Origin of the sequence: Neptunomonas sp. XY-337 (assembly GCF_004959845.1) — a bacterium.
In the GTDB taxonomy this organism is placed as follows: domain Bacteria; phylum Pseudomonadota; class Gammaproteobacteria; order Pseudomonadales; family Balneatricaceae; genus Neptunomonas; species Neptunomonas marina.
This window is the reverse complement of the sequence record NZ_SPLL01000002.1, coordinates 115,344-173,014: the sequence shown is the minus strand read 5'-3', so window position 1 is coordinate 173,014 and position 57,671 is coordinate 115,344. Positions and strand designations below refer to the sequence as shown.

Below are 57,671 nucleotides of genomic sequence, written 5' to 3'. Positions count from 1 at the left end.
GGGCTGTTGTTGTTTCCAGCGTTGCCATCTACTGGTTTCAAGATACAACAATCGGTATGGTTATCGGCATGGCGATAGTCATCAACCTAGTCGCCGGAGCCCTCGCTGGAACTTTGCTACCGCTTATACTGAAAGCATGGGGTATAGACCCTGCACTTGCCGGTAGTGTACTACTTACCACGATCACTGATGTGGTAGGATTTTTAGCTTTTCTTGGCCTCGCCACTTATTTCTACGGATAACATATGAACGATAATCTTTTTGACAATCATGACCACGACGAGGACGAGAACTGGGTCAGCCGCTCGCAGCGCAAGCGCGATGTAGAGGCACTACAGAAGCTGGGAGAGCGCATGGTAGAACTACGCCCAGACCAGCTCGACAAGCTCCCCATCGACGATTCTCTGCGTGCAGCGATTGATGAAGCCAAGCGCTTAACTGCCCGCAGTGCGCTGCGCCGCCAGATGCAGTACATCGGCAAGCTTATGCGCCATGAAGATGGCGAAGCAGTACAAGCAGCAATCGACCGCTTCGACGTGACGAAAAAGGAACACAACCAAGTTTTTCATAAACTTGAAAAGTGGCGCGACCGTCTGATCGCCAACGAAGCCCAGATGATGGACGTGATCTTAACCGAGTATCCACATACCGATATTCAGCACCTACGCCAATTAGTGCGCAATTCACAAAGAGAAGCGAGCCAGAACAAGCCACCCGCAACAGCTAAAAAACTGTTCAAGTACTTGCGAGAGCTAGAAGAGTCTAAATAAACGCATCGCGCCGGTGCGCCAGCACCGGCATTCGCTCTCTTACTTCGGTCAGACGTTGCGCGCTTAAACGAGCCACAACCACCTCTTCCCCTTGCTCGCTACAACACGCTAACACTTCACCCCATGGGTCCACGATCATAGAGTGGCCGCCAGTTACACGCGTCTCACTGTGTTGCCCACCTTGATTTGCGCCAATAACGAAGCACTGTGTTTCCACCGCCCTAGCGCGCAACAGTACTTCCCAGTGAGCTCGTGTTGTCACTTGAGTAAATGCCGAGGGCACCACCAGCACCTCAGCGCCTGCGCGACGCAATCGATGATAATGCTCACTAAAGCGCACGTCATAGCAGATCGAAAGACCGATACACGCAACATCCTTTGCAACAGCTACGTCATCGCCGGGCGCAATAAAATCAGACTCCCGGTATCCGGACTGTGCATCATCAATGTTGGCATCAAATAGATGACGTTTATCATAATGCTGTAAGAGCTCTCCAGCGGCAGAGAACACCCACTGCCGTGATAAAACACGCTGAGGATCCGATGACAATACCGGTGTACTGCCGCCCACCAGACACACGTTGTGAGTCGCCGCTTGCTCGGAGAGCCAGTAATATATTTGGTGATGAGTCGCCTCGGACTGTGCCAAGCTCAGTAGTCCTTGGCTATCGAAAAGGGCAAAATTCTCTGGCAAAACCACCAGATCAGCACCTGCAGATGCCGCTTGAGCGATCAGCTGTTCCGCTTGAGCAAGGTTAGCTTTGACACTCGGCCCCGAAACCATCTGTATGGCAGCGGCCATCACATCACGTTTCACTGCCCGCCCCCTAATGCACTATCACTATCACGGGGAACACGGTTCTGATCTGCAGCCAAGGCTTCAATCGCAGGGTCATCCCAGCTGCCTTGCGCCCGATACTGCAACGTCGTAACTTTCTCCAACTTATCCCCAATAAGTTTATCGAGAATAAAAGCAGCTCCGGCAATTTGTGGAGCCCCCAACAGCACAGCAGCGATAGGGATATTGCCAGTTAATGGCAGCATCACTTGCATCTGGCTATCGATAGTCTTGTTGGCAAGGTTAATTTCACCATTCACCTCAACATCCGCCGAGGGGCCATCCAATGTGACAGGCTCAAGCGTTGTAGCGATACCATTATCAAGGCCATAGCGGGCGTAGACACGATCAAAGGCAACGCCTTTCTCTACTAAGTCGCTAAAGTTCAGCTGTAAACGACGCACCACCGTATTTAAATTCAAGATGCCAAACAGACGTAAGATGTTGCTCGTTTCACCGGTTTCCACAATACGGCCATCTTTAAGTCGCATCATGAAGCTGCCATTCAAGCGCCCCATCTCGTATTCCCATGGATAACCTTGCCAACGGAAATCGTTGGTCACTTCGCTCTGTTTCGCCTCTAACACCCCGGTATACCCGAAGCGGGTTAGCAGATCACCTAGGTCACTACCCACTAAACTCGCGTTAAAGTGGCTAGTAATCCTGCCGCTGTTTTCAGCCCAACCACCTTTGCCGGTTAACGAAAAATCACCCACTTTTGCTTCTAACGCGCTCATCTCCAAACCATAGCGCCCAAGCGGTTTTAAGCTAAAACGCCAATGCCCTAACTGCCACTTACCCACAGAAAGCGATGCGATACTAACCTGAGTCGGCGGCAGGCTCTGAGTCTCTATTAGTGGCTGCGATTCGGTTGGCTTGTCTTTAGAGACATCAGCAGCAACACTTTCCGGAAGAGATAGTCGCTCAAGCGCAACATCTAGCCCACCAGATTTGTCCTGTAATACGCGGCCCTTGATAGACACACTATCGATGGCTAAGGCCTTACGCTGGGCATCATAATCAAGTTGCACCCCTTTGAAACGGCTCGCACCTACATGTAACTCGCCCACTTGTAGGCTGACCTGCCGTAGCTCAACATCATCGCCCTGCGCCTGAGTAGCGCTCTCTTGCGAGTTAATGTAGGGCTGAATTGCTGCAACATCCAAGGTATCAACACGCCCCGCAACCCAAACACCTTGGCCACGCGGCTCAATTGGCCGCTCACCACCGAGCAAAATCTGCGTACGCTCATTATCGGGTTCGAGAATCGTGACACCACGCAATTGGTGGTTAAGGTTGTAGCGCCAACTCGTTATTGGCTGCCCAACATTGCCGATCAATTGAAAGTACATCGGCTCAGAGGCAGTTTTTCCGATGGGGGCTGGAGCATCGATCCCCAGGCCACGCAGTTGGGACGACACCACCAGCTTATTGCAGTAAGGCGAACCTTCGCACAGATCAAGGCGCGCTGAGGCACTGGCTGCACCGGAAAGCTGATCCAGCAGCGTCAACCCTATCCACTGACGCAGCGAACTTGCTGTGACGATACCATCCAGCGTTACACGGGTTAGCTCCGGCGAGTCACCACTACGGGGCACGGTTTCAATGGAAACCGAGGTATCTTGTCCCCACATATGCCCCTTCAATGCACTACTTTTGAGTCCAGATTGACTGCTATAGTCGATTCGGCCCGCCAGCTTCTCCAAAGCAAGGTCGCCATCAGTCTGTGCAAATGTTGCATTCGCTAAACGCGCCGCCACTGTAACATCAGGTTTTCCGGTAGAGCCCAACGGCAAACGCAACCCAACTGTCGTGCGATGCTGACCTGATAGCGCCCAACTGTCTAAGCCATCGCCAACCTCCTCGCGTAAGGAGGTCGAGGTCAGCACTGCCTGTATATCCGCAGCCTGACCGCTGGCCGCAATACCCACTTGAAGCTGCTCAGAACCTGCGGGTAATGACACATCAATAGAACTGGCAACGGTGTTCAACAACTGACCACCATCGGCTTTAATTTGCAAGGCTTGATCCACCAACGAGAGCGCAAAGTCAGTGTTCTCAAGCATCGGCCAATCGGGTTGAAAGCGAACCTTAGCCTGCTCAACATCAAGATAAAGCTGTACCGTCGGGGGTTGGCGATCCGGCAACGAGCGCGTACCCGTATGCAGTAGCAACATACCATTGTTAACATGGCCGCCCTGCACCGCAGCCTCTATCCAAGCGTGCAGCTCTTCACCTACCTCACTGCCGGGTACATAGTCCGCTGCAAGCCGCCCATCGGCATTCTTGATCGCAATCAGCAGGGTCAACTCCGCTTGATGCTGCCGATCCAACGGCAGATACATCCCAAATCGTCCAGCTGCTGATATTTTTGGGTTGGAGAGGTTAATCAGGGTGCTTCCCACCTCAACCAGAGGACGCGAATGCCCCTCTTTGTCAGAGATTTTCCAGAAGACTTTGCCCGACGCCTTCTCATACTGCCACCCGGTTGAGAATAGCTCCGGAAAATCCAAGCCAAATTTCTCAGCACGCAGGTCAATGGCTCCATCACGGGCCGTAAACCGCAGTCGGCCATTAATGTTACTCAGCGCAGGTGCGCCATAGTAATCACCAACGCTGACACCAGACAGGTCGCCTACTCCAGTAAAGTCAGCCCAATCGGCAGAGTGCCAATTCAGAGCAAGGTGCTTCAGTACACCTTGCGGCTTGAGCTTATCCAGTGCATCCGCCAAGGATTCATCTAAATACACTTTACCTTGGAACCAACGGGTGACCTCTGCCAGATCGATAGCACTGACACCCAACGACTGTGGGATCAAGCTTCCTTCTTTCCAAGCAGCCTGCGCCACCGCAGGACCTAGCCTCATCGTACGACCTGAACCCTTGATCACAAACTGGCCAAGGGTCAGTTGATAAGCGTGATCAGACGTTTCAGCTACCGCAAAGTCAGCGACAGCATGATCAATCGCTTCAAGTCCGGGATCGTTGAAGCTCAAAGTGTCGATATGCAAGCGCCCCTGCAGCCCACTTAAGCGGCCACTTTGCCAGCCTGCCCACAGCTCAGCACCGGCATCAAGCTGTGCGATAGAGAAAGGCAACTCAATCAGGTTTAAAGACAATAATTCGGGGCCAAGATCATCAACCTTCGCGTAGAAAGTGTAGTTCGCTGCAAGCGGATTATCGCCCAGCTCAGTGCTCTCGAGTACGAGCTCAACATTTGAGTCAGCCCCCTCAAGAGGCAGAGTAAAGCGTGCCACCGCCTGATGGAGATTTGGCGCATTATTGAGTTCAAGTTCAATGGGTGCGATGCGCAAAGGCGCGTCTTGATCGCGCTTCAAGGTGAGTTCGATGGCGGGAATCGATATACTCGCCTGATGAGACAAAACGGCTAACAGGTCGTTGATACCAGAACTGCCTGTATCACGGCTGCGCTGCTGATCTCCCGGCAACCAACCATCTACGCTTTCAATCAGCTCAACGTCAACCTGACCCACGTTGATATAGCGAAATACCGGTGCAAGCTCGGTGATGGTTTTTAACCAATCAAGCTCCACCTCAACGCGCTCAATCTCGATATGATGGGCATCCCCCCTGCTGTCGATCGCCGTCGCGTAGATTTGCGGATAAGGCCCATTCCAAGAACCATTCACCTCTTCAATGGTAATTTGAGTGCCCAAATGCTGGCTTAACTGCGCAGAGATCTGCCCGGTATACTGATGCAGCTGCGGCAAGGCCAATCGCACAGCCAATACGAGTAAGGCCAACGCGAAGCCGATAAAAATAAGCAGCCACGTTAGCCACTTGAACGAGCGTTTCACCATCGCCTTACATCTCTATTGTTCGCGCCTAGCGCAATACCACATCAAACTGCTCTGGGCTGTACATCGCTTCCACCTGAAAACGAATGGTCTTCTTAATAAAGGACTCTAGCTCCGCCACATGATCCGACGCATCGTCGAGCAAATAGTCAACGACAGGTGCCGCGGCAAGCACGAGATAGGTATCTGTGTCGTAAGCACGATGTTGGCGTAAGATTTCACGGAAGATTTCATAACACACGGTTTCCGGCGTTTTAATCGTGCCACGGCCCTGACATTGGCTACAGGGTTCACAGAGAATATGTTCCAAGCTCTCACGCGTGCGCTTGCGTGTCATTTCAACAAGGCCGAGATCAGAAACCCCCGTCACTTTACACTTCGCATGGTCTTTCTCGAGCACTCGCTCTAGCGTACGCAACACTTGACGCTGATGCTCTTCAAGCTCCATATCGATGAAGTCGATGATAATGATGCCGCCAAGGTTTCTCAGACGTAGCTGCCGACCAATCGCAGTTGCCGCTTCAAGGTTGGTTTTAAAGATCGTCTCTTCGAGGTTGCGATGCCCCACAAAAGCGCCCGTATTCACATCGACCGTAGTCATCGCCTCTGTTTGGTCAAAGATCAGATAACCGCCTGACTTGAGATCCACTTTACGGCCAAGCGCCTTTTGCATCTCATCTTCAACGTTATAGAGATCAAAAATAGGCCGCTCCCCGGGATAATACTCAAGGCGATCCGCTATTTCAGGGACGAGGGCTTGTGAGAACTCTTGGGCTTTTTGAAAGGTTTCGCGGGAGTCAATTCGCACACGCTCAATACCCGCTTGAGTCATATCGCGCAGCGCACGCATGTTGAGCGGCAGATCTTCGTATACCGCCGAGGGCACCTTCGCTTTCTTGGTCTTCTCCTGCACCGCCTGCCACAGGCGTTTGAGGAACTTAACATCCGCGATCAGCTCGTTCTCAGAGGCGCCTTCAGCAACTGTGCGCAAGATAAAACCTGCAGGCTCCTGCCCTTCCTCCTCGCTAGCAATACTTGCTTGAAGGATTGAACGCAAACGGTCACGCTCTTCTGGGTCTTCAATACGTTGCGATACGCCAACATGACTGCTGCCCGGCATGTAAACCAGATAACGGGAGGGTATAGAAAGGTGTGTAGTGAGACGCGCGCCTTTCGTGCCGATAGGGTCTTTCGTGACCTGAACCACCAGCGACTGCCCCTCTTTCAAGACATGTGAGATCGATAAGCTACTTTTGTCTTCTGGCAACTCACCTTGAGCAACAACATCTTCCACATGAATGAAGGCAGCGCGCTCTAGGCCAATTTCAACGAAGGCTGCTTGCATTCCGGGTAACACCCGCACCACCTTACCTTTGTAGATATTGCCCACGATACCGCGTCGCGCCGTTCGCTCGACATAGATCTCCTGCGGCATCCCATTTTCGATGACAGCAACGCGGGTTTCCATCGGAGTAAAATTGATTAAGATCTCTTCGCCAATACTTGCTGCCACAACTCTGTCCTATGTAGAAAAAGCTTCTATTTCTGCCAAACTTGGAGTCCGGCCCGCGTTAAGAGTTCAGCCGTCTCACACAGCGGTAAGCCGACAACTCCAGTATAACTGCCTTGGATGTTCGTTACGAAAACAGCACCTAGCCCCTGTATGCCATATCCACCGGCCTTGTCGCATGGCTCCTCGGTATCCCAGTAGCGCTCGCACTCTTCCATTGAAAGCACACGAAATGTCACCTGTGTTGTCACCACACGAGCATAAACACCGTTAACCGTGGCTAGCGCAATTGCCGTCATCACTTGGTGCGTTCGCCCCGAGAGACGCTGCAGCATGGAAATTGCATCCGCACGATCAAGTGGCTTGCCAAGAATCTGCCCATCCACCGTCACCGTTGTATCCGAGCCTAACACGGGCTGGCCTTCCGTACACTGAAAGCCCGCTAGCGCTTTCTCTTGCGCCAGACGAAGTACGTAGTCGCGCGCAGATTCATCGGCCAATGGCGTTTCATCAATATCCACTGGCGCGACACTAAACGGCACACCAATCTGAGCAAGCAACTCACGTCGGCGCGGCGACGCTGATGCTAAAACAAGTGTCACGATGACCTCCTAACAATCAGGATACATGCAAAGCGCGCCGAATTCCGCGCAAGACAACAAAGACCCACGGCCAGATCAGCGCACTCATTACCGCAGGTAGGAGAATCACCAACCCTTGCCCCGACTCGCCTGAAAACGACTGAATCCAGCGAAACACCAACTGGTTGATCCCCACCAAAACAAGCACCATCATAGCTTGCTGCCAAATCGGAAACATGCGCAGGCGCTTGTGTAAAATCAACGTGATAAACGCCACTATCGTCAGCGCTAGCGCATTCATACCGAGTAAGCTCCCTTTGAGAACATCAAGTGCAAGGCCTGCCAGCCATGCCATGCCAATCCCAAAGCGATGAGGTAACGCCATTACCCAGTAGATAACAATCATAGCCACCCACTCAGGGCGCCACCAAGCAAGAGAATCAGGTAACGGGAACTGACTGAGCAAGAACCCAACAATCAGGGTGCCTACGACGATTAAAATACCGGAGCGGCGCTCACTCATTGTGCGGCTGCCTCAGATGGCGTCGGGATATTGGGCTCAGTTGGCTCAACCATCAGCAGGTAACGGCTCTTATCCAAACGCGCAGTTGGGGTTGCCTTCACAACCGAAAAGGGTTTACCAGGGTCACGCACCACACTCGCTACCCGAGCCACCGGATAGCCATGCGGGAAGCGCCCGCCAAGGCCAGAGGTCACAAGCAGATCCCCCTCTTGGATATCTGCAGTATCCGGCACATGTTCAAGCTCAAGTTCGCCCAGCTTACCTTTACCAATGGCGATGGTACGAAGGCCGTTGCGGTTTACCTCAACAGGCAGGGCATGGCGCGCATCGGTAATTAGCATCACTCGCGATGTATAGGGTGCGACATCAATCACCTGCCCTAATACACCACCCGCATCCAGTACGGGTTGACCGAGAAAAGCGCCCTCTTCCTCACCCTTCCCGAGAATAATTTGGTGCTGGAATGGATCGGGATTTACACCAATCAACTCAGCTAAGTGCACTTCATTTTCAACGCGATTCTTCGCATTTAATAGCGCACGCAAGCGTTTGTTCTCTGATATCAACGCATCCATCTGCTGCACTCGCTCATCGAGCACAACCACATCGGAGCGCAGCATCGCATTCTCTTTCACCAGAGCACGCTTGCTCACCAGTACATCTGATAAGTCATCTGCTACGCGTGTCGGTAGATCCACTAGCCACTGCACTGGCGTTAATACCAGCGCCAAGACATTGCGCACATCGCGTGTTTTTGACTGATTGAGGTCGCCTAGGATAAAAACAAAAGCAAGAACGACAAGAAAAAGGAAGAAAAGGCGGGGAATCCCGCCTTTAAAAATTGGACTCATTCAGAAGCCTCCTTCTGAATGTTTAGCATCGTTGTCCGCATGCACACCTCACCGAATTACTCAGACGTGAGCAACTCGAAAGCATGCTTGTCTAACAACTCCAGCGCACGGCCACCGCCTCGTGCCACGCAAGTCAGCGGATCTTCAGCCAGAATCACAGGTAAGCCTGTCTCTTCGCTGATGAGACGATCAATGTCACGCAGCATTGAACCACCACCTGTCAATACGATACCGCGCTCAGCAATATCAGACGCCAGCTCTGGTGGGCACTGTTCCAGCGCGCTTTTTACCGCCTGCACGATCGCTGACAGCGGCTCTTGCAGCGCTTCCAAAATTTCGTTGCTGTTGAGTGTAAAGCTACGTGGAATGCCTTCGGCTAAATTACGTCCGCGCACATCGATCTCTAACACTTCGCTGCTTGGGTAAGCTGCGCCAATCTCTTGTTTGATGCGCTCTGCCGTTGCTTCGCCAATCAAGCTGCCATAGTTACGGCGCACGTAGGTCACAATCGCTTCATCAAAGCGGTCGCCACCGATACGAACAGATTCAGCGTAGACAATGCCGTTTAGAGAGATAACCGCGATTTCAGTTGTACCACCGCCGATATCGACCACCATCGAACCACTGGCCTCTTCAACCGGCAGTCCAGCACCAATAGCTGCAGCCATGGGTTCTTCAATGAGATAAACCTCGCGGGCACCTGCACCTAGCGCAGACTCTTTAATCGCGCGGCGCTCAACCTGTGTCGATTTACAAGGAACGCATACCAATACACGCGGGCTAGGTGATAGGAAGCTGTTATCGTGCACTTTGCTGATAAAGTACTGCAGCATCTTTTCCGTAACGTGGAAGTCGGCGATAACGCCGTCTTTCATAGGACGAATAGCCGTAATATTGCCTGGTGTTCTACCCAGCATGCGTTTCGCATCTGCACCAACGGCTGCAACCGACTTTTGATTACCTGTTTGGCGAATCGCGACCACCGATGGCTCATCTAACACAATGTCTTTGTCGCGAACAAAAATCAGCGTATTTGCTGTACCCAGATCGATAGAAAGGTCGCTGGAAAAAAGACCTCTGATTTTCTTAAACATGCTGAATGGAAACCTTAAAGAGTTACAGGTATAGCTGATATATTTTAAAAACACGTAACTCTAACAATGGCAGGGTTTTAGGGCAAGAAACAAATATGGTAACTTACGCCTTTACGCGCAACTTACTCAGATATAAGTCAATGGAACACCTATGGCTCTAAATAGAACCGATGTAGAAAAAATCGCCCATCTTGCAAGATTGCAGATTGAGGAGAGCGACGTTCAAGCCTATGCGGACAACCTGTCGAACATCCTTGATCTGGTTGATCAGATGCAGTCGGTGGACACAACGGATGTTTCACCGCTAGCCCATCCTCTTGATGCAGTGCAGCGCTTGCGCGCTGATGTCGTGACCGAAGAGAACCAACGCGAGGCATTGCAAAGCGCAGCACCTGCGGTAGAGAACGGTCTCTTCCTTGTCCCGAAAGTTATCGAATAATTGTTACTGCCTGCCGATTTAGGATACCAACATCATGCACAATAAAACTCTGGCCGAACTGGCTCAAGGGCTCGAGCAGGGCGACTTCAGCAGTGTAGAGCTGACCCAAGCCTATCTGGATCGTATCGAGAGCCAAGATAGCAAATACAATAGTTACATCACCGTCACACCTGAACTTGCCTTGGAGCAAGCAGCGGCGGCAGATACTGCGCGCCAATCAGGAAATGCAGGCCCTATGACCGGCATCCCTGTTGCTCACAAAGATATCTTCTGTACCCAAGGCGTGCGCACCAGTGCCGGCTCAAAAATGCTGGACAACTTTATCTCGCCATATGATGCGACGGTGATTCAAAAGTTTAACGCCGCAGGCTGCGTCTCGCTGGGTAAAACCAATATGGATGAGTTCGCGATGGGCTCCTCAAATGAGTCGAGCTTTTATGGCGCCGCTCGCAACCCTTGGCATACCGACCACGTACCCGGTGGCTCGTCTGGCGGTTCGGCCGCGGCCGTTGCAGCAGACCTAGCACCCGCAGCAACAGGCACAGATACTGGTGGTTCTATCCGTCAACCATCAGCGTTTTGCAATCTCACCGGCTTGAAACCTACCTACGGCCGCGTCTCACGTTTTGGCATGATCGCGTACGCCTCCTCGCTCGACCAAGGCGGGCCGATGGCAAAAACTGCGCAAGATGCAGCGATGATGTTAAATGTGATGGCAGGTGTTGATCCGATGGACTCAACCAGCGCAGACCACCCCGTCGCTGACTACACGGCCAACCTCGAGCAGCCGCTTAGCGGCTTGAAGATCGGCCTACCAAAAGAGTTCTTCAGCGATAGCCTGAACCCAGAGATCGCAGCACTGATCCAAGGCGCGGTTAAAGAGTATGAAGCGCTTGGAGCAACCGTCAAAGAGATCAGCCTGCCAAATACAGCGCTCTCCGTGCCAGCGTACTACATCATTGCGCCAGCAGAAGCGTCGTCTAACCTATCGCGCTTTGATGGCGTGCGTTACGGCCATCGCTGTGATGAGCCGAAAGACCTCGAAGATATGTACAAGCGAACCCGTGGTGAGGGCTTCGGAACCGAAGTCAAACGCCGCATTATGGTGGGCACTTATGCACTCTCTGAAGGTTTTTACGATGCGTATTACAAGAAGGCACAGCAGATTCGCCGTCTTATCCAGCAAGATTTCGTACGCGCCCTCTCGGAGGTTGATGTGATCATGGGGCCAACTACGCCGTCCCCAGCCTTCCGACTCGGTGAAAAAACATCCGACCCTGTCGAGATGTATATGGAAGATATCTTCACGCTTTCACTGAACCTTGCAGGCTTGCCAGGCATGTCTATCCCATGCGGTTTCAGTAACGGTTTACCCGTTGGTCTACAGATCATTGGTAACTACTTCGCTGAAGAGAAACTACTGAACGTAGCCCATAAGTACCAGCAGGCAACTGACTGGCATACCCGCAAGCCAGAAGGCATTTGAGAGGAGCGATAAAATGGAATGGGAAGCTGTTATCGGGCTTGAGATCCACGCTCAGCTCGCAACCAACACTAAAATATTCTCCGGCGCTAGCACAGCGTTTGGCGCCGAGCCAAACACGCAAGCATGTGCCGTTGACCTTGCATTGCCGGGAACACTGCCGGTCTTCAACGAAAGCGCGCTGCGCATGGCCGTCATGTTTGGTACGGCCATCGATGCGCACATCGGCAAAGTATCGGTTTTTGATCGCAAAAACTATTTCTATCCTGACCTGCCCAAGGGCTACCAAACGAGCCAGCTGTTCTACCCGATCGTTGGCGAAGGTCACGTTGATATTGAGCTTAGCGACGGCTCAACTAAGCGTATTGGTGTAACACGTGCTCACCTAGAAGAGGATGCGGGTAAATCTTTACACGAAGACTTTGCCAACATGACCGGCATTGACCTTAACCGTGCAGGCACGCCACTTTTAGAGATCGTATCTGAACCTGATATGCGTTCAGCCGAAGAGGCGGTTGCGTATGTGAAGAAGATCCACTCGATCGTAACCAACTTGGGTATCTGCGATGGCAATATGGCAGAGGGTTCCTTCCGCTGTGACTGTAACGTATCCGTGCGCTACAAAGGTGAAGAGGCGTTCGGTAACCGCACCGAAACCAAGAACATCAACTCTTTCCGCTTCATCGAGAAAGCCATCAAAGGTGAGATCGAGCGCCAAATCGATCTATTAGAAGATGGCGGCACAATCACTCAAGAAACGCGCCTGTACGACGCAGATAAAGACGAGACGCGCTCCATGCGCAGCAAAGAGGAAGCTAACGACTACCGCTACTTCCCTTGCCCAGATCTGCTGCCAATCGTTATTGACGATGATTACATTGGTGCAGTTCGCGATAGCCTGCCTGAGATGCCAGATGCGCGCCGCGCTCGATTTGTCGAAACGTATAGCTTGTCTGAGTACGACGCGGGTGTGCTATCAAACTATAAGTCCCTATCAGACTACTTTGAGACTGTCGTTGAGCAATCTGGCGACGCTAAGCTATCGGCGAACTGGGTGATGGGTGAGCTTTCTAAACACCTCAACCAAAACGATACCGATATCACCGCAAGTCCCGTTTCTGCTGCAAACTTAGGCGGTCTGCTAAAACGCATCAAAGACAACACGATCTCTGGCAACATCGCCAAGAAAGTGTTCGAAATCATGTGGGCAGACGGCGGCACTGCGGATGAAGTGATCGAGGCAAAAGGCCTCAAACAAGTGACCGACACAGGCGCAATCGAGAAGATGGTCGAAGAGGTCATCGCGGCGAATACCGCTCAAGTAGAGCAGTATAAGGCCGCACCAATTGAGAAGCGCGGCAAAATGGTCGGCTTCTTTATGGGGCAAGTGATGAAGGTTTCTGGCGGTAAAGCCAACCCCGGCCAAGTACAAGGCCTGCTGAAACAGAAACTCGATGCACTCTGTGATTAACAGAGCACGCTAGTACTAAGCCGGCAACTCGCCGGCTTTTTTTGTCCATCCGTAAAAAAGGTAATTAAAAACCGACAAAAACCAACTATATTGTGAGTAACATCAGCCAGTTAACTGTAGGTTTAACTCCTAGCGTCGATAATAAGTTAAATACAAGACAACACCCAAGGTGTCTCGCTAGAGAGCGCAGCGTAGTTTTATCGCTCCCATAGCGGTTAGGAATATATGGTATGAAAAACTACAAAGTACTTTTTGTTGGCTCTCCAGGCTCAGGTAAAACGACTGCTATCCGCTCACTTAGCGAGATAGATGTGGTTGATACTGACGCTAACGTCTCCGACGCAGTCATTCAGCGCAAGCGCACCACAACCGTTGGCATGGACTATGGCCGACTCCAGCTAAACGATAAAGCAACATTACAGATGTACGGGACACCGGGGCAAGAGCGCTTTAAGTTCATGTGGGACTTAATGATGACCGACCTCGCTGCCGATGCTAACGCACTCATTTTGCTGGTCGACAATACCCGGAACTACCCGTTTAAGGATATCGACTTTTATCTCAGCGAGTTTTGGGACTACATCGTTCAGCGCCATTTCGTGATCGCGGTAACGCGCTCCGACCTTGATGATTCACCATCAGAAGCCGACTACCTCAATCGCATGAAAGAAAAGGGTATCTTTGCCCCAGTCACCTTTATCGATGCACGAAAATCCATGCATGTACTTGATCTCGTCGCCTCTGCCATCCGCCACGATGCCGATGATGTGGACTGGAGTGACGTCTCTTATAAAGTGGCTATGCAAGAGTTCGAGCGGCGTAACCCAGAGCCCGGGTCAGCTCAGTTTGAGTGGCTACTGCGCACCAAAGATGTTCCTAAAATTTCCTCAACAGATGCAGCCATGAATGTGCATGGGGTATTGGGCGCTAGCCAGTTCGATAGTGCAGGCAAAATGATCGGTACCACCATCGGCAACCCAGATTACCACCAGCTGTTTGACCGGCTGCAAACCACAGCTCAACAGATCGAGGCTAATGACACCGAACTGGTGGTCAAAAGCTTATCATTGCACGGCAGCAATCAAGACTCGGTCTCCTTGTTTCGGGAACATGATCAAGGGCTTGGACTAGTTTCTAAGCCCAACTTATCGGTCACCCAAGTCCGCAACCAAGCAGACGACATCATGCAATGGAGTGAACATGTCTCAGTTACTTAAGAAGCTCGAGCGGATGTCTGGTGCTAAAATGAGCGCCATTGTTATGTCTGGACGCCCCGTTGTTTCGACCTTTAATGCGGAGCAACAGCGATTATTAGAGCTAAGTAAAACAACGTGCGAGCAGTTACTCACCGACAGCGAGCAGCTGCACATTGTCACCGTTGAGGATGAAGAGACCGCCAGCTTTGATGAAGTCCATATGCAGGTCAATAGCGACTATGTTTTTGGCCTAAGGCTCAATCAACGCGCCCTTTTTATCAGCATTGCCGATTCACGTAGTGACCTGCTCAAAACGCAAAAGACACTGCGCTCGGCACGCCGCGTGCTCAATAAGTTTGTCGATTCTGTTGTAGCTCAGCGTAAAAACTCGTGAATAAAGCGGTAGTGAGTACGGACTGGGCCGAGAGTTTCCCTTATGTCGCCAAGCACGACGCAAAGGTACTGGTACTAGGTTCAATTCCCGGCCAAGCCTCACTCAAGCAAGTGCAATATTACGCGCACCCGCGTAACGCTTTTTGGCCGATTATGCAGGCGATATTGGGGCTGCCCAGCGAACTCGACTACACTGACCGGCTCTCGGCTCTCAAAGAGCACAAGGTTGCCTTGTGGGATGTGGCGCATCAGTGCCATCGCCCCGGCAGCCTAGACAGCCGCATCGACCAGCAAACGGTTGTACCCAATGCGATTGAGGCGTTTCTAGCGAATCACCTAGGCGTTGAGCTGATTGCTTTTAATGGCCAAGCAGCGAGCAAGCTGTTTAAGCGCCACTTCCCAGCACTGGCGAAGAGCGATCTAATTCAACAGGTCACACTGCCCTCCACCAGCCCAGCACATGCATCATTATCCTTTGCAGAGAAGCTAGAAGCATGGCAAGTTATAGCGAAATATCTTTAAGTGCAGGAGTCACACTATGCATAAAGTCGCTACCTTCGCCGCAGGCTGCTTTTGGGGGATAGAAGCAAAATTCTCAGCGCTTGATGGTGTCATCGAAACCGAGGTTGGCTACATGGGCGGCCAACAAGACAAACCAGATTATAAAACCGTTTGCACCGACCAAACCGGCCACGCCGAGGTTGTTCAAGTGCAATATGATGAGCAGAAGATCAGCTACGAGCAACTTCTCGCAGCGTTTTGGGCCATGCACGACCCAACAACGCTGAACCGACAAGGGCCTGATGTGGGCTCCCAATACCGCTCGGCTATCTTTTATCACGATGAGACGCAACAACAAGAAGCGACTCAAAGTAAAAGCTACATGGATCAATCAGGCGCTTTCAGCGCTCCGATCGTAACTCAGGTGGTGCCTGCCGCCACCTTCTGGCGCGCCGAAGAGTATCACCAACAATATTTGGCGAAACGAGGCTTAGGCAGCTGCAGTATTTAGCCCTGTAATGAGGAGCGGCCAAGCCCTGTTTTTGGTTGCTCACTCCCCTCTCTTTTGCGCTCTTCGCGCGGCGTTACACCATAGTGATTACGATAAGCCGTACTAAAATAGGAGGCACTCGAAAAACCACAGGCTAAGCCTATCTGTAGAACCGTTTTATCGCTTTGGCGCAATAGTTGCCTAGCATGCTCCAACCGCAGATCAAGATAGTATTTAGAAGGTACGGTCTGCAGATGCTTCTTGAAAAGACGTTCTAAATGCCGCCGCGACACGCCAACATGGTGGGCGAGATCATCCGTTGATAGTGGCTCCTCGATGTTAGCTTCCATCAAGGTCACCGCTTCGATCAGCTTCGGCTGGTTCGCACCGATACGCGCTTTTAAGGGTATCCGCTGTTGCTCTTGCGAGCTGCGCATCCGCTCGTAGACAAATTGCTCAGACACCGACGCGGCCAACTCTAAGCCATGTTCTTGTCCGATAAGAAACAGCATCATATCCATCGCGGCCGTGCCACCGCTACAGGTGTAACGATCACCGTCGATCTCAAACAAGTTATTGGTGACTTGAGTGCTTGGAAACTCTTCTCGTAAGCTCGCCAAATCCCACCAGTGGATGGTGGCGCGGAAATTATTCAGTAACCCCGCACACGCCAGCAAATATGAACCTGTTCCGATACCACCAAACGCCATACGCGCGTTACCTTGGCGGCGCAGCCAGCCGATGATCGCTTCGTTTCCGGTGCGCGCAATGGGGCTCGCACCGCAGACAAAGATCGCATCGAGTTCAGGTAGATCGCCCAAGCTATGATCCACCAACGTTTTGATCCCAAAGCTGCTTGATACAGCATCGCCGTCATGACTGATCAACGTCGTCTCGTAGAACTCCTCACCGGTAATCCAGTTTGCCATCCGCAGTGACTCTACCGCGGAGGAGAACGCTATCAGCGAAAAGTTGGGTAGCAGCAAAAAACCGAACCTTTTGGGTGCTGGTTTTCTGGCCTGCGTGGCATGTTTTCCCGTTGCCAACTCAAAAGCCTCACATTGTTTCATTTAGGTGCACATTTAGTGCGTAAGGATACTCAGCTGTACCGCCTAATACCTTAGTCACAGAGATAAATGTCAGCTTAGCGCAACTTCGTGTCGCGCTACAGAAATTATTGCTCTGTTTTCAAGGACATTTTTTACTGATACTGGTTATATAGCGATGGCGAGCCCTAAATAGTTTTGAAATTGCGGCATTGCTTAAAAAATAATCGGACATAACGCCAACGATCCGATCGATACAATAAGAGGAGTTACCCATGTCACAACCTACTGTTGACCGCGCACTGTTTGATCAGGTGATGGTACCTAACTACAACCCGCAACAGATGGTTCCTGTGCGCGGCCGCGGTTCGCGTGTTTGGGATCAAGCGGGTAACGAATATATCGACTTCGCCGGCGGCATTGCTGTAAACGCGTTAGGCCACTGCCACCCTGAACTGGTCGCAGCACTTAAAGATCAAGCAGACGAGTTATGGCACCTCAGTAATACGTTCACCAATGAGCCGGCTTTGCGTCTTGCAAAACAGCTCACAGACAACACCTTTGCCGACAAAATCTTTTTCTGTAACTCCGGCGCAGAAGCGAACGAAGCAGCTTTTAAACTGGCGCGTAAGTTTGCCTATGACAACTTCGGCCCAGAAAAGAATGAAATCATCTCCTTCAAGCAAGGCTTCCATGGCCGTACGCTGTTCACAGTCTCTGTTGGCGGCCAACCTAAGTACCGTGAAGGCTTTGAGCCAGCACCCGGCGGCATCACCCATGTTCCGTTCAATGATATTGAAGCGCTCAAGTCGGCAATCTCAGACAAAACCTGCGCTGTTGTCATGGAGCCAATTCAAGGTGAAGGTGGCGTTATCCCAGCGGACCCAGACTTTGCTAAGGCGGTGCGCGAGCTATGTGATGCCAATAACGCTCTGCTGGTTTTCGACGAAATCCAAACAGGTGTCGGCCGTACAGGTGAGCTTTACGCCTACATGGGTCTTGGCGTAACACCCGATATCCTGACCTCAGCAAAAGCTCTGGGTGGTGGCTTCCCGGTTGGTGCCATGCTGGCAACAGATCGCGTTGCGCCAAGCTTAGGCTTTGGTACGCACGGCAGCACCTATGGCGGCAACCCACTGGCATGTACGGTGGCTGATAAGGCCCTTAGCTTGATCAACTCGAAAGAGGTTCTAGGCGCTGTTGCAGAGAAAAATGCGCTGTTTATCGAAGAGCTGAATAAGATCAACGCTAAGCACAATATTTTTTCCGAAGTGCGCAGCGGCGGTTTGCTAATTGGCGCAGAGCTTGTGGAAGCGTGGCATGGAAAAGCAGCTCAGTTCCTAGCTGCTGCACGTGAAGAAGGCCTGATGATTCTGGTTGCGGGACCAAAAGTGATCCGCATGACACCTTCATTGATTATTCCAGATGAAGATATCCGCGAAGGTATGGAAAAGCTAGAGCGCGCCATTGCACGCGTACTAGCAGCCTAACCCCTGAAAAATGCGGTAGCCCAGACGGGTTACCGCAGCGCTTTTGCCGCAAATTCTGCTATTCTTTCCTTATTAATCAACCACTCATAGCGGATAGCAGGGATGAACAACGCGATCAAGGTAGCCATCATCGCACTTTTAGCCATTGGAACATTACAGTGGTTCCGCGTTAGCGCCCCTCTTAATACGGCTCAAACGGCTAACCCTCCCACATCCGTACCGCCAACAAAGGTCTACTACCTCTCAGAGCGCGATGCGAAGGGACTATCGATTATCGCCAACGCCATGGCTCTGGCTGCACCACTTAAAGCCGCAGCAACGGCATACCTAGCCAGTCACGACGAGATTGCTACGTCTAATGCGCAGGTGGGCTTCCCCAAGCCCGGAAAATACACAAACCGCTTTATCCGCAGTGCTGGCATCACTGCAAGTGGTGATATTCTCGTGATACTGAATAAAAGCTCAGGATTTGAAGGTGCTTCAATCACCCTGCGCCCAGAAGAGAAACAGCACGCAATGCTCGTCGAGTGGAGTTGCTTCTCAACCAACATAAAAGGGCTAGAGTCGGTCATGCAGTGCCCGTACCGCCCGGCAGACTAGCTAACCACCCAATGTTGCTGAGCCCATGCTTGGCGCTCACCACTCTCCAAAAAGCTCCATGCCAGGAATCGGCTAATCTTATTACCCTGCGCCATTGGGACGGTTCTCACCTCTACCGCACCGGCCTTTTTAAGCGCCTGATAAAGCCCATTGAGATGCTCCTTTTTCGCCACCAGCGTACTAAACCACAAGCACTGTTCGGCAAAGTCTCTGCTCTCAAACGCCATACGCTGAATAAAAAGCGCCTCGCCACCAGTGCACCACAACTCATGATTCTGGCCACCAAAGTTAAGCGCCGTGCTTGGCTGCTCTTTCGGCAGCGGGGAGCGTTTGCGGTTACGTTTGAGATTACGAGCTTTGCGCTGAGTACCGGCATTGGCCTCCTCTGCAGAGCTATGGAAAGGCGGGTTGCATAGCGTAACGTCCACCCGCTCGTGCGGCTTAATCACCCCGTTAAAGTAAGCGCTTTGGTCCGTTTGTAAACGGCAATCAACAAGCGGTTTTAAGCGTCGGTTAGACGCCACAATCACCTTTGCCACCTGCAGAGCTTCGTTTGCAATATCACTTGCGATAAATTTCCACCCATACTCAGCACTGCCTAAGATGGGGTAGATGCAGTTAGCACCTGTGCCGATATCCAGAACCGATACCCGCTTGCCCACCGGCGTACGTCCACCATTATCTTTGGCTAACAGGTCTGCCAGATAGTGAAGATAATCGACTCGACCCGGTACCGGAGGGCACAAGAACCCTTCTGGTAAATCCCACATAGGCGTATCGTAATAAGCCGCCAGCAAAGCTTTATTCAACAACTTAACCGCACTGGGGTCGCCAAAGTTCAGAGTTAATCCGCCGCGCGGGCTTGGCAATAACTTATCTCGAAGCTCAGGTACCACTCTCACCAATGTATCAAAGTCATACTCGGCGCGATGAACATTACGTGGATGCAACTGCACCTTTTCGGTGTGGGGGGATTTGGTAGACATGAAAACGAGTCTCGGCATTGAGCAAACAGATCGCTCTATCATACCATGTCGTAACGATATACGGCGCGTTGCGGCGAAACCAAACGGAACTCACGCCACAATAGCACCTTATATAAGCGCCGCATCAACGCCACGGAAGATAGTTACCTAATGAAGCTAAATGTGATCAAACACTCGCTCTTTTTGCTTGCTAGCATCGTTATCATGGCAGGCTCAGTTCATACGCACGCCGACGGCACACTTGAGCGCTATCTAGCGGAGGTCTCCCGCAGCAGCAAAAACGCAGTCTTTGCTGAGGGCACTCGTTATCGCGATCCCATCGCAATTCGCGAAGATACCGCCTTGGTGCCCGCCTCGACTCTCAAGGTGCTAACCGCATACCTTGCGATTAAACGCTGGGGTTTACGGCACCGATTCACGACTGAGTTCTATTTGGCGGACAATACCCTGTGGATAAGAGGTCTCGGAGATCCCTATCTCACCTCAGAAGAGCTAGACATTATTGCCGCCCAGCTTCGCAAGCGCCATCCGCTCGCGATTAAGGCGATCGCCGCCGATAACACCTACTTTCCAGATATCCAATTGGATGGTCAAGGCGATAGCGACAACCCCTACGATGCCATCAACGCAGCGCTTTCTTTAAATTTCAATAGCTTAAAGTTCAAGCGCAACAACGGGAAGATCGTTTCGGCTGAACCGCAAACTCCCACCACCACAACGACACGCACGGTGGGTAGCAACTACCGGTTAGCCAATGGAAAATCGGTACGCATCTCTCTTCCCGGTGATCGTGATAGTGCAGCACGCTACTTCGCAGAAGTCTTAGCACAAAAACTCACCAACCAGCCGGTGCCTGTCAAAGTGGCCTCGATGCCACCGGGAGCGCGGCTGATCTATCGTCACCGCAACAGCCATACACTCGAAGAGGTATTGGTTGGTATGCTCAAATATTCCAACAACTTTATCGCCAACCAACTCTTCCTGATGATGGGCCACAACGGTCGCACCCGCCAAGTCTCTTTAGAAGGTGCTCAACAGTATGTGCAAACCCAAAGCGAGATGACATTTGGCTGGCCATCACTAGCCATCTTCGAGGGCGCAGGCTTATCGCGCCAAAACCGCCTAAGCGCTCAGCAATTGATCGACATTCTCGAGGTATTTAGACCATGGCGGCATCTACTGCCTGCGCATAATGGCAAAGTGCGCGCCAAAACCGGAACGCTCAGCGGCGTGCGCACCTACGCAGGCTACTATCAAGATCAAGATGCACAGTGGCGCTCATTTGCGCTGCTGTTGAACAAACCCATCACCTATCGCTTTCGCTACCGCTTTGCCGAATCGCTGGCGCATTGAGTCGATGAAACCGGTTACCGAACCCACGGTCTAAACGATGGACACACAAGGAGGATACGATGCTGACGACCATTGCACATTACGATTATCCCCATGAAGCCCATATTGCCCGAGCCAAGCTAGAATCAGAGGGGATACCTGCGGTACTGGCCGATGAGCAAACCATCACCATGCAGTGGCTTTATGCCCAAGCCTTGGGTGGTGTAAAGCTGCAAGTCCCCGCTTCAGCCGCCGAGACAGCACTGGCGCTGCTGGCAGAGGATCGCTCCCATGCCGTGGACCAAGAGCAAGGCATCACCAGTGATGACCTCTGTCCGGTCTGCCAAAGCCGCCACCTATCAACCCACACCAAGGGAAAACGTGTCGCTTTTCTCGTATTCCTTGGTTTGGACTTTCCCTTATTCCCCGTAAGTCACTATCGCCAATGTGATGATTGTGGGCATATCATCCCCTCATCTACGGAAAACACAGCACAGTAAAGCACTGTTGGCAGCAGGCTAAACACTTTACTTATTACGACACTCGCATCACCTGTAAGGTCGCATTAGCTAAAATTTCATAAAATCGCCCTGCTTAAACCCGTTTTTTAGGTCCGAATTCTTAAAACAAGGTCGCATGGACGACAGCAGTCACCCTTTTTCTCACCAATAATGTTGGTATGAGAGAAAAGGATAGGACGATGAACGCAGACTTTGCACCTTGGTTAGACTGGATCGACAGCCAACAAGATACGATGTTGGCACGCACAATCGCACTTGCTGAGATCAACTCAGGCAGCTTGAACTACGCAGGCGTCAACGCCGTGGGTAAACAGTTGATCGAATATGCAGCCAAACTAGAGGGGCATGTCGAAGTTTTGCCGGTGGCGCCCTATGAGTTCGTTAACGCCAGTGGCGATGTCGAGCAGACACCGCTAGGTGATGCCGTGCGGATCACAAAACGCCCTGAAGCACCGTTGCAGATATTCTTCTGCGGCCACATGGACACTGTTTTCCCGATCGATCACCCTTTCCAAACAATGACATGGCTCGATGACAACACCCTCAACGGACCGGGCGTAGCCGACCTAAAGGGCGGTTTAATGATCATGATGACGGCGCTTGAAGCGTTAGAACGCTCGCCATGGGCTGATCAGATTGGCTGGGAAATTTTGTTTAACCCAGATGAAGAGATCGGCTCTCCCGGCTCTGCTCAACTGATTGCCGACGCAGCAACCCGCGTCGATCTGGGTATGATCTACGAACCCTGTATGCCGGATGGCACGCTTGCCGGTGCGCGCAAAGGCAGCGGTAACTTTAGCCTTGTGGTGCGTGGTAAAGCCGCTCATGCTGGACGCGAGCACCATCTCGGCCGCAACGCGATTCGCGCCATGGCAGACTTTATCGCGGCGCTGGATGATCTCAATGGTCAGCGTGAAGGCGTCACCATCAATCCCGGCTTTATCGAAGGCGGCGGCGCGGTCAATATTGTGCCGGATCTTTGTTTATCACGTTTCAACATCCGCTTAGAGAGCCCTGAAGATGAGCAGTGGTGCCTAGATAACATTGCGAGCATTCTCAACAAGATCAACGGCCGCGATGGCATCAGCGCGGAACTACATGGCGGTTTTGGCCGCAAACCCAAAGTGCTCACACCGGCTAACCAAAAGCTATTTGAGCTTGCCAAATCCTGTGGCGCAGAGTTGGGTATGACGATTGAGTGGAAGCCAACTGGCGGCTGTTGCGATGGCAATAACCTAGCTGCGGCAGGTATTCCCAATATCGATACGCTGGGCGTGCAAGGCGGCAAAATTCACTCCAGTGATGAGTACATGCTGGTTGATAGTCTCTCCCAACGAGCGCGCTTGAGCGCACTGATGCTGATGCGTCTGGCGACCGACACCGACCTTAGCTGGCTGAAGGAGCGCTAAATGCTCATTATTCGCCCCCTCGCTTATCCCGACCTGCCCGCCCTCGAGCGGCTAGCCATCGTTTCAGGTGGCAGCATGACCACGCTGCCCGCTAACCGAGATCACCTGAATGAACTGATCATGCGCACGCAAAACTCCATGCGCAAAGCGGTAGAGCAGCACCATGACGAAAGCTATCACTTTGTGATGGAAGATACGGAGCATGGCGAGATAGTTGGTGTTTGCGGTATTGATGCCAGCGTCGGTCTCAATGGCCCATTTTATAGCTATCGCATGGAGGAGGTTGTCCACGCCTCCAGCGAACTGCAAATTCATAACAGAGTGCCAGCGCTGCATTTGTGCCAAGACTACACGGGCTCAGCACGCCTTTGTACGCTGTTTTTAGATGGCGAACACCGCAACGAAACCAACTTGCAACTGCTCTCGCGCTCACGCTTGCTCTTTATTGCCCAGCACCGCCAACGTTTCGCGAACCGTTTGATCGCCGAACTACAGGGTGTCGCTGATGAGCAGAACCGATCACCCTTCTGGGAATCGCTGGGAAGCCACTTCTTCAGCATGGACTTCACCAAGGCAAACTACCTAACGGGGATCAATTCTAAGGGGTTCATCGCCGACCTGATGCCCCACTACCCTGTCTATGTGCCGCTCCTAAGCCAAGAAGCACAGCACGCGCTGGGACAACCGCGCCCGGATATGGCCCCCGTGAAAGCCTTGCTTGAGCGTGAAGGCTTTGTCTATCGAAACTATGTCGATATTTTCGATGCAGGCCCAACACTAGAGAGCCGTGTGGATGCGCTACATAGCATCATGACAAGCCAACTGTGTACGCCAGCGATCACCGCTCAGCGCGACGCCACTGCGCTACAACAGGTGCTCGTAGCGAATACCGAGACCGCAGCGTTTCGCTGCATTCTCACCGAACTCGATCCAGCACAGCCGACGCTGCTGCAAGCTGAAGCCGATGCGCTTCAACTAGCGCCCGGTGCGGCGGTGCGTTTAGTCGCCGTATAGCGATTCAAAAAACGATAAACAGGCCCAAGTTGGGCTGCATCGACATAACAATAGGAGAACATTGCAACGATGATGGTTGTTCGTCCCATTCAAGCTGAAGATCACGCTGCCCTGCGGGAACTCGCACGTAACACAGGCACCGGCTTCACATCTTTGCAAGATAACGATGAGCAGGTTGCAGCGAAACTCGAAGCAGGCTTAGCCGCTTTTGACGCCGCAACGCCGCTAGAGGAAGCCCTATACCTGTTTGTCATGGAAGATACGGATACCGGTGATGTGGTAGGTATCTGCGGTATTGAATCTGCAGTTGGCCTCTCTGACCCTTGGTATAACTACCGTGTGGGGACGCTTGTCCACGCATCACGGGAGCTAAGCGTCTATAACCAGATCAGCACGCTAACGATCACCAATGACCACACCGGCTACTCTGAGTTGTGCACCCTGTTTTTGCTGCCCGAAGCACGGCACAGCAAGCACGGCTCGTTGCTGTCTAAATCGCGCTTTATGTTTATGGCGGAGTTCCCGCAGCGTTTCAGCGAGCACGTCATCGCCGAAATGCGCGGTTACTCAAAAGACAGTGTCTCGCCATTTTGGGAGGGCTTGGGCCGCCACTTTTTCTCGATCGATTTTGCCCAAGCCGATCAGCTCTCCTCCATGGATAAGATCTTTATTGCGGAGCTGATGCCAAAGAACACCATCTACACCAACTTGCTGCCTAAAGAGGCGCAAGAGGCGATTGGCAAAACGCACGAAAACACCACACCCGCACGACGTTTGCTGGAAAACGAAGGGATGCGCTACACCGGCTATATCGATATTTTCGATGGTGGCCCAACGCTGGAGGCGCGGGTCAACGATATTCGTGCCGTTCAAGAGAGCCAGTACGTCAAAGTTCATATCGATAGCGCTGAACCCGAGGGTGAGCTGTACCTCGTGAGTACCACGGATTTTGCTAGCTTCCGCTGCACCATGGCTTCTCTGACGCGCGTCAGCAACAACCTTATCAGCGTCACACCTGCTGTCGCTAGCGCCCTAAATGTAACCGAAGGCACCACCGTACGTATTGTACCGCTGTCCTCTGGAAGGAGATTCTAATCATGACATCATCACTTTTTATCAACGGCCAATGGGAACAAGGTGCCGGCGCCGCATTTAGCTCAATCAACCCAGCCACGGGCGAGGCAGTATGGCAAGGTCATGCGGCCAGCCCCGCTCAGGTTGACCAAGCCATTCAAGCCGCGCGTGACGCGTTCACCGCATGGGCAGACCTGAGCTTTGCCGAACGCTGCGAGCAGGTACAACGCTATGCAGACGAGCTAAAAGCCAATAAAGAGCTGATCGCAAAAACGATTGCCGCTGAAACCGGTAAGCCGTATTGGGAAACACTCACTGAAGCGGCGGCCATGGCGGGCAAAATCGATATCTCGATTAAAGCCGCAACCGAGCGTACCGGCGAGCGTGAAAGCGATATGCCCGGCGCGAAAGCTGTGCTGCGCCACAAACCCCACGGTGTGGTTGCCGTGTTTGGCCCATATAACTTCCCGGGGCATCTGCCTAATGGCCATATCGTTCCAGCGCTGCTCGCCGGAAACACCGTGGTGTTAAAGCCCAGTGAGCTAACGCCTCATGTGGCTCAATTGATGGTGCAATTGTGGGAGAAATCGGGCCTACCGGCAGGCGTGCTGAACCTCGTTCAGGGCGAGAAAGAGACCGGTATCGCGCTGGCGCAACATGCGGGTATTGATGGCTTGTTCTTTACCGGTAGCTCCCGCACGGGCCACATCCTGCACGAACAGTTCGCAGGTCACCCCGGTAAGATTCTGGCTCTTGAGATGGGCGGCAACAACCCACTGATCATCGACGAAGTCGCAGACGTAAAAGCGGCTGTACACGAGACGATTCAATCAGCTTACATCACCTCCGGCCAACGCTGTACATGTGCGCGCCGCCTCTTTGTTCCAGCAACGGAATGGGGTGACCGCTTCCTTGAGCAACTCACAAGCGCCGTGAGCCAGATTGAGGTGGGTGACGCATTCGCAGAGCCGGCACCCTTTATGGGAAGTTTAATCTCTGAAGCAGCCGCTGATGGTATGGTCGCTGCACAAGAAACGCTTCGCGAACTGGGTGCTCAATCGCTTGTTGAGCTGACCAAGCTTAAAGCGGGTACTGGCTTAGTATCGCCGGGCTTAATTGATGTCACCGCCATTGCAGAACTGCCGGATGAGGAGTACTTCGGTCCATTGCTTCAGGTGATTCGCTACAGCGATTTCGATACCGCTATTGCTCAAGCAAATGCCACCTCCTATGGCCTATCCGCCGGTATCTTCAGCGACGACGAAGCCACCTATCAGCGTTTCTATCGCCGTATCCGTGCCGGTATTGTGAACTGGAACAAGCAACTGACCGGAGCCAGCAGCGCAGCGCCCTTTGGCGGCATTGGCGCCAGCGGTAACCACCGCGCGAGTGCCTACTATGCAGCCGACTACTGTGCTTACCCTGTAGCCGGTATCGAAGCTGACGCGCTCGCTCTGCCAGCGACGTTATCACCAGGACTTAAAATAGACTGAGGTGCGCCATGACACATGCAGTAGAAGCAAACTTTGATGGCTTAGTTGGCCCGACGCACAACTACGCGGGCCTGTCGTTTGGCAACGTTGCCTCAACACAAAATAGCGCCCAACTGTCTAGCCCTAAACAAGCGGCCTTGCAGGGCTTGGCGAAGATGAAAGCACTCCACGATATGGGGATGTTGCAAGGCGTGTTGGCACCTCAAGAGCGCCCTGATATTCATACTCTGCGCCGTTTAGGGTTTTCGGGTAGCGATGCGGATGTGCTGGCACAAGCCGCACGTCAAGCACCGCGTGTGCTGGCAGCCTGTTGCTCAGCTTCGAGCATGTGGACGGCCAACGCAGCCACCGTATCGCCCAGTGCAGATACCGTAGATGGCCGGGTGCACTTTACGCCCGCCAACTTGACGAACAAGTTCCACCGCTCGATTGAGCACAAGGTAACCGGCAATATCTTGCGCGCAACCTTTGCCGACAGCCAATACTTCGCGCACCATGATGCGCTGCCGGGTGTTGAGCACTTTGGAGATGAGGGTGCAGCAAACCACACCCGCTTCTGCCATGAATACGGCAATCAAGGGGTCGAGTTTTTTGTCTTTGGCCGTTATGCATTCGATGGCTGCAAACCGGCCCCAACCGTGTTTCCTGCACGCCATACCTACGAGGCATCAGAGGCGGTGGCGAGATTACACGGGCTGGATCCAGACCATGTGGTGTATGCGCAGCAAAATCCGGCGGTCATTGATCAAGGCGTTTTCCACAACGACGTTATCGCGGTGGGCAATCGCCAAGTCCTGTTTTGCCATGAGCAGGCGTTTCTTAATCAGGCGGAAGTGATCAATCAATTGTCACGCAAAATGGATGATCAGTTCCAAGTGATTCAAGTCCCGACGAGCGATGTTTCGGTTGACGATGCCGTGCGCAGTTACCTGTTTAACAGCCAACTACTCTCGGTCGGTGATGAGACCCACCTCGTCATTCCTGAGGAGTGTCGCAACAACGCCGCAGTATGGCGCTATTTACAGCAACTAGAGAGCGGCCCTGCGCCCATCAGCAAACTGCATGTGTTTGATCTAAAACAGAGCATGAGCAATGGTGGCGGCCCGGCGTGCTTGCGCCTACGGGTGGTCTTGAACAGCGCAGAGCAGCAGGCCTGCAATCAGAACACTCTGATGAGTGAGGCGCTCTACAGCCGTTTAACCACGTGGGTTAAACAGCACTATCGTGACCAGTTGAGCGAGGCGGACCTTGCTGATCCGCAACTGCTGAACGAATCCCGCACCGCATTGGATGAGTTAACACAGATCCTGAAGCTAGGTTCGGTTTATCCTTTCCAGCAGGTTTAATCTGCTATCCGCACTGCCCCTATATATCGGGGCGGTGCGCATCCTCTTTTTCAAACCATACCTGATTACGCCCACTCGCTTTCGCTTGGTACAAACCTTTATCAGCCCGCTTAAGTGCTGACGTCACAGGTTCCGAAGGGCGCAACCGGCACAGCCCTGCACTAAAGGTAAAGCGCAGTTCCTCCGTATCGATCATCACGGACAGCCCTTCAATCATCGTCCGCAAACGCTCAGCTGCGCTGTAAGCACGGTCTAGATCAAGCCCACCAAAAATGATCGCAAACTCCTCTCCGCCCATCCGGCCAAAGAGGTCATCTTCACGCAGCTCACGCTGGATAGAGGTGGTAAATTGGCGTAACACCTCATCGCCTGCAGCATGGCCGTAGTTATCATTGAGCGCTTTAAAATGATCGAGGTCGATCATCAAAATACAGGAGATACGAAACGGGTGTGCCGTCTGCTGTTTAGCTGCCAGTGCCAGCCAAGCACGCCGATTCAAAATACCCGTGAGCGCATCAGTGTTCGCCTCTTGATAAAGCTGCTTTTCGAGGGCTTTGTATTCGCTAAAGTCACTGATGGTTGAAAAAATAACGCGCTCATCCTGCAGATCAACGTAGGTGGCGGATACCAGCGCCCAGAAACGCTGTTGTTGCCGGGTTCGCAAACGGCATTCAAAGTTGCTCACCGAACCATGCTGCTCTAACTGCGCTAAAAAGCGCTGGCGATCTTCAGGACTATCGTAAAACTGCACCATAGATTGGCCCGCCAACTGATCTGGAGGTACTTCAAGCCGCTCGTTGAGGAGAGCATTGCTACTGATACACTCGCCACTAAGGGTTGTGAGTGCGTAGGGCATCGGCAAAGCATCAAGAATGGCCAGCAGGTAATGGCTCTTGCGCTCTAGCTCTTGCGTGCGCTGGGCAACCGTATGTTCTAACTGATCATTCTGCTGCTGCAACTGCTCATAAAGGCGAATGTTTTCAAAACTGATTGCATACTGAGCAGCAAATAGCTCCAACACTTCAAGGCGCCGACTGGAGAACAGGTTAGGCGTTTCACGATGCTCCAGCACCATTACCGATATTGACGGCTCTTTATTTGCCAAAGGTAGGCAACAAAGTGAGCGCAGCTGCACATGTGTGATATAGGCATCATCAACGATATGGTGCTCGTGCTGCGCATCCTTTAGGGTGATGGTTTGCCCTTTATGGCGCGCGAGGTTTAGATAGCCTTGCGGCACGAACTTAGCGCTCTGCAACGGTTGCTCCGAGCCATCTGGCAGGCGTTGCGCCACACAGACCCACTGACCCTCTAAGTAGGTATAGATAGCGCAATACTGAGCACCACTGACACTCGCAGACCAATGCAACAAGCGGCGATTCAACTCGGCGAAGCTAATGGTTTGCGCAATGTCTTGGCATGCTGTTGCAGTGTAACGCCAGCCATCTTGAGGGCGACTTTGCAGGCCACTATCATTTTGTAATGGCAACGAGGCGCGCTGCAGCTGCTCGCAGTCTTGCGCTTTGCCCACCGCACCCCAAGCACGGTAAACATCGGCGGCTTGCTCTAAATAGACGCACCCAAGCTTAACCTGCCCTCGGCGTAACCGCTGCTTGCCTGCACGCTCCTGCGTAATACCTTGCCAGAGCGCACTCTGGCTGGTTTCAGCCGCATTCATGGCCTTTTCGAGATAACAAACCGCGTTATTATCGTCTCCGTTTAAACTGGCGTACTCTGCTTGGATGAGCCAGTACCCGGGTGCAAAGGTATCAGGATTAAGATGAAACCACGTATCAACTCGAGGTAAGTTATCCACAAACCATTGCTGCTTATGCGGCGTTAATGACACGTCATGGTCTAGTTGAATAGCCAGCAGCGTCAGCAGGTTGAACTGGACGTAAACCGCCTCATGAAAGATCCCTTCATCCAGTTCAGTCGGGTCTTGGTTTTCTGGCAAGCTGATCGCGAGCGCATCGCGATAGCTACCAAAAAGATAACCTTGAAGCAGCCGCCCTAGCTGACGATCATATTTACCGCACATGTACCCCGTTGTTTGGTACTGTGCTAACGCGTCGTGCTCAAAACCATCGCGATGCTCAAGGCTGTGCAAGTTATCAAGCTCGCCACTGAGAATACGCAGCAGATTTGTCTGCAGTTGGGTAAGGTAAACCTGATCGGGCTGATCGATCTTCGCGCACGTTTTATTGATACTTTGCGTGCGCATAAGCAATGTCGAAAGCTGCGGCGCACTAAATAGATCGGCATAAAATCCAAAGATATATGCGTGCACACCCCAATAGTAATCACCGTGTTCAAAACACTGTTGAAACGCCGCTTCCCTTACTTGAGCCCCGTACGCCAGCGGGGCTTGCCAAGGTAGAATAAAATTACTGAGCATCATCCTTAGACGCCCTTCCAGCATCGGACTTACGGCGTACCGCGACTGCACTTGCTGCGAGAAATGTGCCGCACTGAAAGCAGTCTCGTAGTCCTTTAACACCTTGGTACTCATCAGGCCATACATCATAAAAACATAAGCGCTGTAGTGGCTGTTTCCATGCCGAACAGTGAGATGCAACAGTTCTAAAATAGTGAGCGGGAATAACAAAGAGCCTGAGTTATAGCAACATGGCTGCATCGCCATCAGTATATCCATGATGTGCAATATACGGGGATCGTCAATATCAGGCTGCTCGACTAATACCTCGAATGGGTGTTCAGCCAGTTCTATTTGCGCTCGCTCGATGCGAGCCGCAATATTCTCCATCGTGCCATCGCACAGAGGATGCTCCAAAGCATGGAGAGCGGCCACAGCCTGTTCAATCGCTTGTTGCAGTAAACCATAACGGGTGTACTGTGTGATCAAAATAACATTAAACGTAACAACGTGATTCTCTGTCACACAACTTCGCAGCACACTTTCTTTGAGTGCTTCCGCACGTTCATATGCACCACTGAGGTAAAGACACTCAAGACGATCAAGAGCTGCCTCACAATACTGCTGCGCAGCGAAATTATCGCCAACCAACGAGAATAGCTGATCAAGATACGCCGCAGCAGGGTTATAGGCTGTCGCCTTTTTAGCTCGCTTCGCGGCCAACCTGTTAGTAGCGATGAGCTGCTGCCGCTCGGCCGGTGTGAGCAATGCTTGTGCATTATTCCAATGCCGCGCGAGTTCGAAGCAGTCGTCCTCAGGCACATACTCAACGTCCGCGGCTAGCAACTGGCCGATACAATAATGCAGCGCCTGCCGCTCATCTGGGGCAATCAAAGAGTAAGCGGCTTGCTGAACTCGATCGTGCAAAAAGCGATAACGTTGGCCACTTTCATCAACCATAACGAGCAAACCCGCACGGACAGAGGGCGCTAGCAAGGCTTGCACGCTTAACCCTGCGCCCTCCCCTGCGAGAGCACCGATAATACGTATAGGGAAGCTAGCTCCAATACAGGCCCCATAGCTCATCACTCTCGCAGTCCCAGCGGGTAGGCGATCAATCTTACGCACCATTAAATCGACAACATTATCCGTGATACTTTGTGCTTCGATGGCCGCTGAGTCCCATGCCCAAGCGCATTGTTCAGCATCAAAGTAGAGCAGGCTATTGTGATACAACTCTTGAATAAACTGCCTTAGAAAAAACGGATTTCCGCCCGTTTTTTTGAGCAATAATCGACCTAGCGGCACAACCTGCTCAACGGTTTGACTCAACGTATCACTCAGCAAAGCATTGATATGCTCAACGCCTAACGGCTGCAGCTCGATTCGGCGGACAGGTTTCGCTTGGTCCTCAACTTCAGCCAACATGCTAATAAAGGGATGCCGGTGGTCTACTTCGTTGTCTCGATACGCGCCCAGCAGCAAGCAGTATTGACCTGCTTCATCGCTCAACAACAAGCGCAACAGGTTGATGCTGGCTGCATCAGCCCATTGGAGGTCATCAATGAAGATGGCAACCGGCTTATGCTCGGTACAGATCGCTCTGATAAAGCTCAAAAACACCTGATTAAATCGATTTTGCTGCTCATCACCTCCAAGCTCTGGTACATCTGGGAGGTCATCGAGCAGCAACCCGAGCTCAGGAATGAGGTCAACAATGATCTGGCCATTAGGATGCAGTGCTGTTGATAAACGTTCCCGCCATTGGCTGATTTTCGCTGGCGGCAAACTCAGCAAACTACGCACAAACTGCGTTAGCGCTTGTGAAATCGCGCTGTACGGCGTGTTTTGATATTGATCGAATTTGCCCGTTACAAATAGACCATTCGATTTGAGTACCGGCTTTTGAATCTCATACACCAGCGCCGACTTACCCACACCGGAATAACCAGCCACCAACAACGCCTGCGATTTACCCTTCGCGGCTTCATTAAACGCAGCCATCAACGTATCAAGCTCTTGCGCTCGACCATACAGTTTGCGCGGCAGGTGCAACCGGTTCGCTAGTGCTTGCCCTGCTAATGCAGTGGGCTCGCTCGTCTGATCTAAACGTTTAAGGTCATGCATCAGTCCAGCACAGCTTTGATAACGCTGCACCGGCTCTTTTGCCATCAGCTTTCGGGCAATATCGGTTAACCCCGCCAAACCGCCCTCTTGCGGCGTCTTAGGTTGCGGCCAAGCTAAATCACGGGCCAAATGCGCGTAGCTAATTTCCTGATCAGTTGTCAGGTGTTCATAGGGCTTCTCGGCGCTGAGCAGCCAAAAGAGAACCCCGCCTAGGCTGTACAGATCGGTGCGCTGATCCAAACCGTGATCGTATTGGTAGCCCTGCTCGGGCGCCAGAAAGTGAGGATCGCAAAAGCGCGGGCGAAAGCCACTTAATCCAAGGGATGTGCGCGGATAGTGGCGGGCGTAAGTTACATCAACCAACTCAGCCAGATCATAATTGGCCGAGACTAAAAACGCGCTGGGCCGTAAGCTCAAGTGCAGGACATTCTGCTCATGTACCTGACTCACCGCTGCCACTAAGGCCTTAAAGAGTTTGATCTTCTCTGAGATAGACAACGCTTCAGGCTGCAACTGGGCTAACCAGAGCGAGCACTTACCAACGACGGACAGCTTCCCTTCACTAGCGTCGCTGTCGTTTAACGTGACGGCACCTCGTCCGCCTAAATAATGCAAAATATCCTGTTCGTTTGCCAACGCCGTTTGTCGCTCGAAACCGCCCATATGAGGGCAAAAAGAGCGTTCAAAAATATAACGCCCCTCGGCTTGTGCAACCTTTTGTAAACGTAGCGAAATGTAATCCTGCATCAATACGGGCTGTGCATGCATGAAACCTACCCAAAGCGTTGTTGAAACTGTTAACCCCAATCCTTGGTTGTTTTAATTTAGCACACTCCTACTGCCTGCAAGTCTATACGGGCAGGCCTGTGTATCTATTTGACAGGCATCATAAGAGCACTAGTCTTGTTTGAAGTGAGCTTCACTCCTCCAGCAGTTCGTTCAGTGGAAAGCCACGAAAGGGTTTACCCTGCTCCAATACAACGTGGCTACTCATATTGACCTTTCCTGGAATGAGATCGAATAAACGATCAACAATTTGGTTGTAACGCACCATATCGGGCGCGACGATACGCAAAAAGAAGTCAAACACCCCGCTAACCGTGTCGCACTCCACCACCTCGGGAATCTCCTTAAGTGCAGCTTCAAACATGCGGAACGATTCACTGCTCGGATCTTTCAAACTAACCGTTGCAATCACCGTGACACTGCGGCAGAGCTTAGGGAGATCAAGTACCGCTAAATAGGGCCCAATCACACCGGCGCTTTCTAACTTTTTGACACGGTTCAAGCATGAACTAGGTGATAGATCGACACGTGTCGCCAACGCCTGATTGGTTATCCGCGCTTCTCTCTGAAGCACCGAAAGAATCTTTCGATCAATCCGATCTAGTTGCATACCACACCTCCCACTCTCGTAAGAATTCCGCTTTAAAACCCGTATTGATTGACTTAGCCATCCAGATCAAATTTAAAACAATACCGAATTTTATTTTGCGAACTGCCAATATGATACCGATTTATGCAGTTTTTAGAGACTTTTTGATCACTCATTCGGAGCCGACAGCGATAAAATTTGCCCATAAACCTACAATAAAAGAGCTTGCGCTATGCTGATTATTCGCCCATGTAATGAGAACGATCTTGATGACCTAATGCACCTATCCCACACCGTTGGCAAAGGCATGACCTCTATGCCCGCCGACGAGAAAGCGTGGCATGAGAAGATCGCAGCATCAGCCAAGGCATTTGATTACCGCCAAGCGCCAGCCCCTGTAAGCACCTATTTCATGGTGCTCGAAGATACCGACTCGGGCCATGTGATCGGCACGACCGCCATCTACACCGGCGTCGGACTCACACAGCCATTCTACTCGTACAAAGTCTCCACCTTGGTGAGTAGTAGCTTAGACCTTTCAACCCTGCGCTCAACACGCGTCTTGAGTATGGTAAATGACTATACCGGTGCCACCGAGATCGGCTCGCTCTACCTATTACCAGAGTTTCGCCGCCCAGGCGTAGGCCAATTTTTATCGCGCTCACGTTTTCTAACCTTCGCAGACTTCCCAGAGCGCTTTGGTCAACAAGTAATCGCCGAACTGAGAGGCTGGCAAGACGAGGAAGGGCATTCGCCACTCTGGGAACACTTAGGCAAGAAATTTTTCGGCATTGAGTTCCAAGAAGCCGTGACCATTGCGGCACTGCGTGGCTCTCAATTCATATCCGATATGATGCCGAAGTACCCGATCTACATTGATCTTCTGCCAGAAGATGCGCAAGCGGTGATCGGTAAACCCCATGACTCCTCAGCACCCGCACTACATATGCTGAAAAAGGAGGGGTTCCAGTTTAACGGCTATGTTGACCTATTTGATGGGGGCCCATCTGTCCAAGCTGAAACCAGCGCAATTCGCAGTGTTGCAGATAGTCAGCAAGCGGCTTTTCGAATCGTCGCGAGCGTACCATCAGATGCTCAACAGTTTATTGTTAGCAACCAAGATTTAGCCAACTACCGCTGCGGCTTAGTCGCAGGCTATATCGATGAGCACGGCACTCTGTGCTTAAGCGCCGACAGTGCTCAGCACTTAGCACTACACCAGCACACACCGGTACGTTTCATCACGATGAACGGCAGCACCGCAGCAGTTAAACACGCCGCGTAAATCTCTGACGACTAAAAAAGCCGCACCCATTGCTTGGGTTCGGCTTTTTTATTTTGCGGCATACCACTTATTGTGCCGCGATAACACTCAATTCAACGAGCACATTAGGGCGTGCCATGTGCGCTTCGACACAGGCGCGGGCTGGCTTAGGTTTGTCGGCAACCCACGCATCCCATACGGCATTCATCGCTGCAAAGTCTTTCATATCACGTAGATAGATCGTGACAGATAGCAGGTTATCCGTGTTAGAGCCTGCCTCTTCCAGCAACGCTTCAACCTGCGCTAAGCAACGGCGCGTTTGCTCAGCGGTGTCCCACTCATCAGCGCTGGCAGTCTGTCCACATAGGTAGATAGTGTTGTTGTGCTTCACGATTTTACTCATTCGGTCATTAGAACCCATGCGCTCAATAGTCATGCTTTTTGTCTCTTTGATATTAGTTAATGCAAGGAAAGGCCTCTGAACCGCCTTAGCTGCGGCTCAGAGGGCGAATAGATTGAAAGGCTACAGCACTTTGCGCTCGTAACGATTGACGCGCAAAGGCTCCAGATCAAAGCGCGTCTCGCCGGTGGTCACTAAGTCTGCCAGCACCTCTCCCACAACAGGGCCAAGCTGGAAGCCGTGCGCCGAGAACGCAAACGCGTGATACGCTTTCTCTGCTCGCGCGCTCTTACCCAGTACTGGGAGGTTGTCTGGCATGTAACCCTCAAGGCCTGACCACATCCGATTGACTGAAGCGGTACTCATGATGGGGAAGAAATCGATCGCGTTTTTCGCACCATTGGCGATCAGCTTATAGTCCAAACGCGTTCGGTTAGCAGTCCGGTCTGCAAAGCCTTTCGCACCTCCGCCAATTAACACCGTACCGTTCTCAAATTGTTTGAAAGATAGCGGTCGGCTCACCGCGCCAACAACAGGCGTGGCGAAATGGGGCATACGGGTGGTGATCATCAGCATGGGAGCACTGTATGACATGGGCACGTTGTCGCCCATCATGACAGACACAAGATCGCCCCATGCACCGGCACAGTTGATCAAGTGCTCCGCCTGAAAACGCTCGGTCGCTGTGGTCACTAACCAGCTATCACCAACACGGCGGATCTGCTCGACCTGCTGACCCTCATAGAATTGCGCACCCAGGCGCTTAGCTGCATGGCAGAAAGCTTGGGTGGCATGAAAAGGGATCGCATAGCCATCAGACTCTGAGACTACCCCACCAACACAGTGTGGTGCGACAAACGGCAACCGCTCCCGCAGCTCCTGCTGATCGAGCCGAACTTCATGAAAATAGCCAAGCTGATGCATCTGCGCTTCACGCTGCGCCAGCGTCTCAAGGTCCTTCTCATCAGCGGCAATGTTGATGAGCGAGCGCGCCCGAAAACCGGTATCAGCATCCAGCTCATCATCAAGTTGATGCCAACGGCGCATCGATTCCAGACTGAGTTCAACCTCAGCAACATGGCGGCCCAATAACCGCACCCCGCCGGCGTTCACACCCGAGGCATGTCGCGATACGGTGTCTTTTTCAACAACCGCAACACAAACGCCCCGCTGCGCCAGATGATAAGCCGCGGAGGCCCCCTGAATACCACCACCGATAATCAGTACATCACTCGTCTTGACTTGACTCACGACTGCACCTCCGGCTTGGCATTAGCATGGCTTGGCGCGAGCTCACTAAAAGCGCCAAGCTCCTCCAAGGTCAATAAGCGCATGGGCGAGCGTAACCGGTAGTAACCAATTTCACTCACCGGTTGTTCGTTCCACTGGCCTAATAGCTCGCTGACGGTATGGCCACACATCCGCCCTTGGCATGGCCCCATGCCACAGCGCGTCTGACTCTTGAGCTGATCGGGGAGTTTACCGCCCAGTGCAAAGCCCGCTTTTAAATCAGCTACGCTGCGCTCTTCACAACGGCAAACCACCGTTGCATCCTGCTGCGGAATACGATGGGCATCCATCGGGCGATAAAGTGCATCGATAAATGTACGGAAGCGCTGCATAGAATCAAGCTGCGCAAAGCCTGTACGTGCTTGTTCATTACGTTGGTTTTTATCGATAAAGCCTAGCGATTCGAGCTGCATTAATGCAGCGATACGGCCCATAATATGTGCACCATCGGCACCCACGATACCGCTTGCATCACCCACGACCGCCACATGCGCAAGGCTACTGCGCCCCCACACATTAAGGTTCGGTTTCCAACACAACTGCTGCTCACACCAATGGTGTTCGAGGCCCAATGCACGGGTGATATTTAAGTTCGGAATCACGCCTTGATGCAAAAATACCCGGCTTGCTTCGATCTCATGGCGCTGTCCACCTGCGCTAAATCGAATACCCGTCGCTTGTTCGCCGCCCAGTACCTCAAGTGCTTCAGCGCAACGATAAAACGGTACACCCGCTCGGCGAATCTCACGCAGCAAACCAAGCCCTTTAAGCAGCATTTTAGGCATACGCGCTGCACCTAAGCCGACCTTTGCCGCGTTCAGGTAGTTCTCTTTTAGGGTAGTATCGACCACCGCCTTAACGGACACACCTAAGCGAATATATTGCGCCACAATGAGATAAAGCAGCGGCCCGGTGCCCACAAACACGGCATCATCGATGACAAGACCATCCGATTTGAGCATCACCTGCGCACTACCTGCCGACATAACACCGGGCAAGTGCCATCCAGGAATTGGGAAGGGCCGCTCCATCGCACCATTGGCAATAATAAGCTGCGTGGCCGTCAAGCGGCGCGTTTTACCCTGCTCCGAGAGCAATACTTCGCCGTTATCGCCCACATGCCAAACATTGACACCACGCAGGTGTTCAGCACCCGACTGTGCAAACGCCTTAGTCAGTGCTTGGCCTTTGATATAGTCTTTACCCAGAGTATCGGGTGTTTCCAGTGGGCTGTGATCCACGCCACGATAGATCTGGCCACCCGCATGGGGCTTATCATCCAGAACCACCACCGAGGCACCTGCTGCACATGCGGTTACCGCTGCGGACATACCGGCAGGGCCAGCACCTATGATGGCGATATCATAACTGTCTTGTTTCAGAGGCTCGGTACTCATCAAGATGCCTCCTCGGGTAGTGCAGCGGTTTGCTCTGTAATTGTTTGGTGCGAAACCACCATGCCCTCTTCCACAGGCGTCAAACACGCCTGTCGGTTTGGCATACCATTGACCTCGACCAAACACTCAAAGCAGACGCCCATCGCGCAGTAGGCGGAGCGCGGTTGTTCAGTAACTGGCGACTTCCGCGTTTCGGTTTGTCCCGCTAGTGTCATAGCGGTCCAAACAGAACACCCTGCAGGTACAGTGTGAGGGGCGCCATTAATTGTGAGCGTCACCATCGGTTCAACGGGACGCGAAAGAAGACGAAACATAACAAGCCCAGTGATAAATTGAAGAAAAAAACCCAACCAGCCGCCCTAAAACACAGACGCAGATAATTGCATTGGAGAGATCTGTGGAACTGGCTGGGCCAAACTTACCGAGTGCCCAAAGGGCTAACACAACACTCCACTGAATGTGGAACAAAGGCTCCGGCATAAGCCCTGAACCTTTGTAGAAGCGCGATCAACAACGATTACTTGTTGATCTCATCAAGGATCTTCTGGCCCCAATCTGCACCAACATCCTTAAGGATCTGCGGCCACACTTCAGCGCGCACTTTTGCAGCAGTTGCCGCCAATTGCTCATCGCTTAGCTCAACAATCGTAGCGCCGTATTCCGCGAGTTTTTGCTCGTTTGCTGTTTGGTCTGATTCAGCCTTCGCCCAACGACGCACTTCAAAGTCAGCTGCTGCCTTGCGCAGAGCCGCTTGGTCTTCAGCGTCCAGATCCGCCATCGAGCCGTTATTGATGATCATGTACCACACTTCAAAGTGTGTATTGACCGGTATATAGGTTTTAGTCACATCACGGAAAGACGCGTAGTAGCCCTCAGCACCTGAGCCGATAACGCCATCAACAACACCTGTTTGTACCGCAGTGAACGCTTCAGAGAACGGGATCGGCGAGCTGATATAACCCAGTGCATCAGCCGTTAACTGGAAGCTTTTGATACCCGGCACACGTACTTTGATGCCCTTATCAACATTTGGGTCACCCGGTGAAACAGCGTCTGTGTTCAGCGCAACGCCACCAAAGTAAACCGGGTATGCTGCGAGCATTTCGATATCTTGCTTAGCATACAGAGACTTCATCGCCTTATTGATCGCACCACCTGGGCCGTAGATCGCTTTAGCTTGCGCCCAGTTCTCAGCGATATATGGGAAAGAGGAGATCTGCATACGGCGCGAAGCCGCAGTTGCCGCAGGCTGCACGGCCATATCAATAGCGCCTACTGAGATCCGCTCCTGCACGGTGGTGTAATCACCCAAAGCGCTGGCAGCGAAGATCTTCAGCGCCACATCACCACCTGTTGCCTGATCGATCTCAGTCGCAAGCTCTTTCAGCTCGTTGTCGATCGTTGCGCCTTGCGGGCGAATGTGGCTGATCTTCAGCTCCGTTGCATCTGCTACCGTGGTCAGTGTCATGGCAGCGGTTAGCAGCGCTGGGGTTAGGAATGGTTTTTTCATTACAACATCCTCTCTTTTTAGATTTTTTATCTGCAGGTTTTGCATATTTTTTTAGTAGCCGAAGAAGGTCGGCAGGAACATCGATAGATCCGTCCAGAATGAAGTCAGAATCACCACAGGGAGATAACCCGTTACGATCAACAACATTGCAGGTTTAATTACCTTGGTGACCGGCACTTTACCGATACGCGCACCCAGGTAGAGAATTGACGCATATGGCGGTGTAACACCACCCATCGCCGTGTTTACGCCCATGATGGCAGCGAACTGAATCGGGCTGATGCCCAGCGCTTCCATCAGCGGTAGCAACAAAGGTGCAATCAAGATGATCGCGGTGACATCGTTCACAACCATGCCCACCAAGAACAGCAGCACGTTGATCAGGATAAGTAAGACTACTTTGTCGTCTGTGATCGAGAAGATCGCCTCCACCAGCGCTTGTGGTACCGACTCCACCACAAATATCTGCGATAGAATCATACTGAACAGAATCATCAGCATGATGGCACCCACCGCCGTTGATGCTTCTTTACCCGCAAACAGGAAGGTCTTCAGATCAAGGCCTTTGTAGATCAGGAAGCCCACAGGAATCGCGTAGATAACTGCCACCGCCGCCGCTTCTGTTGGCGTCATGATGCCGCCGTAGATACCTCCCAAAATAATGACGGGCATCAGCAGAGCTGGCGTCGCTTTAAAGCCGCGGTTCGCTACCTCAGCAACAAACTCCTCACCCTTAGGACGCTCTTCCAGCTTCAGCGGGAACTTACGTGCTAGCCACACGTTAACCACCGAGAAGTTGGTCATAATCAGTAGACCTGGGCCTAACGTTGCTAAGAAACACGCCAGAATTGAGGTATCGGTAACCCAGCCATAGACGATCATCGTGACGCTTGGCGGAATCAACAGCCCTAGTAGGGATGAGTTAGCGATCAAAGCCGTGGCGTATTCACGCGGATAGCCTTGCTTCTCCATCTCGGGAATGAGCAACGGTCCGATGGCCGCAACACCGGTCAGGCCTGAGCCAGAGATGGCGCCGATCAAAGCACAGCTAATGGTTGCGACCACACCCAAACCACCACGCAGATGGCCGACAAAAATATTGACGAAATTGAGCAAACTGGCGGCGATGCCACTGGCACTCATAATGGTCCCGGCCAATACAAACAGCGGAATCGCCAGTAGTACAGGGTTCCCTAGCTGCTGAAAGCCCCACAACATATTGCCTTTCATGACCACGTCACCGAGGTAATACATCACCATCAAACCGCCGCCAAAGCAGTACGGAAGTGGCAAACCCAAGGTCAATAAAATGACCAATACAGCCACTGCAATCAGTGCAACTTCAACCATCTTATTGCTCCTCGTCAGTCGCTAGGTCACGGATATGGCTGACCAGATGCATAGCGGTGTAGATCATCATCAGCACCATGCCGGTTATCAGCGCAACGTCCACATAGAATGTTGGCAGGTACAGGGTTGGACTCTCTTTCCAAACCCGTAGGGAGTATTTCGTAAAGTCCCACGCCCAGTAGGTTAGCCAGCCACCAATAATCAGGCTGAGCACCTCGCCAACAATGGCAAGGCCAACAACTTGGCGTTTCGTTTTCAGGAAGATTTCCAGCACATTGGCACGGATGTGGGTGTTCTCTCTTGAGGCATTAACCGCGCCTAACATGTAGAGCCACATCGTGGGATAGAGCAACGTCTCTTCTAGACCCATCACGGGAATCTCAAGGACATAGCGCGTTATCACCTGGACAAACTGTCCACCCGCAACCAGACAGATCAGCCCGGTGAGCAGATAGCTCGCAAACTTGTTCATTCGGGTTTCCTTTCAGACTGCTTTATTGAGCCAACACGGGGATGACTCGTTTGTTATTAGCCAGTGCTTCATCCGAACCTAATCGTTACAGCGGAGCATCCTTTCTTCTCGTACACCGGTGGTTGAATATTTGCGTTAGCGGGGTATAAAATCAATTTGAAAATATCGATACCTCCATAATAAAAATCTATGCATAGCTTTTAATCCCTTATTTAACAAAGCATTAAAAGCCCATAGAAAAACAAAGTGAAAACCTATGAACATCACAATTCGTCAGCTCCAGTGCTTCCGCGAGGTGATGCGGACCGGCTCCATCTCAGAAGCCGCCCGCACCTTGCAACGCACCCAACCGGCCATCAGTAATATGATCTCCACCTTAGAAGAGGAGCTAGGAGTCACTCTGTTTGAGCGCCAGCGCAGCCGTTTAATCCGAAAGCCCGAGGCGGATTACTTCCTTGAAGAGGCAGAGCAGGTACTCGAGCGGCTCAATAAAACCGCCCGCACAATGAAAGAGATTGCAGGATTGGAGCTTGGGCGCTTAAAAATCGCCTGTATGCCTGCAGCAGCGGGTTACCTTATGCCGCGTTTGGTGGCTGAATATGTGAAAGACAAGCCCAAAGTGAACGTGTCGATGATGATGCGCGACTCCTCCGTGATTGAGGAGTGGATAACCTCGCAGCAGTATGACTTGGGCCTTGCCGAAACACCGCCGCCCAACCGTGCACTTGATGCGGAGAACTTTGAGCTGCAATGTGTCTGCGCACTTCCCAAAAACGACCCGTTAGCGAAAAAAACTGTTATCACTCCTGCCGACCTCAACGGTAAACCTCTGGCCACGCTTCAAGAGGGGCACCAGAACTACCTCTCTTGCCAACGCGCTTTTCGCAGCCACAGCGCCAAAATGAACCAACGTTTCGAGCTGCTTACCTTTCAACCAGCGCTGAAACTCGTGGAGGAGGGTTTGTGCTACAGCATCTGCGATCCCATGACAGCCGACGGCTATTTGCAGCGCTTTGACGACCGCGCCCAGTTAGTGTTCAAACCGTTTGCCCCGCAAATTACGCTATCGGTTGCGGTGCTCACGCCAGCACACCGGCCCAGTTCAATGCTTGCCAGCCACTTTAAAGCGCATCTATTGGATGAACTCACCCGCATGAACGAGCGGTTCACGTAAGTGCCGCTCATCACATGACACTTCATAAACAGACGTTATAAACAAAAGCAGATCTTTTAATCGTTCATCATTTTTTCTTATAGCCGTCACACAAGCTCCACATTACTTCCCTACTCTAGTCGCAACTTAATGTGTTGGCAGCGAACGCCAACCGCGTCACGGATAGGATGTATATGGCAAATAAAGTCATTTTGGTTGTGCTTGATGGGCTGAACTATCAAACCGCAAACGAGTGCTTGGGCTTCGTACAAGCACTACGCAAAGAGGGACAGGCAACCCAGTACCGCATGCAGTGCGAGCTGCCGTCCATGTCTCGCCCACTGTACGAGACCATACTGACCGGCACACGCCCGGCGGTGAACGGTATCGTGAACAACCAGATCACACGCCTTTCCAACCAAACCAGTATTTTTAGCTTGGCAAAGCAGGCTGGATTAACAACGGCTGCAGCGGCCTATCACTGGGTCAGCGAGCTCTATAACCGTACACCCTACGAGCCCCGACGTGACCGATTCACCCACGACCCCAGCCTGACCATCCCATACGGGTGCTTTTATCATGCTGATCACTACCCAGATAGCCACCTGCTGATTGATGCCGAGATGTTGCGTCGTCGTCATGATCCAGACTTCTTGCTGGTGCACCCGATGAATATTGACGATACCGGTCACCGCCATGGTGTTGATAGCAGCAACTACCGCAACAGCGCGCGACACCTCGATGGGGAGCTATCGAATTACTTACCCACTTGGATCGCTGCGGGCTACCAGATCATCATCACTGCCGACCACGGTATGAATGCAGATCGCAGCCATGGCGGTATCTTGCCAGAAGAGACAGAGGTTCCCTTTATCACCATCGGTGAGCGTTTCTCCCACGACAGCGCCCTCACCCCAGCACAGACCGACATCTGCGGCACCATCTGCGAGCTGCTAGAGATTGCGCAGCACAGCAAGCCTGTCACCCAAGGTTTATTGACACTCCCAGAGGTGCGCCATGCCGTTAGCTATCTTTGATCTGGATGAAACACTGCTTTGCGGCGATACCGCATCGCTCTTTTGCCGCCGCTTGGTAAAGCTAGGGTTAGCAACACCGGACTTCCTCGCAGAAGAAGCGCGGCTCATGGAAGCTTATGCTACACGTACACTGGATATGGCTGACTACGTGCGCTTTCTTATGCGCCCCCTTAGCCAGCTATCCACAGCACAAGTCGCCGCACTGTTACCGGCATTCATTGCAGAGGATATCGCCCCGCGCATCTATCCACAGGCGCATCAACTACTGCACACACTGGCGGAGCAGAACACACGCATCTTGATTATCTCAGCCACCCCCACCTTTTTAGTGCGTGCGGTTGCGGAGCATCTGGGGGTTGCTGATGTGTTAGCGATCGATCTGACAGTGACTGACAACCACTACAACGGCGAGATTGAAGGTATCGCAAGCTACCAAGCGGGCAAAATTACCCGACTAGAGGCATGGCTGCGCGATCACCCATTCCCGCGCGCTGACATGACGTTTTATAGCGATTCGCCCAACGACCTCCCGCTGCTTGAGTACGTGCCGCACCCTGTGGCCACCAACCCAAGTCCGGTGCTTGAAGCGATCGCACACGAGAACCAATGGGACATTCTTCACTGGCAAGCCCCTTCGGCTTGCTTGGCAACACAACCGTAATAACGACAACGACCTTTAATGACTAGGAACTGAGAGTTATGTCTAAACGACTTATTGCCAGCGCAGCGGTGCTGATGGCGACTAACGCTATTGCCGCTTGTCCAACGATCACTGCGGACAAAGCCAATGGAGCCTATCCGAACCTGTTTGAAAAAGCCGAGTTCGAACGTCTTCACCAGTGCAACCTGAGCTTCGCTGAAAACCCAGCGATTCAAGCACTCAACAAGCGCATCGCCGGTAACCCAGTGATCCCTGCGGTAGCTGAACGCCTGCCACAGGAACCGCTTGTTATTGCACCATACCAGCAAATTGGCCAGTACGGCGGTGTGCTGGATGGTATCTCAAAGGCAACCGAATCTGGCACATCAGACCTTCTGGCGGTGCGTCACGTTAACCTGACTCGTTTTAGTGACGACTTGGCAACCGTTGTCCCCAATGTGGCTAAGTCTTGGCAGTGGAATGATGACTTCACTGTGCTGACCATGTCGCTGCGTAAAGGACACAAGTGGTCCGATGGCAACGATTTTACCGCCGAAGATGTGGTGTTCTGGTACCACAACATGCTGATGGATACGTCGATCATCAAGTCGCCCAAAGAGCGTTTCCTATCGGATGGTAAGCCGATGCAAGTCGAAGCGGTGGATGAAACCACGGTGCGCTTCACATTGAATGCCCCCATGCCTTCACTACCAGCGATGTTCGCCCAAGACTACGCGCAGCCGTTCCAACCAAAACACCTGCTAGAGCAGTTCCACCCAGCGCTCAACAAAGACGCTGATAAGCGCGCTCAAGAGCTAGGTTTTGAAAATGGCTATGCCGTGATCAACTTCTACTACGGCCAATCTGATTGGAAAGATGTGCCAACCCCCTTGCTAAAAGACAAGGCTGCAGCCGAGCGCTTAGTCAAAGCAGGCTACACCGCTGTAGCGCCAACGCTAGAATCGCACATTGTTGTTGAAGATACGTTGGAAGGCCGCCGCCTAGTGGCGAATCCCTACTTCTTCCAAGTGGATACAGCGGGTAACCAACTCCCTTATATCAATGAGATCAACGAAGTCTTTATTGGCGATGAGGATATCCAAGTCGCGAAGATGATCGCTGGCGAGATCGACTACAAAACTCAAGCCGTTAACCTACCTTCTGCGCCGGTGCTGTTAGAGAACAAAGCTCAAGGCAACTATAGCGTCACGCTACGCCCAAATATCTCTCTGTCTACGTACGCGTTCAACATGACCGACAAAGACCTTGAGAAGCGCGCCGTTTTCAACGACATCAACTTCCGCCGTGCTATGTCGGTGGCGATTGATCGCAACAAGATCAACGAAGTCGCCTACTTCAACCTTGGTAAGCCAGCTCAGTATACGGCCTTCGATTCTGCGACAGCGCCATTTGTCTCCGAGAAGATGCTCAACCAGTGGATTCAATTTGATCAGACATTGGCAAAGCAGCTACTCGATAAAGCAGGGGTTGTGGACAAAGATGGCGATGGCAAACGTGACCTGCCATCCGGCAAAAAGTTTGAGCTGCCGATCCTCTTCTCTACCCAAGAAACAGCGACAGAAGTGGTTGAGATCATCGCCAACAACTGGAATCAGGTTGGCATCGAAACCTCTATCAAGGAAGTAACTTCCGATGAGTACCGCAACTCCCAGTCAGCGAATGACCTGACAGTGATGTTCTGGAAGATGGGCCGCCCGCTCGCCACACTGGCATCGAACACTACGGATCTACTGCCACCTTATGGCAGCTTCTTTGACATCCGTACCGGCATGCTGTGGGAGCAGTTCCGTAACACCAACGGTGCTGAAGGTGTGAAACCACCAGCCACTGTCGACAAGATGTCTGAGCTGGCCGCGAAGTTTGTCACCCTAAAAATGGGCTCTGATGCTTCCAATAAAGTCGGTGCTGAAATTGCTCAACGCGTGGCTGATGACATGTTTGTTGTCGGCACGGTGAAAGCCGTAGCGCCTATCTATCGCAGCAACAAGCTGGGTAACTTCCAAGTCCAAAAGACACACTCTTACGACTACTACTGGAGCTATCCATATATGCCAACGCAGTGGTTCCTAGCCGAGTAATCGCCTAGATAGCCCGAGCAGCCTGTGCCTTTGTCGCAGGCTGCTGATTTTGGATCAACTAACTGCTGTATCAGATTATGACTCAATTCCTCGCACAAACCTGGCTGTTGTGGATCTTATTGATCACCGCTGGAGCCCTCACCCTCCTTGGCCGCACTAGCCAGTACTTCCACTATGTCCGAAACCGCTTTTTGATGGCTCTGGTGGGGTTATTAACGGTTAGCCTCATCGTGTTTTCGCTGATGGAAGTGCTACCGGGTGACTGTGCGGAAAAGTATATCGCTTATAAAAGCACCCAAGGCGAAACCATTACGCAAGCCGATATCGATGCAGAGCGCGCGCGTATGGGGCTGGATCAACCTTTCGCCGTGCGTTGGGGCAGCTGGGTTGCCAATCTCACTCTCAATGGTGACTTGGGCTTTAGCTGTGCAAAACGACAACCGGTTAACCTTGCCTTGGGCGATCGTTTTTGGCTCAGTTTCATGTTCTGTATCGCCGGGCTTATGTTGTCTTACCTGATCGCCGTACCGTTTGGCATCTTGTCGGCGTATGTCTTGAACAAACCATGGGCAGACCGTAATCCACAGCACACAACAGCGCGCCGTTTACTGAATACGTTAGGTTTAGGTTTAGCAAAAGCGCTAGACGTTGTGTTGCGCATCATAAGCTATTTGGGGCTTGCTCTGCCCAACTTTTTGCTCGCACTGAATATTATTCTGCTGTACGTATTTGCCGGTGAAAGCGCCCCAACCGGGCTGTTCTCCGATGCTTGGCGCAACGAGCCTTGGTTTGCCGAACAGGGTTTTCAATGGGGCAAGCTCAACGATTTTCTGGGCCATATTTGGTTACCCATTTTTGTGATCGGCTGGTCAGCCACCGCCCTGCAACTACAAACCGTACGCGCGCTTGTGGTGGATGAATCCAACAAACTCTACGTCGATGCGGCACGGGCGCGTGGCGTGCGCGGGTTAAGCCTGTGGGCCCGCTACCCGGTGCGTCATTCCATCAGTCCTCTGTTTAACAGCGTCGGCTTTGACTTCCAACGTGTCTTTAACGACCTCCCCATCGTGGCCGTTGTGATCGGCTTAACCGATGCCGCCGCTCTGCTGATCGAAGCACTCGCCATGACCAATGATCAGGAGCTGGCAGCAGGGATTCTCTTTCTGGTGGCGTTGGTCGTGATCTCAATGAACTTCATTACCGATATTGTGCTGGCCGCGGTTGACCCGCGGGTTCGTAAAAGCGTGCTAGGACACTAAGGAGATGACGATGATCGCAGCTATTTTTGGCAAACGCCGCGCGGCACAGCAAACTTCTCAAGATGCTGATTACTACACCGCCGGCCAATTTGCGCTGATCAAAGCGCGTTTTATGAAAAAGACGGTCGGCTTGATTGCAGGTTCGGTGCTTATGGGGCTCATGCTACTTGGCTTGTTCGCCTCCTTTTTCTCCCCTGTTGACCCAACCATTAATGGCGCCGATAGCGATTATCGTCGCGGCGCGCCGCAACCCGTTCTATTTTGGGATGAAAACGGCTTCTCATGGCGTCCATTCACCTATACCTACGCAAAGGAGCAACCGAAAATTGACTTCAGCGCTCTGCTGCAAAGTGGCAATCTAGACGCACTTGATCAGCTCACATCCAGCGGCGCCCTCGACGCGTCCACCCAGAATAAATTTACCGTGGATAAAGAGGCGCGCCGCTACCTCCAGTTTTTTGTAAAAGACTGGGAGTACACGATTTTGAAGATCGATACATTCGGTATCGATTGGCGCTGGGATCGACATCTCTTCGGTGTAGCAACGGGAAAAATTCACATTCTTGGTACAGATGAAGATGGTAAGGATGTGTTTAGCCGCACCCTACATGCCCTGTGGATCACCATCAGCATCGCGATCGTTGCGTTGATTGTGAAGCTGTTTATGTCACTGCTGGTCGGCGGCGTGAGCGGCTACTTTGGCGGTAAAGTCGACACCATTCTGATGGCGATCACTGAAGCGGTGCGCGTCATACCGCCAATTCCGATCTATCTTGCCTGTGCTGTGGCGCTTGCGCAGATCGATCTCACCCCAGTACAGCGCTACTTTGCCATCGCTGTGGTGATTGGTGCACTCGACTTCGCAGCACTTGGGCGGCGTTTACGCACCCATATTCTAGTTGAGCGCAACCAAGACTATGTGTTGGCGGCCCAACTGGCAGGGGCGAGCCATATGCGCGTGATTTGGCGTCACCTCGTTCCAAGTTTTGGTAGCTATATCATCGTCGATACGCTGATCAACTTCCCTTACGTGATCTTGGCGGAGACCAGCTTGAGCTTTTTAGGATTGGGTCTAACCGAGCCGGTCAACAGCCTCGGGGTGCTATTGCAAAAAGCCCAAGACCCAGACATTCAACAAAACATGATCTGGCAGTTCTTTCCTGTAGCGGTATTCGTGCTGCTCATTATGGCCTTTGTATTCGTGGGCGATGCCCTGCGTGATGCAGCAGACCCCTACTCAGAGAGGAATAAATAACATGACCGCTTCAGTGACAAACCGTAATAAGCTTCTTGATATTAACAACTTAACCATCGACTTCCGCACCGATGAGGGACTGATTCGTGCCGTGGATGATGTCAGCTTATCTGTCCGCGAAGGCGAAGTGATGGGGCTAGTGGGCGAGAGCGGCTCCGGAAAGTCTGCAACAGCAAAAGCGATCATGCGTCTCCATCCGGGCAACACCATTTTTCAAAAGCCCAGCCAGATCAATTTCTATCATAATGATCAGGCCCATTCGATTCTCACGCTACGCGAGCGCAAGCTCAATCTTGTGCGTGGAGAGCAGGTTTCGATGATTTTTCAGGAGCCGATGGCAAGCTTCGCACCCGCCATTACCCTTGGCGAGCAGATGATTGAAACGATGCAGATACACCGCCGTATTGATCGCGCCACGGCACGTAAAGAGGGCATCGCCCTGTTTGATCGTGTCGGTATCCCCATGCCCGACAAGCGTTTCGACCAATATGTCTTCGAGCTGTCTGGAGGCATGCGCCAACGGGCGATGATCGCGATGGCACTCTCTACGCAACCTAAATTGCTGATCGCCGACGAGCCCACCACTGCACTGGATGTTACCATCCAAGCGCAGGTGCTGGAGCTGATGCTTGAGCTACGTGAGCAGATGGGGATGGCGATGATCTTTATCACCCATGATCTCGGTGTCATTGGCAAGGTGGCGGATAATGTCACCGTGATGCAGCGCGGCCGCGTTGTTGAGGCAGGCGCCATGGAGCAGGTGATCTACCACCCTCAGCACGAGTATACCCAGCGTTTGCTCAACTCCCTCCCCCACTTGAGTACACTCTCGGATGTCAAAACCGACACCTTAGAGCCATTCCTAACAGTCAGTCATGCACAGATTCAATACCCCGCCGCAGGCGCTAAACGCAACGGCGAAGCGTTTACCGCAGTAAAGGATATCTCGCTAACGCTGCCCAAAGGCAAGATTATCGGCCTAGTGGGCGAGAGTGGCTCAGGCAAAACATCGCTAGGTAAGGCAATGTTAGGGGCTGTACCTCTGAGCCACGGTGAGATCACCTTTCATGGCGAGCACCCTCTCAAACTTCAAGCCAAGGGTAAAATTCCGCGCCGCGAGATCGCTGCGCGTGGCCAGATGGTTTTCCAAGACCCTTACAGCTCCCTCAACCCTCGCATGACGGTGCGAGACATTATCGCGGAGCCGCTAGAAGCGATGGGACTCACTAAAAATAAGGCTGAAACTGACGCGCGCGTTATCGAGATCGCCAAGCTTTGCAAGCTCAACATCGATCACCTACGCCGCTTCCCACATGCGTTTTCTGGCGGGCAACGCCAGCGGATCAGCATTGCGCGGGCGTTGGTGTGCAACCCACAGTTTCTGGTCGCTGATGAATCGGTTGCTGCGCTGGATGTATCCATTCAAGCGGAGATTCTCAATCTTCTGAAATCACTGCGTGATGAGCTTAACCTCACCATCCTGTTTATCTCCCATGACCTCAGTGTGATCGCTAACCTCTGTGATTGGGTCTGTGTGATGAAGCAGGGTGAGCTGATCGAGGAGGGCAGCGTGCGTAAGATCTTCTTGGATCCTCAAGCGCCCTATACCCAACGCCTCATTGGCGCGATTCCATTGCTCGATCAGAAGAAGTTAGACGCGGCCTGTGAACCGCTCAACACCCTATCAACAGCAGCCCCTGCGCAGCCTCAGGGTTGCCTGCAATCACGTTACCGTGTCATCAACGGGTAACACTGGCGCGCTTTAATTGCCGGTTTTGATAAGTGAGGAGCGCAAGATGGATCTTTCGATGTCAGAGATCAAGGCGTTCAACGCAACCGTCAAGTGCGGCAATTATACGCGCGCGGCCGCAGACTTGGGCGTAAGCCAACCGGCCATCACCGTGCAGATTCGCAAACTTGAGGCTCGCTTCGATAGCGCGCTATTCGAGCGGATTAACAACGGCGTACGCCTAACAGCCACCGGCCAAGCGCTCTATAAAATCACTCGTCAGTATCCTGATTTAGAACTATCCATCAAGGCGCTGGCGCGGCCGGGTGCAGCATCGCAACCGGTTGTGCGCGTGGCCACCGCCTCACCGCTCATCTTTATGCCGCTGTTCGCTGCGTTTTATCAGCACTACCCCGACGCAACGCTCAATATTACCTCCGGCACCACGAACGAGTGCCGCGAGATGCTGCATGAGCGCGAGGTCGATATTGGCCTCTACCCCGCTGCCAAAGAGGAGAAAGGGATATCCCGCCTCTCCTATCACAGCCATTGCCTAACTGCCGTGGTCCCTCATAATCACGAGCTAGCCAATTTGCCCACCGTCAGTGTGCAGCAGTTGGCGGACTACCCTCTTATCTACTCACGCTCGAATGCTTATACCCAGTATCTCGTCGACAAAGCGTTTACCGGTTGCGACGTAGAACCCAAACACCATATCCATATGGACTCACGCTATGACACCTGCGAAGCTGTTGTGTATGGCTTGGGGATCGGCTTTGCGCTTGAGAACGATGTTCGCCCCGATCCGCGATATCGCATGGTGCGCGTCGCAGAATCAGATGAGGAGGTGGTCGAGCATGTGGTTTGGTTGAAGTCACGCAGTGCGATGCCGGGCATTCGAAATTTTGTTGATGTGGCCATTCAAACGCGCAGCAGCGCCCTCTCTGGATAATCCGCATTCAGTTACAGTTGCCTATACTGGTTATTGCACGCAGGAAATGATCCTTTTATCGTGAAAGATGGTTTTATGCTGCAGAGATGGAACAGACTGCGCGATAATAGGGTCCTAATAGCGCCTCTGCCACGGATAAAAAGAGCGACCACATGCCTATGAAATTACTCACAAAAACACTAATTAGTCTTGCTATCGCATCTATTATCAGTGGTTGTGATACCCAGAAAACCGACGTCGAGTATCTCGAATCTGCAAAAAACTATGCCTCTCAAGGGGATGAGAAAGCATTTATCATCGACCTTAAAAGCGCACTCCAAGCCAACCCTTCCAACCAAGAAGCGCGGCTCTTGCTCGGCAACTACTATCTAAACCGGCAGCAAGGCGCGTTGGCAGAGAAAGAGTTTAAGCGCGCTATTGATGCTGGCGCTGCTGCACAATTACTCGCAGCAGAGCTTGCACAGGCGCAGTTATACCAATATCAGTTTGAAGAGATACTCGACATCGACACCGAGTCTTTGGACAAGGATGAACAAACCTTGGTGTACTTTTATCAAGGATTGGCTGCCATCTCTCTGCATCAGCCTAGTGAGGCGAAGGCGAACTTTGCAGCCGCAGCCAACGGCTCAGGTACGTACAGCAAACTGGCAAGCGCTTATGGCGCTGCGTTAGAGCGAAACTTTGAGCAAGCAACCGAGCAGCTGCAGCGCTTATTGGCACAGGAGCCAAATAACACTGAGGCGCTGATTCTCTCTAGCCGTCTACTCTCTGCACAGCAAAAGCATATTGAGGCAGGCGATACACTGGCAAGAGTGCTAGAGCTGCAACCTAACCGTCGCCATCTCAATCTGATTGCCGCGCAAGCGTACCTAGACGGAAAAGCCTTTGAGCAAGCCGAGCAGCATGTCGATACCGTGCTCAAATTTACACCCAACCATCTGCTGTCTAACTTGCTGAAGGCGAAGCTGCGCCTACAAGCCAAAGACTGGGAAGCGGCCAGTGCCGCCGCAGGTATCGTGCTCAACGGCAACAGTAATACGCCCGAGGCTCGTTTAGTAGCCGGCATCGCAGCTTTCAACTTGCAGAAATGGGAGCAAGCCCATACCCACCTACGGACCTTAAAAGACACGCTTAAGCCCGGCGACAGTGCACTGCAAATGTTGCATTACACAGCCTCCAAACTTGGCTTAGCAACCACTGCTGACGAAGTTATCAACAGCATAGGCTCCATTGACAAAGACAACAAAGCTCTCGTTTCCTTGTTCGGCAACAGTTTTTTACGTGCCGGTAGCAGCGATGAAGCTCTCAAGCTGTTTGAAGCCTACGCCGATGCCGACCCGGATAATACCAATATCCAAACCGGTATTGGTGCGCTGAAATTGGCCTCAGGTGATACAACCGGGCTTGATGAGATTCAAGCGGTTCTCAAGAAAGATCCAGCTGCGTACCGCGCTCGCGTTGCGCTTATTCGCTACCACTTACAGCAACAGCAAACAGCGCAAGCACTTAAGGTAGCTAAGGACTACCTTCCGTTGAAGCCAAACGATCTGAATGGTTATCTGCTCGTGGCTGACATCCTGCGCCGCACGGGTGACCCAAGCCGAGCCAAAGAGGTGTTGAATAAAGCGTTAAGTATTGAGACACCAACGGGCAAAACGAGTGAGGTATTGGGCATGCTGACCAGCATTGCCCTGCAGGAGAACAACCTAAGCAATGCGGAGCGTTATCTTACCGAGATTCTCGAGATTGAGCCCGATAACCGCTCTGCGTTAATTGGTATGTATCGTCTGCAGAAACGCTTAGGAGATACATCACGCTTTGAGAGTCGCCTCACTCAGCTACTCGAAAGCCAGAGCACGCCAGCGTTGCAGCTTATCGCCGCTCAAATCGCAGCTGATCAAGCTGAATATACACGCAGCCTCGCGCTCTTGGGGCAAATTCCAGACGATGCGCCCCAACATGAAGATGCGCTGGCAGTACAGGGGCAAATTCACCTTGCCCAGCAACAGTTTTCGCAAGCTGCCAGCGTCTACGAACAGTGGCAAAACGAATACCCCAGCAGCGAGCAGGCTTTATTTGGCGAGGTCTACTCACTGGCACTCAGCGGCCAAACCGATGCTGCATTGTTTAAAGCACGTCAAAGTTTAGAGAAAAAGCCGAATCAACAGCTAGCGATCGCGGAGATTCTGATCCTGCTAGAAAACGACCGCCAAGAGCAAGCTCGACAACAAACGACGCGTTTTTTACAAACTTACCAAGCAACACCGGGCTTCTACTGGGCATTGGGAAAACACTATGCCAGTACAAAAGACTATTCAGAGTCAGCAAAGCAGTTTGCTCAAATGCACCAACTCGCGCAAAGCAGCCAATCTCTGATGTTATATGCTGAGTCTTTGACTCAAGCCAAGCAGGTACAGCAAGCCGACAAGCTTATTGCAGACTGGTTAGCCGCACACCCTAACGACAAAGATGTGCTGTTGTATGCCACCAACCGAGATATCGTAAACAACGATATTGACCACTCAAAATCGATCCAGCGTTACCGAGCAATATTGAAGCAAGACCCGAGTAACTATATCGTCATGAACAACCTTGCTTGGCTGTTAGGCGAACAAGGGCAGGTGCAACAAGCGCTTAAGTATGCTCGTGCAGCACAAGCTGAAAAGCCTGGCTCTGCTAATGTTCTCGATACCTTGGGCCATTTGTTACTAAAAGCGGGCGATCATGCGCAAGCGGTAGACACATTAGCCAAGGCTTATCAACTGGCGCCTCAGAACCCATCTTTAGGCTATCGTTACGCACTGGCTTTGAGCGCATCAAAGCAACCTAGCAAAGCCAAAGAGGTGCTGGAGCCTTTATTAGAGAAGCAGTTTCCAGAGCTTGCTCAGGCCAAAACGCTGATGAAAAACCTTTAAACTCGGTGGGCCCCGCCTATTAAGGCTGGGGCCTACTGAAGCGAATCGCAAACACAAACACCCCATCCAATGTAAAGAAAGCTGACAAAGCCCAAAAAAAGTGTCAGAAAAATTTACAAACCACTTTTACAGCTCGCCATAAAAAATAAAAAATCATTGAAAAACATATATTTAACAAAACTGGCACATATTCTGTATACAAGATAATACAGCAACCAATTTTGTGAGCAGGTATACAACATGAAAACTCTAACGACTACTTTTGCCGCAACAGCGCTGGCGCTTGGGCTCAGCTCAGCAGCTAACGCCAATATGATGTATTTGGACCTGTCATCTTTTGGTGGCAACGATGCAGATACTGCACGTTTTATCGGTGCTCCAGATGCTAACACTCAAACGGGTTCTTTCTCTGAGTTTGGCTTCAGCCAAATGCTGGCAACATCTATCTATGACTTCTCTGATGGCAGCCTGTTAGGGGATTTCTACGACACTAACATCGCATCTGAACTGAATGCAGCAGGCGTTCCAACTTCAGGTACAGCAATTGACGGCGTAACACCTGTTAACCTTGCGATGCCAAACTGCCCAGCAGGCCAGTGTGATATCGACGCTCTAAGCCCACTGGTTCCGCCATTGGCTTCTGATAACGAAGGCTTCCTGCAGTCTTGGGACTTGCAAGTTGAGTACCACTTTGACGGTACGCTGACACCAGCGGGTCCTGTTTACACAGGCGGTTATGTAAACGTTTACTTCAATGACCTAGTACTAGGCGATGGCGATAGCAGCGGCCTAGCGTTCTCTGCAGACCTTACAGGTTCTAACATCCAAGCAGCGAACCTAGACCTGTTCTTCGATATCACATTCGCAGCGGATGACTTCCTGAACATTTGGAACGGTTCTGCTTGGGTAGACGCAGCAGATGCAGTTGCTAGCGGTAACAACCCAACATTGACGCTAGATACAAACGTAAACCCACCGATCCCAGGTGCAGACGAGTTACTACTGGTAGACGGTAACCTTATCCGTCAATCAACTCTAGACGGCTCTATCACTGGTAAAGTACCAGCACCAGGTTCAATCGCACTGTTCGGTCTTGGTTTGCTGGGTCTTGGTCTAGCTGGCCGCCGCAAAAAAGCAGCGTAATAGCTTAATTTAGTTCCCCGAAAAAGCCTCTGTAGTCTCGGCTACAGAGGCTTTTTTGTGGGTGCAGTAATATTTGTAAAAGATACTGACACATATCACTGCAATGCTGTTAGTTATACGCAACACTCGTTAAGATGTTCATATGCTATAGTCCAATACTACCTAAAACAGGAATGTTTGATGTACAACTACGAAGCCTCGATTTCGCGTAATATCGGCTGGGTCACTCACGCAGAACAGCAAACGCTACGTAGCAAAAAAGTAGCGATAGCGGGTTTAGGTGGCGTTGGTGGGGCGCATTTACTCACGCTGTCACGCTTAGGTATTGCTAACTTTAGCATCTCAGATTTTGATGAATTTGAGGTTCACAACTTCAACCGCCAAGCTGGTGCCTTTGTCAGCACGCTAAACGAGCCTAAGCTCGATGTCATGCAGCGGATGGCACTGGATGTAAACCCTGAAGCCAAGATAGAAACGTTCCCTGAAGGTGTTAATGAAACCAACATCGACGCTTTTCTCGACGGGGTCGACCTTTATGTTGATAGTTTAGATTTCTTTGCCTTAGATGCACGGAAGCTTGTCTTCAAAAAGTGCAAAGAGAAAGGCATCCCCGCTATCACAGCAGCACCACTGGGCATGGGCTGTTCGTTTCTGGCCTTCTTGCCAGGTCATATGAGCTTCGAGGATTACTTCAAGTTAGAAGGCTACACCTCCGAAGAGCAGCTAGTCCGTTTTTTGATCGGCTTGTCACCCGCGATGCTCCAAGTGAAGTACCTGGTGGATAAATCAGCTGCCGATTTTAAAGCGCAGAAAGGCCCATCCACCCCAATGTCTGTTGATATGTGCGCGGGTATCGCTGGGACCAATGCGCTAAAAATTCTTCTAGGGCGCGGAGAAGTTATTGCAGCTCCCCACGGTCTCCACTTTGATGCGTATCGCAACAAACTTAGCAAGACTTGGCGACCAGGTGGTAACAACCACCCTCTACAGCAAATCGCATTCAAAGTGGCAAAAAAGCTTCTACTATAAATGATATACCAACGCTGGCAGCCGTGGTTAAGGCGCTGGAACAGCCGCTAGGCGGGCTCCCCAATTAAAGAGGTTGAGTTATGAGCAGTTTACTCGCAGATGGTTTTCAAACTTATTTTTCTGTGGACCTTGCCACATCAGAAGAGCTAAAGAAGCAGGTCTATCAAGTTCGATACCGCGTCTATTGCGAGGAGTTTCAGTACGAGCCAACCTCTGATGATGACGACGGCGAGGAGCGTGATGATTTCGATGACTACTCGCTACACTGCATCATCCGCCATAAGCCAAGTGGCTACCCCGCAGGCTGTGTAAGACTGGTACCCGGTGCCACGGATGGACACGACGCACTGCTGCCGCTAGAGCGCTTCTGCCCCGATAGCCTAGATAATGCCCTGCTCAATGAGTTACAGCTGCCCCGCAGCCAAATGTGCGAAGTCTCACGCCTCGCTGTTGATGGTTCATTCAGACGCCGTCATAACGAGCACCGTGACCGCTTCGGTAGCGCAGCCGCATTGACGTTTGGTGAGGAAGAGCAGCGCGTCTTCCCATTGATAGCGGTTTCCGCATTCTTAGCCGCTACATCAATGAGCATTATCACAAACAAGACCCACGCCTTCGCTATGATGGAG

General features: G+C 52.1%; 49 protein-coding genes (2 of these 49 cut by a window edge). 31 read left to right on the top strand and 18 right to left on the bottom strand.

Annotated features, from left to right (window positions below; genetic code table 11):
- A protein-coding gene (gene mgtE / locus E4L36_RS04425) for a magnesium transporter (protein WP_127694214.1) crosses the window boundary here: on the top strand, positions 1–242 show its 3' portion. Its footprint begins 1,108 nt before the window's first position; only the last 242 of its 1,350 coding nucleotides appear in the window; the start codon falls outside the window, past its left edge; the stop codon is at positions 240–242.
- Positions 243–245: 3 nt separating this feature from the next.
- The gene (yjgA, locus tag E4L36_RS04420) at positions 246–770 is read left to right on the top strand and encodes a ribosome biogenesis factor YjgA (protein ID WP_136679396.1); all 525 of its coding nucleotides are present in this window, start codon (positions 246–248) and stop codon (positions 768–770) included.
- Here the strand turns inward: yjgA and E4L36_RS04415 are convergent.
- The 7 genes from E4L36_RS04415 to E4L36_RS04385 are packed head-to-tail and all read right to left on the bottom strand — an operon-like array spanning position 763 to position 9,985.
- On the bottom strand, positions 763–1,587 hold the full coding sequence (locus tag E4L36_RS04415) for a carbon-nitrogen hydrolase family protein (protein ID WP_240770672.1): 825 nt from the start codon (positions 1,585–1,587) through the stop codon (positions 763–765). The genes yjgA and E4L36_RS04415 overlap by 8 nt on opposite strands.
- Positions 1,584–5,429 (bottom strand): YhdP family protein, encoded by a 3,846-nt coding sequence (locus E4L36_RS04410; protein ID WP_136679395.1) that lies wholly within the window; start codon positions 5,427–5,429, stop codon positions 1,584–1,586. The genes E4L36_RS04415 and E4L36_RS04410 overlap by 4 nt, the downstream gene beginning before the upstream one ends.
- 25 nt (positions 5,430–5,454) lie before the next feature.
- Positions 5,455–6,927: a ribonuclease G gene (gene rng, locus E4L36_RS04405; RefSeq protein WP_127694368.1), complete on the bottom strand. Its 1,473-nt coding sequence runs from the start codon at positions 6,925–6,927 to the stop codon at positions 5,455–5,457.
- Positions 6,928–6,965: 38 nt separating this feature from the next.
- Positions 6,966–7,538: a Maf family protein gene (locus E4L36_RS04400; RefSeq protein ID WP_276606059.1), complete on the bottom strand. Its 573-nt coding sequence runs from the start codon at positions 7,536–7,538 to the stop codon at positions 6,966–6,968.
- A gap of 16 nt (positions 7,539–7,554) precedes the next feature.
- On the bottom strand, positions 7,555–8,040 hold the full coding sequence (gene mreD / locus E4L36_RS04395) for a rod shape-determining protein MreD (RefSeq protein ID WP_127694218.1): 486 nt from the start codon (positions 8,038–8,040) through the stop codon (positions 7,555–7,557).
- Entirely contained in the window at positions 8,037–8,891 is an 855-nt protein-coding gene (gene mreC / locus E4L36_RS04390; protein WP_136679393.1) for a rod shape-determining protein MreC, read from the bottom strand. The genes mreD and mreC overlap by 4 nt, the downstream gene beginning before the upstream one ends.
- 56 nt (positions 8,892–8,947) lie before the next feature.
- Positions 8,948–9,985 (bottom strand): rod shape-determining protein, encoded by a 1,038-nt coding sequence (locus tag E4L36_RS04385; RefSeq protein ID WP_127694220.1) that lies wholly within the window; start codon positions 9,983–9,985, stop codon positions 8,948–8,950.
- Between the two features lie 151 nt (positions 9,986–10,136).
- On the opposite strand from E4L36_RS04385, the gene gatC reads away from it, so the two are divergent.
- The 7 genes from gatC to msrA all read left to right on the top strand — a co-directional run bounded on the left by gatC (position 10,137) and on the right by msrA (position 15,979).
- The gene (gene gatC / locus E4L36_RS04380; protein WP_127694221.1) at positions 10,137–10,424 is read left to right on the top strand and encodes an Asp-tRNA(Asn)/Glu-tRNA(Gln) amidotransferase subunit GatC; all 288 of its coding nucleotides are present in this window, start codon (positions 10,137–10,139) and stop codon (positions 10,422–10,424) included.
- Between the two features lie 34 nt (positions 10,425–10,458).
- Positions 10,459–11,910 (top strand): Asp-tRNA(Asn)/Glu-tRNA(Gln) amidotransferase subunit GatA, encoded by a 1,452-nt coding sequence (gene gatA, locus E4L36_RS04375; protein ID WP_127694222.1) that lies wholly within the window; start codon positions 10,459–10,461, stop codon positions 11,908–11,910.
- Positions 11,885–13,378 (top strand): Asp-tRNA(Asn)/Glu-tRNA(Gln) amidotransferase subunit GatB, encoded by a 1,494-nt coding sequence (gene gatB / locus E4L36_RS04370; RefSeq protein ID WP_276606061.1) that lies wholly within the window; start codon positions 11,885–11,887, stop codon positions 13,376–13,378. The genes gatA and gatB overlap by 26 nt, the downstream gene beginning before the upstream one ends.
- 230 nt (positions 13,379–13,608) lie before the next feature.
- On the top strand, positions 13,609–14,595 hold the full coding sequence (locus E4L36_RS04365) for an ATP/GTP-binding protein (protein WP_136679391.1): 987 nt from the start codon (positions 13,609–13,611) through the stop codon (positions 14,593–14,595).
- Entirely contained in the window at positions 14,579–14,968 is a 390-nt protein-coding gene (locus E4L36_RS04360) for a hypothetical protein (protein ID WP_136679390.1), read from the top strand. The genes E4L36_RS04365 and E4L36_RS04360 overlap by 17 nt, the downstream gene beginning before the upstream one ends.
- A complete protein-coding gene (locus E4L36_RS04355) occupies positions 14,965–15,489 on the top strand; it encodes a DNA-deoxyinosine glycosylase (RefSeq protein ID WP_240770671.1) in 525 nt (174 codons plus the stop codon). The genes E4L36_RS04360 and E4L36_RS04355 overlap by 4 nt, the downstream gene beginning before the upstream one ends.
- 16 nt (positions 15,490–15,505) lie before the next feature.
- A complete protein-coding gene (gene msrA / locus E4L36_RS04350; protein ID WP_136679389.1) occupies positions 15,506–15,979 on the top strand; it encodes a peptide-methionine (S)-S-oxide reductase MsrA in 474 nt (157 codons plus the stop codon).
- Here the strand turns inward: msrA and E4L36_RS04345 are convergent.
- Positions 15,976–17,028 (bottom strand): GlxA family transcriptional regulator, encoded by a 1,053-nt coding sequence (locus E4L36_RS04345; protein ID WP_127694228.1) that lies wholly within the window; start codon positions 17,026–17,028, stop codon positions 15,976–15,978. The genes msrA and E4L36_RS04345 overlap by 4 nt on opposite strands.
- A 251-nt stretch (positions 17,029–17,279) precedes the next feature.
- On the opposite strand from E4L36_RS04345, the gene E4L36_RS04340 reads away from it, so the two are divergent.
- Together E4L36_RS04340 and E4L36_RS04335 are read left to right on the top strand one after the other, a co-directional pair.
- The gene (locus E4L36_RS04340; protein WP_136679388.1) at positions 17,280–18,494 is read left to right on the top strand and encodes an aspartate aminotransferase family protein; all 1,215 of its coding nucleotides are present in this window, start codon (positions 17,280–17,282) and stop codon (positions 18,492–18,494) included.
- A 102-nt stretch (positions 18,495–18,596) separates the two neighbouring features.
- A complete protein-coding gene (locus E4L36_RS04335; protein ID WP_136679387.1) occupies positions 18,597–19,094 on the top strand; it encodes a pilin in 498 nt (165 codons plus the stop codon).
- Here the strand turns inward: E4L36_RS04335 and rlmF are convergent.
- The gene (gene rlmF / locus E4L36_RS04330; protein WP_136679386.1) at positions 19,091–20,080 is read right to left on the bottom strand and encodes a 23S rRNA (adenine(1618)-N(6))-methyltransferase RlmF; all 990 of its coding nucleotides are present in this window, start codon (positions 20,078–20,080) and stop codon (positions 19,091–19,093) included. The two genes, E4L36_RS04335 and rlmF, sit on opposite strands and share 4 nt — an antisense overlap.
- Before the next feature lie 150 nt (positions 20,081–20,230).
- On the opposite strand from rlmF, the gene E4L36_RS04325 reads away from it, so the two are divergent.
- The 7 genes from E4L36_RS04325 to astB all read left to right on the top strand — a co-directional run bounded on the left by E4L36_RS04325 (position 20,231) and on the right by astB (position 28,269).
- Positions 20,231–21,433: a D-alanyl-D-alanine carboxypeptidase gene (locus E4L36_RS04325; RefSeq protein ID WP_136679385.1), complete on the top strand. Its 1,203-nt coding sequence runs from the start codon at positions 20,231–20,233 to the stop codon at positions 21,431–21,433.
- Positions 21,434–21,492: 59 nt separating this feature from the next.
- Positions 21,493–21,912, top strand: coding sequence for a DUF2007 domain-containing protein (locus E4L36_RS04320; RefSeq protein ID WP_206064508.1), 420 nt, complete (start codon positions 21,493–21,495; stop codon positions 21,910–21,912).
- A gap of 200 nt (positions 21,913–22,112) precedes the next feature.
- Positions 22,113–23,342, top strand: coding sequence for a hydrolase (locus tag E4L36_RS04315; RefSeq protein WP_136679384.1), 1,230 nt, complete (start codon positions 22,113–22,115; stop codon positions 23,340–23,342).
- Positions 23,343–24,356 carry an arginine N-succinyltransferase gene (astA, locus tag E4L36_RS04310; protein WP_136679383.1) on the top strand — a complete coding sequence of 338 codons (1,014 nt, stop codon included), beginning with the start codon at positions 23,343–23,345 and terminating at the stop codon, positions 24,354–24,356.
- A gap of 69 nt (positions 24,357–24,425) precedes the next feature.
- Positions 24,426–25,451, top strand: coding sequence for an arginine N-succinyltransferase (gene astA / locus E4L36_RS04305; RefSeq protein ID WP_136679382.1), 1,026 nt, complete (start codon positions 24,426–24,428; stop codon positions 25,449–25,451).
- A gap of 2 nt (positions 25,452–25,453) precedes the next feature.
- Positions 25,454–26,923: a succinylglutamate-semialdehyde dehydrogenase gene (gene astD / locus E4L36_RS04300; RefSeq protein ID WP_136679381.1), complete on the top strand. Its 1,470-nt coding sequence runs from the start codon at positions 25,454–25,456 to the stop codon at positions 26,921–26,923.
- Between the two features lie 8 nt (positions 26,924–26,931).
- Positions 26,932–28,269: an N-succinylarginine dihydrolase gene (gene astB, locus E4L36_RS04295; RefSeq protein ID WP_136679380.1), complete on the top strand. Its 1,338-nt coding sequence runs from the start codon at positions 26,932–26,934 to the stop codon at positions 28,267–28,269.
- A 19-nt stretch (positions 28,270–28,288) separates the two neighbouring features.
- On the opposite strand, the gene E4L36_RS04290 is transcribed toward astB, so the two are convergent.
- Positions 28,289–33,541, bottom strand: coding sequence for a diguanylate cyclase (locus E4L36_RS04290; protein ID WP_136679379.1), 5,253 nt, complete (start codon positions 33,539–33,541; stop codon positions 28,289–28,291).
- 151 nt (positions 33,542–33,692) lie between these two features.
- Positions 33,693–34,169 carry an Lrp/AsnC family transcriptional regulator gene (locus E4L36_RS04285; protein WP_136679378.1) on the bottom strand — a complete coding sequence of 159 codons (477 nt, stop codon included), beginning with the start codon at positions 34,167–34,169 and terminating at the stop codon, positions 33,693–33,695.
- Between the two features lie 211 nt (positions 34,170–34,380).
- On the opposite strand from E4L36_RS04285, the gene E4L36_RS04280 reads away from it, so the two are divergent.
- Positions 34,381–35,433, top strand: a complete 1,053-nt coding sequence (locus tag E4L36_RS04280) for an arginine N-succinyltransferase (protein WP_136679377.1) — start codon at positions 34,381–34,383, stop codon at positions 35,431–35,433.
- Positions 35,434–35,500: 67 nt separating this feature from the next.
- On the opposite strand, the gene E4L36_RS04275 is transcribed toward E4L36_RS04280, so the two are convergent.
- From E4L36_RS04275 to E4L36_RS04245, 7 genes are all read right to left on the bottom strand, one after another.
- Positions 35,501–35,848 carry a RidA family protein gene (locus E4L36_RS04275; protein ID WP_127694242.1) on the bottom strand — a complete coding sequence of 116 codons (348 nt, stop codon included), beginning with the start codon at positions 35,846–35,848 and terminating at the stop codon, positions 35,501–35,503.
- An 87-nt stretch (positions 35,849–35,935) separates the two neighbouring features.
- Positions 35,936–37,063: an FAD-binding oxidoreductase gene (locus tag E4L36_RS04270; protein WP_136679376.1), complete on the bottom strand. Its 1,128-nt coding sequence runs from the start codon at positions 37,061–37,063 to the stop codon at positions 35,936–35,938.
- Entirely contained in the window at positions 37,060–38,499 is a 1,440-nt protein-coding gene (locus E4L36_RS04265) for an NAD(P)/FAD-dependent oxidoreductase (RefSeq protein ID WP_136679375.1), read from the bottom strand. The genes E4L36_RS04270 and E4L36_RS04265 overlap by 4 nt, the downstream gene beginning before the upstream one ends.
- On the bottom strand, positions 38,499–38,813 hold the full coding sequence (locus tag E4L36_RS04260; RefSeq protein WP_127694245.1) for a (2Fe-2S)-binding protein: 315 nt from the start codon (positions 38,811–38,813) through the stop codon (positions 38,499–38,501). Before E4L36_RS04260 ends, E4L36_RS04265 begins: the two co-directional genes overlap by 1 nt.
- A 203-nt stretch (positions 38,814–39,016) precedes the next feature.
- Positions 39,017–40,009 (bottom strand): TRAP transporter substrate-binding protein DctP, encoded by a 993-nt coding sequence (gene dctP, locus E4L36_RS04255; RefSeq protein ID WP_136679374.1) that lies wholly within the window; start codon positions 40,007–40,009, stop codon positions 39,017–39,019.
- Positions 40,010–40,060: 51 nt separating this feature from the next.
- Positions 40,061–41,359, bottom strand: a complete 1,299-nt coding sequence (locus tag E4L36_RS04250) for a TRAP transporter large permease (RefSeq protein ID WP_136679373.1) — start codon at positions 41,357–41,359, stop codon at positions 40,061–40,063.
- A gap of 1 nt (position 41,360) precedes the next feature.
- Complete coding sequence (locus E4L36_RS04245; RefSeq protein WP_136679372.1) at positions 41,361–41,831, bottom strand: TRAP transporter small permease subunit; 471 nt, start codon at positions 41,829–41,831, stop codon at positions 41,361–41,363.
- Between the two features lie 256 nt (positions 41,832–42,087).
- Between E4L36_RS04245 and E4L36_RS04240 the strand changes: the two genes are divergently transcribed.
- From E4L36_RS04240 to E4L36_RS04185, 12 genes are all read left to right on the top strand, one after another.
- On the top strand, positions 42,088–43,005 hold the full coding sequence (locus E4L36_RS04240; RefSeq protein ID WP_136679371.1) for a LysR substrate-binding domain-containing protein: 918 nt from the start codon (positions 42,088–42,090) through the stop codon (positions 43,003–43,005).
- Between the two features lie 173 nt (positions 43,006–43,178).
- Entirely contained in the window at positions 43,179–44,021 is an 843-nt protein-coding gene (locus E4L36_RS04235; RefSeq protein ID WP_136679370.1) for an alkaline phosphatase family protein, read from the top strand.
- Positions 44,002–44,682 carry an HAD family hydrolase gene (locus E4L36_RS04230; protein ID WP_136679369.1) on the top strand — a complete coding sequence of 227 codons (681 nt, stop codon included), beginning with the start codon at positions 44,002–44,004 and terminating at the stop codon, positions 44,680–44,682. The genes E4L36_RS04235 and E4L36_RS04230 overlap by 20 nt, the downstream gene beginning before the upstream one ends.
- A gap of 38 nt (positions 44,683–44,720) precedes the next feature.
- Positions 44,721–46,760: an ABC transporter substrate-binding protein gene (locus E4L36_RS04225; RefSeq protein ID WP_136679368.1), complete on the top strand. Its 2,040-nt coding sequence runs from the start codon at positions 44,721–44,723 to the stop codon at positions 46,758–46,760.
- Positions 46,761–46,837: 77 nt separating this feature from the next.
- A complete protein-coding gene (locus tag E4L36_RS04220; protein ID WP_136679367.1) occupies positions 46,838–48,019 on the top strand; it encodes an ABC transporter permease in 1,182 nt (393 codons plus the stop codon).
- 10 nt (positions 48,020–48,029) lie between these two features.
- A complete protein-coding gene (locus E4L36_RS04215) occupies positions 48,030–49,274 on the top strand; it encodes an ABC transporter permease (RefSeq protein ID WP_136679366.1) in 1,245 nt (414 codons plus the stop codon).
- Position 49,275: 1 nt separating this feature from the next.
- Positions 49,276–51,024, top strand: a complete 1,749-nt coding sequence (locus E4L36_RS04210; protein WP_136679365.1) for an ABC transporter ATP-binding protein — start codon at positions 49,276–49,278, stop codon at positions 51,022–51,024.
- 46 nt (positions 51,025–51,070) lie between these two features.
- Positions 51,071–51,955 (top strand): LysR substrate-binding domain-containing protein, encoded by an 885-nt coding sequence (locus E4L36_RS04205; protein ID WP_136679364.1) that lies wholly within the window; start codon positions 51,071–51,073, stop codon positions 51,953–51,955.
- A 158-nt stretch (positions 51,956–52,113) separates the two neighbouring features.
- Positions 52,114–54,870: an XrtA/PEP-CTERM system TPR-repeat protein PrsT gene (gene prsT / locus E4L36_RS04200; RefSeq protein WP_206064507.1), complete on the top strand. Its 2,757-nt coding sequence runs from the start codon at positions 52,114–52,116 to the stop codon at positions 54,868–54,870.
- Positions 54,871–55,110: 240 nt separating this feature from the next.
- Positions 55,111–56,013, top strand: coding sequence for a PEP-CTERM sorting domain-containing protein (locus tag E4L36_RS04195; RefSeq protein ID WP_136679362.1), 903 nt, complete (start codon positions 55,111–55,113; stop codon positions 56,011–56,013).
- A gap of 180 nt (positions 56,014–56,193) precedes the next feature.
- Complete coding sequence (locus tag E4L36_RS04190) at positions 56,194–57,042, top strand: ThiF family adenylyltransferase (protein WP_136679361.1); 849 nt, start codon at positions 56,194–56,196, stop codon at positions 57,040–57,042.
- Positions 57,043–57,122: 80 nt separating this feature from the next.
- On the top strand, positions 57,123–57,671 hold the 5' portion of the coding sequence (locus tag E4L36_RS04185) for a PEP-CTERM/exosortase system-associated acyltransferase (protein WP_136679360.1). 195 nt of this gene lie beyond the right edge of the window; the window shows 549 of its 744 coding nt (coding positions 1–549); it begins with the start codon at positions 57,123–57,125; its stop codon lies off the right edge, out of view.

What these genes read in the sequence shown, in the direction of transcription:
- yjgA (WP_136679396.1), top strand. Translation starts at nt 246, where the DNA reads ATGAACGATAATCTTTTTGACAATCATGACCACGACGAGGACGAGAAC.
- E4L36_RS04410 (WP_136679395.1), bottom strand. Translation starts at nt 5,429, where the DNA reads ATGGTGAAACGCTCGTTCAAGTGGCTAACGTGGCTGCTTATTTTTATC.
- mreD (WP_127694218.1), bottom strand. Translation starts at nt 8,040, where the DNA reads ATGAGTGAGCGCCGCTCCGGTATTTTAATCGTCGTAGGCACCCTGATT.
- mreC (WP_136679393.1), bottom strand. Translation starts at nt 8,891, where the DNA reads ATGAGTCCAATTTTTAAAGGCGGGATTCCCCGCCTTTTCTTCCTTTTT.
- E4L36_RS04385 (WP_127694220.1), bottom strand. Translation starts at nt 9,985, where the DNA reads ATGTTTAAGAAAATCAGAGGTCTTTTTTCCAGCGACCTTTCTATCGAT.
- gatC (WP_127694221.1), top strand. Translation starts at nt 10,137, where the DNA reads ATGGCTCTAAATAGAACCGATGTAGAAAAAATCGCCCATCTTGCAAGA.
- gatA (WP_127694222.1), top strand. Translation starts at nt 10,459, where the DNA reads ATGCACAATAAAACTCTGGCCGAACTGGCTCAAGGGCTCGAGCAGGGC.
- E4L36_RS04365 (WP_136679391.1), top strand. Translation starts at nt 13,609, where the DNA reads ATGAAAAACTACAAAGTACTTTTTGTTGGCTCTCCAGGCTCAGGTAAA.
- E4L36_RS04360 (WP_136679390.1), top strand. Translation starts at nt 14,579, where the DNA reads ATGTCTCAGTTACTTAAGAAGCTCGAGCGGATGTCTGGTGCTAAAATG.
- msrA (WP_136679389.1), top strand. Translation starts at nt 15,506, where the DNA reads ATGCATAAAGTCGCTACCTTCGCCGCAGGCTGCTTTTGGGGGATAGAA.
- E4L36_RS04345 (WP_127694228.1), bottom strand. Translation starts at nt 17,028, where the DNA reads ATGAAACAATGTGAGGCTTTTGAGTTGGCAACGGGAAAACATGCCACG.
- E4L36_RS04340 (WP_136679388.1), top strand. Translation starts at nt 17,280, where the DNA reads ATGTCACAACCTACTGTTGACCGCGCACTGTTTGATCAGGTGATGGTA.
- E4L36_RS04335 (WP_136679387.1), top strand. Translation starts at nt 18,597, where the DNA reads ATGAACAACGCGATCAAGGTAGCCATCATCGCACTTTTAGCCATTGGA.
- rlmF (WP_136679386.1), bottom strand. Translation starts at nt 20,080, where the DNA reads ATGTCTACCAAATCCCCCCACACCGAAAAGGTGCAGTTGCATCCACGT.
- E4L36_RS04325 (WP_136679385.1), top strand. Translation starts at nt 20,231, where the DNA reads ATGAAGCTAAATGTGATCAAACACTCGCTCTTTTTGCTTGCTAGCATC.
- E4L36_RS04320 (WP_206064508.1), top strand. Translation starts at nt 21,493, where the DNA reads ATGCTGACGACCATTGCACATTACGATTATCCCCATGAAGCCCATATT.
- E4L36_RS04315 (WP_136679384.1), top strand. Translation starts at nt 22,113, where the DNA reads ATGAACGCAGACTTTGCACCTTGGTTAGACTGGATCGACAGCCAACAA.
- astA (WP_136679383.1), top strand. Translation starts at nt 23,343, where the DNA reads ATGCTCATTATTCGCCCCCTCGCTTATCCCGACCTGCCCGCCCTCGAG.
- astA (WP_136679382.1), top strand. Translation starts at nt 24,426, where the DNA reads ATGATGGTTGTTCGTCCCATTCAAGCTGAAGATCACGCTGCCCTGCGG.
- astD (WP_136679381.1), top strand. Translation starts at nt 25,454, where the DNA reads ATGACATCATCACTTTTTATCAACGGCCAATGGGAACAAGGTGCCGGC.
- astB (WP_136679380.1), top strand. Translation starts at nt 26,932, where the DNA reads ATGACACATGCAGTAGAAGCAAACTTTGATGGCTTAGTTGGCCCGACG.
- E4L36_RS04290 (WP_136679379.1), bottom strand. Translation starts at nt 33,541, where the DNA reads ATGCATGCACAGCCCGTATTGATGCAGGATTACATTTCGCTACGTTTA.
- E4L36_RS04285 (WP_136679378.1), bottom strand. Translation starts at nt 34,169, where the DNA reads ATGCAACTAGATCGGATTGATCGAAAGATTCTTTCGGTGCTTCAGAGA.
- E4L36_RS04280 (WP_136679377.1), top strand. Translation starts at nt 34,381, where the DNA reads ATGCTGATTATTCGCCCATGTAATGAGAACGATCTTGATGACCTAATG.
- E4L36_RS04275 (WP_127694242.1), bottom strand. Translation starts at nt 35,848, where the DNA reads ATGACTATTGAGCGCATGGGTTCTAATGACCGAATGAGTAAAATCGTG.
- E4L36_RS04265 (WP_136679375.1), bottom strand. Translation starts at nt 38,499, where the DNA reads ATGAGTACCGAGCCTCTGAAACAAGACAGTTATGATATCGCCATCATA.
- E4L36_RS04260 (WP_127694245.1), bottom strand. Translation starts at nt 38,813, where the DNA reads ATGTTTCGTCTTCTTTCGCGTCCCGTTGAACCGATGGTGACGCTCACA.
- dctP (WP_136679374.1), bottom strand. Translation starts at nt 40,009, where the DNA reads ATGAAAAAACCATTCCTAACCCCAGCGCTGCTAACCGCTGCCATGACA.
- E4L36_RS04250 (WP_136679373.1), bottom strand. Translation starts at nt 41,359, where the DNA reads ATGGTTGAAGTTGCACTGATTGCAGTGGCTGTATTGGTCATTTTATTG.
- E4L36_RS04245 (WP_136679372.1), bottom strand. Translation starts at nt 41,831, where the DNA reads ATGAACAAGTTTGCGAGCTATCTGCTCACCGGGCTGATCTGTCTGGTT.
- E4L36_RS04240 (WP_136679371.1), top strand. Translation starts at nt 42,088, where the DNA reads ATGAACATCACAATTCGTCAGCTCCAGTGCTTCCGCGAGGTGATGCGG.
- E4L36_RS04235 (WP_136679370.1), top strand. Translation starts at nt 43,179, where the DNA reads ATGGCAAATAAAGTCATTTTGGTTGTGCTTGATGGGCTGAACTATCAA.
- E4L36_RS04230 (WP_136679369.1), top strand. Translation starts at nt 44,002, where the DNA reads ATGCCGTTAGCTATCTTTGATCTGGATGAAACACTGCTTTGCGGCGAT.
- E4L36_RS04225 (WP_136679368.1), top strand. Translation starts at nt 44,721, where the DNA reads ATGTCTAAACGACTTATTGCCAGCGCAGCGGTGCTGATGGCGACTAAC.
- E4L36_RS04220 (WP_136679367.1), top strand. Translation starts at nt 46,838, where the DNA reads ATGACTCAATTCCTCGCACAAACCTGGCTGTTGTGGATCTTATTGATC.
- E4L36_RS04215 (WP_136679366.1), top strand. Translation starts at nt 48,030, where the DNA reads ATGATCGCAGCTATTTTTGGCAAACGCCGCGCGGCACAGCAAACTTCT.
- E4L36_RS04210 (WP_136679365.1), top strand. Translation starts at nt 49,276, where the DNA reads ATGACCGCTTCAGTGACAAACCGTAATAAGCTTCTTGATATTAACAAC.
- E4L36_RS04205 (WP_136679364.1), top strand. Translation starts at nt 51,071, where the DNA reads ATGGATCTTTCGATGTCAGAGATCAAGGCGTTCAACGCAACCGTCAAG.
- prsT (WP_206064507.1), top strand. Translation starts at nt 52,114, where the DNA reads ATGAAATTACTCACAAAAACACTAATTAGTCTTGCTATCGCATCTATT.
- E4L36_RS04195 (WP_136679362.1), top strand. Translation starts at nt 55,111, where the DNA reads ATGAAAACTCTAACGACTACTTTTGCCGCAACAGCGCTGGCGCTTGGG.
- E4L36_RS04190 (WP_136679361.1), top strand. Translation starts at nt 56,194, where the DNA reads ATGTACAACTACGAAGCCTCGATTTCGCGTAATATCGGCTGGGTCACT.